The organism is Candidatus Obscuribacterales bacterium, assembly GCA_019744775.1.
GTDB lineage: Bacteria > Cyanobacteriota > Vampirovibrionia > Obscuribacterales > Obscuribacteraceae > SBAT01.
Window position 1 is genome coordinate 57672 of record JAIETZ010000003.1, and the last position, 56627, is coordinate 114298.

59 protein-coding genes, 1 tRNA gene and 1 other RNA gene (2 of these 61 cut by a window edge) are annotated in these 56627 nt (G+C 47.4%); 25 read left to right on the top strand and 36 right to left on the bottom strand.

Going from position 1 to position 56627, the window contains the following annotated elements; all coding sequences use genetic code 11:
• Window positions 1–64: 64 nt before the first annotated feature.
• The gene (locus K2Y22_06935; GenBank protein MBX9878180.1) at window positions 65–679 is read right to left on the bottom strand and encodes an N-formylglutamate amidohydrolase; all 615 of its coding nucleotides are present in this window, start codon (window positions 677–679) and stop codon (window positions 65–67) included.
• A 262-nt stretch (window positions 680–941) separates the two neighbouring features.
• Here K2Y22_06935 and K2Y22_06940 point away from each other — a divergent pair, with 262 nt between their 5' ends.
• Window positions 942–2030, top strand: coding sequence for a Xaa-Pro peptidase family protein (locus K2Y22_06940; GenBank protein ID MBX9878181.1), 1089 nt, complete (start codon window positions 942–944; stop codon window positions 2028–2030).
• Window positions 2031–2220: 190 nt separating this feature from the next.
• Here K2Y22_06940 and K2Y22_06945 read toward each other — a convergent pair whose 3' ends face one another.
• The 5 genes from K2Y22_06945 to K2Y22_06965 form a co-directional block, all read right to left on the bottom strand.
• Window positions 2221–3180 (bottom strand): aminoglycoside phosphotransferase family protein, encoded by a 960-nt coding sequence (locus tag K2Y22_06945; protein ID MBX9878182.1) that lies wholly within the window; start codon window positions 3178–3180, stop codon window positions 2221–2223.
• Between the two features lie 2 nt (window positions 3181–3182).
• A complete protein-coding gene (locus tag K2Y22_06950) occupies window positions 3183–3680 on the bottom strand; it encodes an ATP-binding protein (protein MBX9878183.1) in 498 nt (165 codons plus the stop codon).
• A 38-nt stretch (window positions 3681–3718) separates the two neighbouring features.
• Window positions 3719–4027: a hypothetical protein gene (locus K2Y22_06955; GenBank protein MBX9878184.1), complete on the bottom strand. Its 309-nt coding sequence runs from the start codon at window positions 4025–4027 to the stop codon at window positions 3719–3721.
• An 88-nt stretch (window positions 4028–4115) separates the two neighbouring features.
• On the bottom strand, window positions 4116–5450 hold the full coding sequence (locus K2Y22_06960; GenBank protein ID MBX9878185.1) for a dihydroorotase: 1335 nt from the start codon (window positions 5448–5450) through the stop codon (window positions 4116–4118).
• 4 nt (window positions 5451–5454) lie between these two features.
• Entirely contained in the window at window positions 5455–6450 is a 996-nt protein-coding gene (locus tag K2Y22_06965; GenBank protein MBX9878186.1) for an aspartate carbamoyltransferase catalytic subunit, read from the bottom strand.
• Between the two features lie 157 nt (window positions 6451–6607).
• Here K2Y22_06965 and K2Y22_06970 point away from each other — a divergent pair, with 157 nt between their 5' ends.
• Genes K2Y22_06970 through K2Y22_06980 form a run of 3 tightly spaced genes read left to right on the top strand, consistent with a single transcriptional unit; the run spans window position 6608 to window position 9734 of the window.
• The gene (locus tag K2Y22_06970; GenBank protein MBX9878187.1) at window positions 6608–6778 is read left to right on the top strand and encodes a hypothetical protein; all 171 of its coding nucleotides are present in this window, start codon (window positions 6608–6610) and stop codon (window positions 6776–6778) included.
• A complete protein-coding gene (locus tag K2Y22_06975) occupies window positions 6775–8157 on the top strand; it encodes a UDP-N-acetylmuramoyl-tripeptide--D-alanyl-D-alanine ligase (protein MBX9878188.1) in 1383 nt (460 codons plus the stop codon). The genes K2Y22_06970 and K2Y22_06975 overlap by 4 nt, the downstream gene beginning before the upstream one ends.
• Window positions 8154–9734, top strand: coding sequence for a hypothetical protein (locus tag K2Y22_06980; protein MBX9878189.1), 1581 nt, complete (start codon window positions 8154–8156; stop codon window positions 9732–9734). The genes K2Y22_06975 and K2Y22_06980 overlap by 4 nt, the downstream gene beginning before the upstream one ends.
• Window positions 9735–9748: 14 nt before the next feature.
• Here the strand turns inward: K2Y22_06980 and K2Y22_06985 are convergent, their stop codons facing one another.
• The 3 genes from K2Y22_06985 to K2Y22_06995 form a co-directional block, all read right to left on the bottom strand.
• Window positions 9749–10165, bottom strand: a complete 417-nt coding sequence (locus K2Y22_06985; protein MBX9878190.1) for a hypothetical protein — start codon at window positions 10163–10165, stop codon at window positions 9749–9751.
• Entirely contained in the window at window positions 10152–10454 is a 303-nt protein-coding gene (locus K2Y22_06990) for a type II toxin-antitoxin system HigB family toxin (protein ID MBX9878191.1), read from the bottom strand. Before K2Y22_06990 ends, K2Y22_06985 begins: the two co-directional genes overlap by 14 nt.
• A 120-nt stretch (window positions 10455–10574) precedes the next feature.
• Window positions 10575–11162, bottom strand: coding sequence for a PCYCGC domain-containing protein (locus K2Y22_06995; protein ID MBX9878192.1), 588 nt, complete (start codon window positions 11160–11162; stop codon window positions 10575–10577).
• Between the two features lie 150 nt (window positions 11163–11312).
• Here K2Y22_06995 and mnmG point away from each other — a divergent pair, with 150 nt between their 5' ends.
• Genes mnmG through K2Y22_07010 form a run of 3 tightly spaced genes read left to right on the top strand, consistent with a single transcriptional unit; the run spans window position 11313 to window position 14034 of the window.
• Window positions 11313–13211 (top strand): tRNA uridine-5-carboxymethylaminomethyl(34) synthesis enzyme MnmG, encoded by a 1899-nt coding sequence (gene mnmG / locus K2Y22_07000; protein ID MBX9878193.1) that lies wholly within the window; start codon window positions 11313–11315, stop codon window positions 13209–13211.
• Window positions 13211–13543, top strand: a complete 333-nt coding sequence (locus K2Y22_07005) for a tRNA-binding protein (GenBank protein ID MBX9878194.1) — start codon at window positions 13211–13213, stop codon at window positions 13541–13543. The genes mnmG and K2Y22_07005 overlap by 1 nt, the downstream gene beginning before the upstream one ends.
• On the top strand, window positions 13543–14034 hold the full coding sequence (locus K2Y22_07010; GenBank protein ID MBX9878195.1) for a tetratricopeptide repeat protein: 492 nt from the start codon (window positions 13543–13545) through the stop codon (window positions 14032–14034). The genes K2Y22_07005 and K2Y22_07010 overlap by 1 nt, the downstream gene beginning before the upstream one ends.
• 6 nt (window positions 14035–14040) lie before the next feature.
• On the opposite strand, the gene K2Y22_07015 is transcribed toward K2Y22_07010, so the two are convergent.
• The 3 genes from K2Y22_07015 to ffs form a co-directional block, all read right to left on the bottom strand.
• On the bottom strand, window positions 14041–16338 hold the full coding sequence (locus K2Y22_07015; protein ID MBX9878196.1) for a PAS domain-containing protein: 2298 nt from the start codon (window positions 16336–16338) through the stop codon (window positions 14041–14043).
• Window positions 16339–16452: 114 nt separating this feature from the next.
• Window positions 16453–16713 (bottom strand): hypothetical protein, encoded by a 261-nt coding sequence (locus K2Y22_07020; protein MBX9878197.1) that lies wholly within the window; start codon window positions 16711–16713, stop codon window positions 16453–16455.
• Window positions 16714–16734: 21 nt separating this feature from the next.
• Window positions 16735–16828: signal recognition particle sRNA small type (gene ffs / locus K2Y22_07025), an RNA gene on the bottom strand.
• A gap of 374 nt (window positions 16829–17202) precedes the next feature.
• Here ffs and K2Y22_07030 point away from each other — a divergent pair.
• On the top strand, window positions 17203–18318 hold the full coding sequence (locus K2Y22_07030; protein MBX9878198.1) for a PAS domain-containing sensor histidine kinase: 1116 nt from the start codon (window positions 17203–17205) through the stop codon (window positions 18316–18318).
• Here the strand turns inward: K2Y22_07030 and K2Y22_07035 are convergent, their stop codons facing one another.
• The 9 genes from K2Y22_07035 to K2Y22_07075 form a co-directional block, all read right to left on the bottom strand.
• Window positions 18319–18792 carry a hypothetical protein gene (locus tag K2Y22_07035; protein ID MBX9878199.1) on the bottom strand — a complete coding sequence of 158 codons (474 nt, stop codon included), beginning with the start codon at window positions 18790–18792 and terminating at the stop codon, window positions 18319–18321.
• Between the two features lie 24 nt (window positions 18793–18816).
• Window positions 18817–19830, bottom strand: a complete 1014-nt coding sequence (gene hemB, locus K2Y22_07040; GenBank protein MBX9878200.1) for a porphobilinogen synthase — start codon at window positions 19828–19830, stop codon at window positions 18817–18819.
• Between the two features lie 59 nt (window positions 19831–19889).
• Window positions 19890–20726: a uroporphyrinogen-III synthase gene (locus K2Y22_07045; GenBank protein ID MBX9878201.1), complete on the bottom strand. Its 837-nt coding sequence runs from the start codon at window positions 20724–20726 to the stop codon at window positions 19890–19892.
• The gene (gene hemC, locus K2Y22_07050; GenBank protein ID MBX9878202.1) at window positions 20727–21665 is read right to left on the bottom strand and encodes a hydroxymethylbilane synthase; all 939 of its coding nucleotides are present in this window, start codon (window positions 21663–21665) and stop codon (window positions 20727–20729) included.
• Entirely contained in the window at window positions 21662–23080 is a 1419-nt protein-coding gene (gene hemA / locus K2Y22_07055) for a glutamyl-tRNA reductase (protein MBX9878203.1), read from the bottom strand. The genes hemC and hemA overlap by 4 nt, the downstream gene beginning before the upstream one ends.
• A gap of 164 nt (window positions 23081–23244) precedes the next feature.
• Complete coding sequence (locus K2Y22_07060; GenBank protein MBX9878204.1) at window positions 23245–24126, bottom strand: helical backbone metal receptor; 882 nt, start codon at window positions 24124–24126, stop codon at window positions 23245–23247.
• Entirely contained in the window at window positions 24123–24665 is a 543-nt protein-coding gene (locus K2Y22_07065; GenBank protein ID MBX9878205.1) for an ATP-binding protein, read from the bottom strand. The genes K2Y22_07060 and K2Y22_07065 overlap by 4 nt, the downstream gene beginning before the upstream one ends.
• Window positions 24662–26086, bottom strand: coding sequence for a hypothetical protein (locus K2Y22_07070; protein MBX9878206.1), 1425 nt, complete (start codon window positions 26084–26086; stop codon window positions 24662–24664). Before K2Y22_07070 ends, K2Y22_07065 begins: the two co-directional genes overlap by 4 nt.
• A gap of 92 nt (window positions 26087–26178) precedes the next feature.
• The gene (locus tag K2Y22_07075; GenBank protein ID MBX9878207.1) at window positions 26179–26898 is read right to left on the bottom strand and encodes a hypothetical protein; all 720 of its coding nucleotides are present in this window, start codon (window positions 26896–26898) and stop codon (window positions 26179–26181) included.
• A 138-nt stretch (window positions 26899–27036) separates the two neighbouring features.
• Between K2Y22_07075 and K2Y22_07080 the strand changes: the two genes are divergently transcribed.
• On the top strand, window positions 27037–29730 hold the full coding sequence (locus tag K2Y22_07080; GenBank protein ID MBX9878208.1) for a CBS domain-containing protein: 2694 nt from the start codon (window positions 27037–27039) through the stop codon (window positions 29728–29730).
• On the opposite strand, the gene K2Y22_07085 is transcribed toward K2Y22_07080, so the two are convergent.
• On the bottom strand, window positions 29731–30786 hold the full coding sequence (locus tag K2Y22_07085; GenBank protein ID MBX9878209.1) for a hypothetical protein: 1056 nt from the start codon (window positions 30784–30786) through the stop codon (window positions 29731–29733).
• Between the two features lie 109 nt (window positions 30787–30895).
• Between K2Y22_07085 and K2Y22_07090 the strand changes: the two genes are divergently transcribed.
• Together K2Y22_07090 and K2Y22_07095 are read left to right on the top strand one after the other, a co-directional pair.
• Window positions 30896–31549, top strand: coding sequence for an SRPBCC family protein (locus tag K2Y22_07090; GenBank protein MBX9878210.1), 654 nt, complete (start codon window positions 30896–30898; stop codon window positions 31547–31549).
• A 177-nt stretch (window positions 31550–31726) separates the two neighbouring features.
• Window positions 31727–31810, top strand: a tRNA-Ser gene (locus K2Y22_07095).
• A 55-nt stretch (window positions 31811–31865) separates the two neighbouring features.
• Here the strand turns inward: K2Y22_07095 and K2Y22_07100 are convergent.
• The 8 genes from K2Y22_07100 to K2Y22_07135 form a co-directional block, all read right to left on the bottom strand.
• On the bottom strand, window positions 31866–32399 hold the full coding sequence (locus K2Y22_07100) for a hypothetical protein (GenBank protein ID MBX9878211.1): 534 nt from the start codon (window positions 32397–32399) through the stop codon (window positions 31866–31868).
• A gap of 10 nt (window positions 32400–32409) precedes the next feature.
• Complete coding sequence (locus tag K2Y22_07105) at window positions 32410–32940, bottom strand: hypothetical protein (GenBank protein MBX9878212.1); 531 nt, start codon at window positions 32938–32940, stop codon at window positions 32410–32412.
• Window positions 32937–33470 carry a hypothetical protein gene (locus K2Y22_07110; GenBank protein MBX9878213.1) on the bottom strand — a complete coding sequence of 178 codons (534 nt, stop codon included), beginning with the start codon at window positions 33468–33470 and terminating at the stop codon, window positions 32937–32939. Before K2Y22_07110 ends, K2Y22_07105 begins: the two co-directional genes overlap by 4 nt.
• A gap of 299 nt (window positions 33471–33769) precedes the next feature.
• Entirely contained in the window at window positions 33770–34339 is a 570-nt protein-coding gene (locus K2Y22_07115) for a GNAT family N-acetyltransferase (protein MBX9878214.1), read from the bottom strand.
• Between the two features lie 2 nt (window positions 34340–34341).
• Complete coding sequence (gene cysS, locus K2Y22_07120; GenBank protein MBX9878215.1) at window positions 34342–35865, bottom strand: cysteine--tRNA ligase; 1524 nt, start codon at window positions 35863–35865, stop codon at window positions 34342–34344.
• A gap of 29 nt (window positions 35866–35894) precedes the next feature.
• Window positions 35895–37364, bottom strand: coding sequence for a glutamate--tRNA ligase (gene gltX / locus K2Y22_07125; GenBank protein ID MBX9878216.1), 1470 nt, complete (start codon window positions 37362–37364; stop codon window positions 35895–35897).
• An 89-nt stretch (window positions 37365–37453) separates the two neighbouring features.
• Window positions 37454–38305: a septal ring lytic transglycosylase RlpA family protein gene (locus K2Y22_07130; GenBank protein ID MBX9878217.1), complete on the bottom strand. Its 852-nt coding sequence runs from the start codon at window positions 38303–38305 to the stop codon at window positions 37454–37456.
• Window positions 38306–38915: 610 nt separating this feature from the next.
• Window positions 38916–39674: a YebC/PmpR family DNA-binding transcriptional regulator gene (locus K2Y22_07135; GenBank protein ID MBX9878218.1), complete on the bottom strand. Its 759-nt coding sequence runs from the start codon at window positions 39672–39674 to the stop codon at window positions 38916–38918.
• A gap of 225 nt (window positions 39675–39899) precedes the next feature.
• On the opposite strand from K2Y22_07135, the gene K2Y22_07140 reads away from it, so the two are divergent.
• From K2Y22_07140 to murG, 4 genes are read left to right on the top strand one after another with little or no spacing between them, the layout of a single operon-like run.
• The gene (locus tag K2Y22_07140) at window positions 39900–41795 is read left to right on the top strand and encodes a tetratricopeptide repeat protein (GenBank protein MBX9878219.1); all 1896 of its coding nucleotides are present in this window, start codon (window positions 39900–39902) and stop codon (window positions 41793–41795) included.
• A gap of 51 nt (window positions 41796–41846) precedes the next feature.
• Window positions 41847–43214 carry a UDP-N-acetylmuramoyl-L-alanine--D-glutamate ligase gene (murD, locus tag K2Y22_07145; GenBank protein MBX9878220.1) on the top strand — a complete coding sequence of 456 codons (1368 nt, stop codon included), beginning with the start codon at window positions 41847–41849 and terminating at the stop codon, window positions 43212–43214.
• Window positions 43159–44361 (top strand): putative lipid II flippase FtsW, encoded by a 1203-nt coding sequence (gene ftsW / locus K2Y22_07150; GenBank protein ID MBX9878221.1) that lies wholly within the window; start codon window positions 43159–43161, stop codon window positions 44359–44361. The genes murD and ftsW overlap by 56 nt, the downstream gene beginning before the upstream one ends.
• A gap of 17 nt (window positions 44362–44378) precedes the next feature.
• Window positions 44379–45518: an undecaprenyldiphospho-muramoylpentapeptide beta-N-acetylglucosaminyltransferase gene (gene murG, locus K2Y22_07155; protein ID MBX9878222.1), complete on the top strand. Its 1140-nt coding sequence runs from the start codon at window positions 44379–44381 to the stop codon at window positions 45516–45518.
• Here the strand turns inward: murG and K2Y22_07160 are convergent.
• A complete protein-coding gene (locus tag K2Y22_07160; GenBank protein MBX9878223.1) occupies window positions 45515–45718 on the bottom strand; it encodes a hypothetical protein in 204 nt (67 codons plus the stop codon). The genes murG and K2Y22_07160 overlap by 4 nt on opposite strands.
• Window positions 45719–45912: 194 nt before the next feature.
• Between K2Y22_07160 and K2Y22_07165 the strand changes: the two genes are divergently transcribed.
• From K2Y22_07165 to K2Y22_07190, 6 genes are all read left to right on the top strand, one after another.
• A complete protein-coding gene (locus K2Y22_07165; GenBank protein ID MBX9878224.1) occupies window positions 45913–46344 on the top strand; it encodes a hypothetical protein in 432 nt (143 codons plus the stop codon).
• A complete protein-coding gene (locus K2Y22_07170; protein MBX9878225.1) occupies window positions 46323–46811 on the top strand; it encodes a hypothetical protein in 489 nt (162 codons plus the stop codon). The genes K2Y22_07165 and K2Y22_07170 overlap by 22 nt, the downstream gene beginning before the upstream one ends.
• 17 nt (window positions 46812–46828) lie before the next feature.
• Window positions 46829–47932 carry a glycine cleavage system aminomethyltransferase GcvT gene (gcvT, locus tag K2Y22_07175; GenBank protein MBX9878226.1) on the top strand — a complete coding sequence of 368 codons (1104 nt, stop codon included), beginning with the start codon at window positions 46829–46831 and terminating at the stop codon, window positions 47930–47932.
• Window positions 47933–47982: 50 nt separating this feature from the next.
• A complete protein-coding gene (gcvH, locus tag K2Y22_07180) occupies window positions 47983–48384 on the top strand; it encodes a glycine cleavage system protein GcvH (GenBank protein ID MBX9878227.1) in 402 nt (133 codons plus the stop codon).
• A 63-nt stretch (window positions 48385–48447) separates the two neighbouring features.
• Complete coding sequence (locus tag K2Y22_07185; protein ID MBX9878228.1) at window positions 48448–48669, top strand: hypothetical protein; 222 nt, start codon at window positions 48448–48450, stop codon at window positions 48667–48669.
• 118 nt (window positions 48670–48787) lie between these two features.
• A complete protein-coding gene (locus K2Y22_07190; GenBank protein ID MBX9878229.1) occupies window positions 48788–49066 on the top strand; it encodes a hypothetical protein in 279 nt (92 codons plus the stop codon).
• 68 nt (window positions 49067–49134) lie between these two features.
• On the opposite strand, the gene K2Y22_07195 is transcribed toward K2Y22_07190, so the two are convergent.
• The 3 genes from K2Y22_07195 to K2Y22_07205 all read right to left on the bottom strand — a co-directional run bounded on the left by K2Y22_07195 (window position 49135) and on the right by K2Y22_07205 (window position 52035).
• Window positions 49135–49491 carry an MGMT family protein gene (locus K2Y22_07195; protein ID MBX9878230.1) on the bottom strand — a complete coding sequence of 119 codons (357 nt, stop codon included), beginning with the start codon at window positions 49489–49491 and terminating at the stop codon, window positions 49135–49137.
• A 4-nt stretch (window positions 49492–49495) separates the two neighbouring features.
• Window positions 49496–50116 (bottom strand): hypothetical protein, encoded by a 621-nt coding sequence (locus tag K2Y22_07200; protein ID MBX9878231.1) that lies wholly within the window; start codon window positions 50114–50116, stop codon window positions 49496–49498.
• Between the two features lie 146 nt (window positions 50117–50262).
• The gene (locus K2Y22_07205; GenBank protein MBX9878232.1) at window positions 50263–52035 is read right to left on the bottom strand and encodes a hypothetical protein; all 1773 of its coding nucleotides are present in this window, start codon (window positions 52033–52035) and stop codon (window positions 50263–50265) included.
• A 101-nt stretch (window positions 52036–52136) separates the two neighbouring features.
• Between K2Y22_07205 and K2Y22_07210 the strand changes: the two genes are divergently transcribed.
• The 4 genes from K2Y22_07210 to K2Y22_07225 are packed head-to-tail and all read left to right on the top strand — an operon-like array spanning window position 52137 to window position 56249.
• Window positions 52137–53105, top strand: coding sequence for a mechanosensitive ion channel family protein (locus K2Y22_07210; protein MBX9878233.1), 969 nt, complete (start codon window positions 52137–52139; stop codon window positions 53103–53105).
• A 46-nt stretch (window positions 53106–53151) separates the two neighbouring features.
• Window positions 53152–54291 carry an acyl-CoA dehydrogenase family protein gene (locus K2Y22_07215; protein ID MBX9878234.1) on the top strand — a complete coding sequence of 380 codons (1140 nt, stop codon included), beginning with the start codon at window positions 53152–53154 and terminating at the stop codon, window positions 54289–54291.
• Between the two features lie 27 nt (window positions 54292–54318).
• Entirely contained in the window at window positions 54319–55476 is a 1158-nt protein-coding gene (locus K2Y22_07220) for an aspartyl protease family protein (GenBank protein MBX9878235.1), read from the top strand.
• Between the two features lie 2 nt (window positions 55477–55478).
• A complete protein-coding gene (locus K2Y22_07225) occupies window positions 55479–56249 on the top strand; it encodes a glycosyltransferase family 2 protein (protein ID MBX9878236.1) in 771 nt (256 codons plus the stop codon).
• A 58-nt stretch (window positions 56250–56307) separates the two neighbouring features.
• Here the strand turns inward: K2Y22_07225 and K2Y22_07230 are convergent, their stop codons facing one another.
• Window positions 56308–56627: the 3' portion of a KH domain-containing protein gene (locus tag K2Y22_07230; GenBank protein MBX9878237.1), read on the bottom strand. The gene runs 61 nt beyond the window's last position; only the last 320 of its 381 coding nucleotides appear in the window; its start codon lies off the right edge, out of view; the stop codon is at window positions 56308–56310.
• A protein-coding gene (rpsP, locus tag K2Y22_07235) for a 30S ribosomal protein S16 (protein MBX9878238.1) crosses the window boundary here: on the bottom strand, window positions 56622–56627 show its end. It continues 225 nt past the right edge of the window; the window shows 6 of its 231 coding nt (coding positions 226–231); its start codon lies off the right edge, out of view; it ends in the stop codon at window positions 56622–56624. Before rpsP ends, K2Y22_07230 begins: the two co-directional genes overlap by 67 nt.

The window sequence follows — 56627 nt, forward strand, 5'->3', positions numbered from 1 at the left end:
TTGGCGTGAGATTCTTTGAAAAGGGCGCATGCAATGCGCCCTTTTCAAATTTGAATGACTAGGTCTATAGTCGTCCTCTCCTGTTCATAGGCGCGACGTCGATGATGAATCGCGCCAGTACGCGTGCCACTTTTTCCCACTCGTCCGTCAACTGCGAGTTGATTTCCAACTGCACTGCCGGAATTTCGTGTCCTTCGGCGACGTAGCGTGTAATCGTTGCCGCGTGGCGTGCTGAGTATCCGAAAGACGGATTTACCAGCACACGATCGGCGAGTTGAAGCAAGCGTCCTCGCAGGGTTTCTACGAGGAATTCGTGACCGGCAACAGACTTCCCATCGTTTGTCCCGATGACAAAGTCAAACGGGCGCGATGGATGCAGTTGGTGCAAGTCAATCACAAGGTGAATATCGCTTGCTTCGATTACCGTGCTCAGCGCGTCCTTAAACGGACAATCGCCGAGCGTCAACGGACAGGTGATGTCGTAATTCGGGTCATGCTCTTGTACGCCGTTTGTAATAAGTGCGTGACAGTTGAATTTCTGCGACAAGTAACGCGCGATGAGTCCCGTCTTAGGCTCGGCGAATTTTGGTTGTCCGTCGCGTTTGTGCTCCTCGGCGTGCGGAGCAGTGATAAGTATTTTCCTGCGTCCTGGCAGGTATATATGCGAAGTATTGTTCATGGTAAAACTCCTCGCTCCGCAACCTGCGGCTCGTTTGTGTAATCACTGTTTTTGAAAAGGCTTCTCTGGTTTTGTTTTGACTATTTGTTGCGAATAAAATCTACTGATTTAACCTAACAAAATTAGGCTGTAGATCCCAAGCGTGATGAGTCTTTTCCTGCGTATTTCTTATGCGCTAGTTGCGCTAACGTGTTTGTCATGTGGTGTTAACTAAGAATTGCGCGCGTATAATAAACAAACTCCTAAGATACGAAGAGAAACCATGAACGCAAGATTGAAAAAGCTGCAGCAAGTTCTCAGCAAAGAAAAACTAGATGGACTTTTAGTTCGCACCTTCGAGGGCGACAATCACAACGTCCTTTACTTGAGCGGCTTCAGCGGAACAACCGCTGTCCTGCTCGTCACGCGCAAGAAGGCGTACATCATTACCGATGCGCGCTACTTCGCCAGAGCCAAAGAAGAAGCCCCTGATTTCAAACTTGTCAAAGTGCAGCGCGGCAACAAAGTGTCTGACCATATCAATGAAGCCCTGTCACTGGCGGGCTTGTCGAAATCAAGCAAGGTCGGCTTTGAGGCAGGAACAATCTCCGTGCATGTGGGCAAGGTGTGGGACAAGGACATCAAAGCGAAGCTGGTGCCGACTGTCCACATGATCGAACGCATGCGCCAATTCAAAGACGAAGACGAAATCGCCCAATTGCGCAAAGCTTGCCGCATTACAAGCAAAGTCTACAAAGAAGTGGTACCACTTATTAAGCCTGGCATGACGGAAAACGAATTGGGATTCGAAATAGACATGCGCCTGCGTCAACACGGCGCAATTAACAACAGCTTCCCGAGTATCATCGCCAGCGGTCCAAACTCCGCCGTACCGCACCATGCGACAGGTGATCGCAAGTTGAAGGCTGGTGAGCCGGTGATTATGGACTTCGGTGGATTATTCCCAGGTGGATATTGTTCGGATATTACGCGCACGGCGTTTGTCCCAGGCAAGAAGCCCCATCCGAAGATGGTGGAGATTTACAAGATCGTTCTTGAGGCTAACAAGGCTGCCCTTAAAGAGTTGACCGTCGGTATGATGTGGCGTGACTACGATAAGGTTGCGCGGGATTATATAGCGGACCTTGGATACGGCGAGTATTTCATTCACGGACTTGGACATAGTCTGGGATTGTTAGTGCACGATCCGTACAACTACGAGAAAGATCCGTTTGAAGTCGGTACTGTTATTACAGACGAACCGGGAATCTACATCGAAGGATTTGGCGGCGTACGTATCGAAGACGACGTCGTGGTAACAGCCAACGGCGCGGAAGTGCTAACCAAGGCCGCCCCTTACTGGCAGTTTTAGGAACGAAGCTGCGTTTTGTCATTCTGGCCCTTTTTACTTTGTCATTTCGACCGAAGGCGCGCGGAAGCGCGCCGGAGTGGAGAAATCTGCCGCGACGAACTGTAGTTCCTATCGTAAGACTTCGGTCAGCTATTGGAAGATTTCTTTACGCGCGTCGCTTACAGCGCGACGCTTGGTCGAAATGACAAAATCAGAGGCGCATCCCCAAAATCTCATCCACGACCTTCGGGATGAGCTCGTCGACATGTCCGACTGTTGTGCCGACGATGCCCATGGTTCTGCGCTTCTTCAACCAGAAGAGGAACAAGATTCGTGAAAGCGCGTGACACGCTGGTAGTGCGTCGTCGATGTCGGCGCGGGCGCGGCCGGATTCTTGGCTGTACGAGTCTAAGACGACATCGGCAAATTCGACGAATGTCCCGTTTTTTACATGCGGCATAGTCAATGTGGCAAGATCCATCGTCGGCACGCCGAGGAATGTGAACCACGACCAGTCGATGATGAATAGCTTGTTGTGGCGGATGATCAAATTCTCCGCATACAAGTCACCATGCACCAGCGAAATCGGCTCACCTTTTAACTTGTCGGATAATACAAAAGACATTTCTTGAAATATCTTTTCCTGCTCAGGCTCGATCAGCTTCCATTGACGCAGCTGCTGAGCTAAGCGACTGACAAAGGAAACATAGTCCAAAGGAAACAACGTCGGCAAGATATTGAATCCCATCAACTCATCAATGCGATAGCTGTACGCACGATGTATCTTCGCCAGATCAGACCCGATGCGTTCGGCAAGCTCAGTTGTGCCACCCTTGCCGATGAGAGTCTCCTCGCCGAGATCCTCCAGAAACATCGCCGTTAAATCACCGACGTGCGCGGTCATGTACAGTTGCGACGAGTTAGTAATTGACGGAATAAGAATGCGCTCGTGCAATTCCTGCTCGATGTCCCACGGTGGCAAGACAAGTTTGTAGATAAGCGTCGACGGCAAACTGTCGGCAATTTCCAATCGTTCAACAAGCGACAAGTCACGATGACGTAGCAACTGACGCTTCGCAATTGTCACCGGCTTGCCATAAAACTCGGACAGCCAGCTAAGCAACTGGCTATCGGGAACAGGCGTAATTAAATTCAGCGATTTATCTTCCACGGTTAGTAGTCTTGCGGATGGAAGATGCGAAAGTCATTTTCGTCTTTGCCCGGTCGAATAATTACCAACTTGCCTTCGTCTCTTTTCGGACGACCGGAACGACTTAACTCAATAAACATGTTGGCAACAATATCTTCCGAGACAGTTCTGTTGCGAGCTTTGTTGCGTTCAAGGCAGACATCCAGCGGTACATCCAAAAGCCAAAGTTGAACGTCTTTGTAGCCGGCTTTGGCGGCTCGCTCCAAAATTGGTCTGCGGTGTTTGAAATTCAAATTTGTATTGTCAATAACCACATCGACATTACGCGTTAATGCTTCATCGAGGCGTTTAAAGAATATTGTGAAAACTTTCTGCGGATCGCCCTGCTCGGCTTCATCACCATACAACTCTTTGCGGATGGAGTCGGCGTTTAAGCACTCATAACCACGCCCAACAAGCTTCTGGGCTAGGGTTGTTTTCCCGGAGCCGGGGATGCCAACAAGAAGTACGATTCGGTTCACAGGTCGGGTCTCCCTCTACCAACATTGTACGACGCGATCTAGTGCTTGCGCTCTTCCAAATACGACATGAACCACACAAAAAATATCGGCGGCGTCATAGCTAAATATGTGAAACCGAGAATGAGCCGCACAGTTCGCATTTGTGAAGTAATGAGATCTGCCGAAACATCAAGCCAAGGGTTTAGATAAAAAAGAAATCCGGCGGACGCAAGATACAAACCCGTCAGCAGAAAAGACAAACGCGTCCAAAATTGCGTGACTCGGTAATACCAAATGAATTGCCAGATGTAGCAAAATCCCCAGGCAAAAATTGCCAGACCATAATGCTGATAACGTGAGAGCGACATATGCAACTGCAACGGGAAAGCAGAAATTGCAACTGCCAAGATGGGACCAAGCAGAACAAAAACATTTTGCTTGAGAAAACGCTGCATGTTATTTAGTGGCAGTTTGTAGTTTGCCGGAAATGCGTGGAGAAAGATTCAACTCGTCCTGATAAGCAACTTTACCTTGCGCAACCGTGAGCAAGACTTTGCCGGTCATGTTGCGTAAGTGGAATGGAGAATTGCTGCTTTTCGACATGCCTTTACCGCTGTCATACTGCCAGGACAATTCCGGATCGATAAGCGTGAAGTCTGCTTGCTCGCCTGGTTTGATCATGTACGGTGATATCCCGATGATCGTTGATGGTTTGTCGGTAAACAAAGAAATAAATTGTAGCGGCGTCAACTTATTTGTCTTGACTAATTTCTCGAGAGTCAAAGGCAGCGCTGTTTCTAAACCAATGACACCGAATGGAGCTTTATCAAATGGCAATGACTTCTCCAGCTTTGTATGCGGAGCGTGATCTGTTGCAATTGCATCAAGCGTTCCATTTACTAGTGCTTCAACTAGTGCCGTTTGATCAGCTTCCGTGCGCAAAGGCGGGTTCATCTTGAAAGAAGTATCGTATTCTTTGATGTCGTCGGCCGACAGAGTTAAGTGATGCGGTGTCGTGTCGGCTGTTACTTTCAGTCCTTGCTTTTTCGCTTGAGCAATCAAGTCAACGGATATCGCAGTGGAAATATGTCCGAAGTGTAACGTGCCACCTGTCTGTCTAACAACTTCAATCTCGCGAGCGACACAAGCGGCTTCCGAGGCATAAGGAATTCCAGGTAAACCCAACGCAGTAGCTTGCGGCCCTTCGTGCATACAGCCGCCTGCTGTCAAATCGTGATCTTCTGCATGACTAATTATTGTACGGCCGGCTAATTTGGCGTGCTCAAATGCGCGACGTAAAACACCCAAATTACTGACGGGCATGCCGTCATCGGAAAACGCTTGTACACCCATGCGTGCCAAATCAACCATTGGCGTTAATTCTTCACCCGCCATACCTTTAGTAACGGTGGCAACGGGATAAACTTTCACGCAAGCTTGCTCTTCGATTTTCTTCAGCAACAAAGTCAAAATAGGCGCGCTGTCAATTGGTGGATCAGTATTGGCCATTGCCAAAACTTTAGTGTAGCCACCGGCAGCAGCAGATTTTGTCCCTGTGTGAATATCTTCTTTGTCCGACTGTCCAAGATCGCGTAAGTGCGTATGAATATCAACGAAGCCAGGTGTCAACCAAAGATTTTTGCCATCGATTTGGCAGTCGCCATCCTCGACTTTCAAGTTGGTGCCGTATCCAGCTATCAAGCCATCCTTGATGCGGACATCCATCACTTCTTGCTTTTTGTTGACGGGATCAATTACCAGAACCGACTTGATGAAAAGACTTTGTTGCATGTGGCTAGTTCCCATTTAGCAGTAAGTAAAAGACGGCCATGCGAATGGCAACACCATTTTTCACTTGAGTTTCAATCAAAGACAAATTCGGATCATCAGCCAGGTCGCTTGTGATTTCAATGCCGCGATTGAGCGGCCCTGGATGCATGACTTTTACTTTTGGTTTGGCGAGAGATAAGCATTTGTGGTCAATACGATAGAGCTTTTTATACTCACCGATGCTTGCCAGCAAGCCCTGCTTCTGTCTTTCCAATTGCAGGCGCAGAGCCATAATGAAGTCAGCATTCTTAATTGCCGGTTCAAGTTCATAGTGAACTTTCACGCCCAACTTATCCAGTCCGGCTGGTATTAAAGTCGCTGGTCCGGCAATGTGCACTTCGGCACCGAATTTTTGTAAAAGCCAAATGTTGGAACGGGCAACGCGGCTATGTGTGATGTCGCCGACGATGGCAACTTTAGCTCCTTTGAGTGAACCCAAAACTTCAAGCATAGTGAAAGCATCGAGTAATCCCTGTGTCGGATGTCCATTCCAGCCGTCGCCGGCGTTCACAAAATGCAGTTGGTCGCCTAACTGTTGCGCGAGCTGATGACACGATCCGGATGAACTATGTCTTTGCACAATGCAGTCAATGTCCATTGAGGCAAGTGTGTGTGCTGTATCCAAAATGGTTTCACCCTTGGAGACAGACGAGCTGCCCACGTCGAAGTTGAGCACGGTTGCGCCGAGCGACTTCGCCGCCAACTCAAAGCTCGAACGCGTGCGGGTGGAATTCTCGTAAAAGACATTGGCGATAGTCTTTCCAGCAAGCACATCCATCGGTGGCAAGTGCTGGCTGCGGAATTTCTTGAACTCGGCAGCCAATGCCATAGCACAATCAATTTCGGCATTGGTCAAGTCTTTGGTGTCCAGCAAATGCCTGCGAGCTTGCCAGCATTTACGACCGTCCAGGTGTTTGGACAGCAAGTCTTCAACGCGAGTCGTTTGATTTGAGTGAGGCATATGCGCTTTCATCCGTATCTCTGCCATTTTCGCATAAAGAAACCACCTTAAATACGCTTAAGAGTGTTAAGTTTCTGGTTGCCAACATGAAACAAGTCATATAACATTTTGCCTGGTGATCTACGTATGAGCTTGGCGTGCAACGGGGGATTTTCCAATGTCTAGCGATAACGCCCAGGTATCCAGTAAGACCAGCTACGCTTCTCGCCTTTTTGATCGGGTAATGACCGAGCGTAAAAAAGAAGCCGAGAAAAACCCACTAGGTGAAGTCGGCAAGTTTGCTCAAAGTCAAACTTCAAAAGAGCCGGCAGGAGCTCCGCAGAATTGACCGCCAAATTCGGCATTGACGAAATTCTAGAAATCACGAAAGGCCGGTTGGCTCAAGGGCTCTCTCCAGACCCCGACAAGCTAGCCGGCATTTCTACGGATACGCGCAACTTAGGCGGCGGACAGTGGTATCTCGCTCTTTCCGGCGAACGCTTCGACGGTCACGACTTTCTAGGCGACGCGTACTCGGCAGGCGCAACGGGCGCCATCGTCGCCAATCGACAGCATTACTCAATCGGCAACGAGCAATTTCCCCTCATCGCAGTCGATGACACGTTGCTCGCCTACCACGCACTGGCCAACGAATGGCGAAGGCGCGTCAATCCGAAAGTCGTGGCGATTACCGGCTCGTCTGGTAAGACCACAACCAAGGAAATGGTCGCTGCGGTTTTTGGAACCAACTTACTAACTCACAAATCACAAGCAAACGAGAATAACGAGATAGGTCTGGCGAAGACCATTCTTTCCATGCCAGCGGAAACGCAAGTGTTGGTATTGGAATTAGCTATGCGCGGACTTGGCGAAATTGATCTTTTGGCACGGACGTCTGAACCGGATGTCGGCATCATCGTCAATGTCGGCTCCGCTCACTTGGGTCGTTTGCAGACTCTGGAAAATATCATTCGCGCTAAGTGTGAGCTTTTGGAAAATCTTGATCCGTCGACGTGTGTTGCTATTTTGGGACATGATGACGCTGGACTGCTTGCGCGCGCTAAGCAAGTCTTTAGAGGCAAGACAATTGTTTGCCGGAGTGAGTCGGTAAAAGAAGTTGCCGTTGATGAAGAAGGTACTTTATTCGAAGTTGACGAGGCAACGCTGGCGAATGTTCAATTTGCTGTTCGCGCACATGGACAATCGCACTTGCAAGACGCCTGGTGTGCAGTACTTGCCGGCTCAGTTTGTGGACTATCCGCCGAGCAAATTGTAAAAGGCTTGGGCGAGTACATGCCTGTTGCCGGTCGTGGAAATCGTCTCATTGGCTTTGCCGGATCACTAATTATCGACGAAACATACAACGCGAATCCTGACTCCGTTATGGTGGCGGTGAATGCCTTCCTCAACAAGCAAGCTTATTCTCAAGAAAGTAAATATGTAGTATTAGGTGAACTTGCAGAACTTGGCGACACATGCAATGACCTTCACCAACAACTGGGCAAGTGGCTTAAAAACAAAGATCTCAAAGCACTAGTTACTATAGGCAAAGTCGCTCGCCACATAGCCGAAGGCGCGCAAGGCGCATCTTTTGAAGTTGTCCCATGCGCAGATCAATTAGAAGCAGAAGTGTTATTGAAGAAGCGTCTAGGTAAGGACTCGGCTGTATTAATTAAGGCATCGCACAGCGCCCGGTTGGATAAACTTGTGTCATCATTGAGTAAGTGAGTCGGCAAGAAAGAGCTTTTTGGTATTTATTGACTGGCGCAATTGCGACTGCCGTATTGGCATGTATTCCATTCCTGCCATGGCAGAACTCGATTGAGTGGGATCCTTGGAATGTGAATCAGAATATGAGGTTCCTTCCAGTATTGTGTTTTCCTTTGGCGATTATTTTGGTGAGTTTGCTTAGACTAAGGTTAGTCAAAGCAAACTCACTGGAGTTTGTCATAGTCTCATTTGTTTGCTATCAGGTTCTGACTTTTACTGGGTTATTGTGTGTGCTGTTTGGAGTGGAACCATTTATATGGGTTGCGGCTCGTGGTGCTTCACTGGGAATGTCGAGCGTAAGTTTCGTTTTTCAAGTTCTAGCGCTAATATGGGCTGTCGCTGTTGTGGCTGCCATAAGTGCGGTGAATAAGTGGAAATTTCCTCCTACTACTGGCAAGCGTCGATTTATAGCTTTATGTGCAGTGACATTTTTGTTAGGTCTGGTATTCAATTTCATATGGTTTGTCCTTCCGCCATATGAGGAAATCAACGATTATTTTGGAAATATGGCCGACTGGCACATTATGCAAAATTATGAATATGCGAAAACCAAGGCAGGCTTTAAGAATAGTGGACCAGATTCGCCAAATTATGTAAATCAATGCATGTCCATGATGTGGGTGACTAATAGGCTTGCTTATAGAGAACCAAGCAAAATTGCAGAGGTAAGGACAATAGGCAAAATAGCTCTGGAGAAGTGTACGAAGCCTGCAGACAGAGAAAAAATTTACGATACACTCTCCTACTGTGATAGAGAAAATGCTCTTGAATATAGAGCCAAACAATTGACTGTTTTGGAAGGTCTTGGAAAAGAAAAGGACTGGGCGAGGGCTTGTTGCCTAGAACAGATTGGGGAACTGCAAGTCCCTCTTAACAGGAGTAAAGCTATTGAATACTTTACGAAAGCGGCAGATTTACGAAAGCAAATTGGGAAGCAGCCCGAATCAGTACTGTGGACTGCTGGACTGGCATTCAAAAGAAATGGTAATTATGAGGAGGCAGAGAAATATTTCACAAGATTGAGCTTGGTTCCACTGAATGAGCATAATCGCGGAATCAAGCGGTATGGCAATCTTAATTTAGCAGAGTGTTTCTATAGGAAAGGGAAAATCGCTAGTGCCAGTCCTTATATGGAAAAGTATTTTGAAGAAAACGATTTTTATGATTCAGATTCAAATAACATTTTAGAAATGGCGCATAACCCGGCTATCGTCAATTCGTGGCCTAGGATAGGTCGGCTGAGAGTAGCTAAAACAATGGTGTACAGAGATCGTTTTCAGCAAGCCTATCCATTGTTTTTGCAACTTTATTCCACTGCGCCGAACAACCAATTAGGAGAAGTCGAAAGACACATATGCGCCGAAGGAATTGGTTTAAGTCTATACGGCTTGGGTAGATTATCTGAGGCAATTCCGTACTTTAAGGAAGCTGAAGCTACAATGCCTAAATCGAGACAGACAAGTCCATATTCAGAGTTCTCGGACTTTTTGCAAACTTATGCCGAATTGAAGCGAAAGGTTAAGTCAAGCAATTGATTGAGGCGAATGTTTCAGTCTATAAAAGCATCTATCGACATTTTGAAATAATCTGAAAGCCGTCGCGCCTGTGCTTTGCTTATTCGTCTGTGACCACTCAGTATTTCAGATAGATTCGATTTTGAAGAAAATAGATGTGCGAGATCGGCTTGTTTTAAGTTGTTGATTTCCATTAGGTCCCTGAGTGTTTCCAAAGGACTGAGCTTTTTGATCGGATAGTGTATTTTTTCATAGCTAATAACAAGGCTAGTGAGCACATCGAAGTATTCTTCTTCCTCTTGTGTGAGATTTCCTGCACGTCTTCGATCGAACAGGTGTTCGATTACTTTGTAGGCTTCTTTTAAGTGCTTTGTATTTTTTATAGGTGCTAGAGGAAACTGTTTGATTAGTCTTATATACTCGCTTGTCGCACTAGACTTAAGTGTTTTCATATCGCTTTTTCCATTTGTTTTCAGCATATTCCTGATGAGTTAGAACTTTGTATATGTATACGGCTTGTTTTTCGTAGGCAATGTCTGCGATGAGTCTAAACTTGTTGCCACCAATATCGAAAATTACTGCTCCGCGATAATAGTCTGCGGAACGGAATGTTTCTTTGAGCTCGGCGAAGTTAGCCCACTTTGCTTTTTCCGCAAAAGACAACCATCGTTTGAGTGGAGCTTCTGCATGTGTATGACTAGTTGCAAATTCAGTTAGCGTTTCCGCTCCGAAGATCTCCATAAAGGTACCTTCAATCCAATATTCTCAAAATGAGAACATTTTGTCAAGTGTGAGTGTGATTCCTACCTCTAATACGGAAAAGAGGCGAAAAAGTTCACAGTCAAGTGATTAATTCGGTAATTACTTCTTCTTGGTCTTATTCTTATCGTCGTGATTAGCGCAGCAGCCGCCTGGTTCGCCGGGTTCGGGCTTTTTGTTCATGATGAGTGGGCGACGCATCGGATCTTTTTCGCGATCGGCAGTTACTTTTGCTTCTGCAGCGGTATCAGCTTTGTACAAGCGAGATGCTTTGTATTTTTTGAGTTTGTCTGTTTCTGTTTGGAATGGATATTTGTCGGAAAACATTTGATCAACTTTTTGCTGAATCTCAGCAATTGATTTTCCTTCGCGCTTCATCGTTAATGCTTGCATTGCCTCTTCAACGCAAATGTGGCAATCAACTCCGTGATAGCCTTCGAAGCAATCGAGTAAGCGACCGTGACCGTCGGTTATATCGCATCCGCAGTAACAGAATAATTTGGAAATTGTTTCCGGAGCCAGCTTGGCGGCCATGTATCCCATTTGTGCAGCGCCGAAGAATTGTTCAGGCGGCAATACATGGTAAGTCTCTTGAACGGCTGCCGTCTTGGGTGGCTGGGCGTTAACTTGTCCGCTGACGAAAGCCAGGGCGAGCACTAGGGGCAAGATTTGGGCAAAACGTGAGTTCATGGAGACTCCGGATGATGATATTCGTTTCACTAAAACTAGTTGTAGCAAATCTATGTAGTGGAGGTCAAATTCCCTGGCGGGAATGCCCCGGATTTGCTACTATTTGCAATCCACTTGGCTAGTTCCGAGTTGGCTAGTCCCGAGGCTCTTATGGCGTCTAATGTTTTTGACTACGATGTAATTGTCATCGGCGGCGGCCATGCCGGCGTTGAAGCCGCCAATGCGTCCGCCAAATTGGGCGTAAAGACGCTGCTTTTAGCCGTCAATTTGGACACAATAGGCGCCATGCCCTGCAACCCAGCCGTTGGCGGGCCAGGCAAGTCGCAGCTGGTCAAGGAAGTCGATGCGCTGGGCGGTATTATGGGCATTGCAGCTGATGCCACGTATTTACAGATGCGCATGCTCAACTTGAGTCGCGGTCCAGCTGTGCAGTCGTTGCGCGCGCAGTCTGATAAGCGCGAATACAGCACTTGGATGAAGGCTTACATGGAGTCTTTGCCCAACTTGACCATCAAGCAGGGCATGGTCACGAAATTTTTGATTGAAGATGGAAAAGCTGCCGGAGTCGAACTTCAATTTGGCGAACGCGTAAATGCAAAGGCGCTTGTTTTATGTGCCGGTACTTTTCTTGAAGGAACAATCTGGATTGGCAAACAAACTCAGTCTGCCGGTCGTGCCGGAGAGTTCGCATCAATTGGTTTGTCGGCGAGTCTGAAAGCATTAGGCTTCACGATGGACCGCCTGAAGACTGGTACGCCGCCGCGTATCGATGGACGCACAATTGACTACACTAATTTGCCGATTGTGCCTGGTGATGAAAACCACGCGTTCTTTTCTTTCTTGGACAACAGACCTGAGCGTGAACAATTGCCGTGTCACCAAACACGCACGACAGAAAAGACTCACGAGGTTATTCGCAACAACTTAGGCGAGTCGCCCATGTATTCGGGAATGATTCATGGCGTCGGTCCGCGTTACTGTCCGTCCATTGAAGACAAGGTTGTGCGCTTTGCGGACAAAGAAAGCCATTCTTTCTTTTTGGAACCAGAAGGCAGATCGACATTTGAAGTGTATTTGCAAGGCTGTTCAACGAGCTTACCCATTCATGTCCAGCACGAGATAGTCAAATCTTTGCCCGGACTAGAAAACGCCACAATTATTCGTCCGGCTTATGCTGTTGAATATGACTACTTGCCGGCTATTCAGTTTAATCACACATTGATGTCGAAAGACATGCCGGGATTCTTTGCTGCCGGTCAGATGCTCGGCACGAGTGGCTATGAAGAAGCCGCCGCGCAAGGACTAATTGCTGGTATCAACGCGGCGTTGTATGTACATGGCGGCAATGAGTTTGTATTGAGTCGTGCATCGAGTTATACAGGCACTCTCATCGATGATTTGGTTAGTAAGGAAATTGGCGAGCCGTATCGCATGATGACGTCACGTTCGGAATATCGCTTGTTGTTGCGTCAAGATAACGCAGATACGCGCCTTACACCATTTGGTCGTGAGATTGGTCTCGTCGATGATTATCGTTGGAATCTCTATCAGAAGAAGCAAGAAGAAGTTGCTGCCGAGCACAAGCGTCTACAAACAACGCGCGTGCATCCGAGTGCCGAATGGCAAGCGGCTCTTAGAGAATTCGATGAAGAGCTGAGACAGCCAGTGTTATTGGAAGAGCTGCTTAGACGCCCACGCGTGCCTTATTCCGTAATTGAAAAAATGGCTCCTGCCGTCGATGGCGGCAAATTCGCCTGGTCGCTTGAAATAGAGACGGAAGTCAAATATGCAGGCTACATCGAGAGACAAAAAGCGCAAGTAAAACAAGCTGAGCGTTTGGACAATGTTAAATTGCCAACTGACTTTGATTACATGAACATGGAAAATCTAGCCAAAGAAGCTCGCGAAAAACTAACACGCATCAAGCCGCTGACACTCGGACAAGCCTCGCGCATTGGCGGTATTACACCGGCAGATGTATCCGTGCTGCTCGTATTTATAGAAGCCCGCCGCCGTGCCGGACAAGCTCCAGAGTTGGCGACTGTCTAATGGAAATTACCTACGCGGATTTTGAAAAGGTCGAAATAAGAGTAGGCAAGATTGTAAGAGTTGAGGAATTTGCCAAGGCTCGAAAGCCGGCATTTAAACTGTGGATTGATTTTGGTCCACTAGGTACAAAGCAATCGAGCGCGCAGATAACGAAGTTCTACAATACGGAAGAGCTAGTTGGGCGACAAGTTGTTGCCGTCGTTAACTTTCCACCTCGTCAGGTAGCAGATTTCATGTCTGAGGTGCTTGTCTTAGGCGCCGTGCCCGTAGATGGTGATGTTATTTTGTTGAAGCCTGATCAAGAAGTTGAATTGGGAGCGAGGATTTCGTAGTGGATAATGACAATAGCACCTGGAAGAAGCTCATGGATGCCGGTAATTTGGCATTCGAGAAAAGGCGCCTTGCTGATGTGGAACGGCTGTATGCGGAAGCCATTAAAGAGGCAGTGAAATTCGCAGACGATGATCCGCGTCTTGCGTATACATATAATAATTACGCTGCTTTGTGCCATAGCCAAGGCAAGTATGCATTTGCGGAGAACTATTACCAGAAGGCTCTTGAGATAAACGAGAAGAATTGCGGAGCTGATAGTCTAGAAGTCGCGCAGAATTTGCACAATCTGGCGATTGTCTACAGCGCCAAGCTTCGCTACGACGAAGCGGAGTCGTTGTATCAGCGCTCACTGGAAATCAAAGAAAAGCATCTGGGTGCGGACCACAAAGACTTAGTATCCAACCTGAAAAACTACGCCCGCCTATTAAAGACAATGAAGCGCGATGAAGAAGCGCAGAAGCTAGAGTCGCGTGCTGCGGCGATAGGGTAGTTGTTTTTAACCCGCCGGTAGCGTGAAATACACCAGCGTTCCGCGACCTGACTCCGACTCAGCCCAGATGCGGCCACCTATTCTCTCGATGTTATTCCTGACCACATACATCGCCAACCGCGAAGCATAACTGTCTTCCGGATGCTTGCCTTGAATAAATCCCACGAACATGTCATTGACGTCTTCTGTCGACAACGCTGGGCCGGAACTCGACACGCTCATTCTAACTTCGTTCGCCTTCAAGACGCTCTCGACGCGTATACGTCCGCCGGGTGCTGTGATGTCGAGCATCTTGCGCAGAAGCTCGACTATTACGTTGCGTAACACATCTTTGTCGGAATTGACTGTAGGCAAGCCGGTGACTGTCTTGTAGTCCAGCATCAATTGGCGCTCACGGGCCAATGCTGACACTTCTTCCAAGCAATCAGCGACAAGCCTTGTTATTACGGTAGGCTCGCGCGGCGTAGTGGACGATGGTATTGTGCCGCCGTAAATCATAAGCAGGCTGTCGACAACAGCAAGCAGTTGCACGTAGTGAGTATGCAGTTGCGCCAAGCCCTGTCCAACTGAAGCGTGCATTGTTTGTGACGCATTGGCAAGCAGCGCATTCCATGTGGGTTCGGCTGACGACAACGGCGTGCGAATAGAATCCGTCAGGAAAGTGACAATTTCTTGGCGCAGCGAAGCGGCCTCCGTGTGCAAAGTCTTATCGCGCAACACAAGAATATATCCTTGAATTACAGTGTTATCTTGCATGATTGGCTGCAAGTGGGCAAAAACTTCGACGACCCTCTTTTGCTGTCTGTGATAGATAAAGCCTTCCGGGAAAAAGGCGTTAAGAAGCTCGCCCGGCTCATTGGACCGTTTAGAAAATGCAGTAGCATCTCCATCCGGCGGATCACCTGGTTTTTTCACTAGGTCGTAACAATAACGTCCGGCGACTTCCGCCTCTGTTGAGCCCAGCCAGTTGAGGAATGCCGGATTGGCGGAAACGATATTGCCGAATTGATCAAGAAATAGAAATCCTTCGTTGGCTATTTGAATTACAGAGTCTAATTTTTGTTGCAGCAAGACAGCTTGTTGATTTGCGTAATTTATTTGTTTGGCTGTCTCAGCTATCTGCCTTGTCTGTGAAGCTACCTGGCGATTCAATGTATTTATCTGGCTGTTCGCTGCTTCTAATTGATCAACAGATACACCGGAATCCCCTTCACTCGAAAGCAATTGTGTCTTCAAACTCTGCACTGACGAGCGCAGAGACGCAACAGCCGTATCCATCAACTCCCCAAGTTCCAGAAACTCTCCCTTGAGTACATCGAGTGCAGGCAGTGATGACTTTTGTGCCGCCAAATCCTTGGCTCTTTGGATCAAGAACTTTATCGAAGACGATGTATAAGTACCAATTGAATTAGCGAAGAACAAAGCCAGCAACAATGCCAAAATAGCCGACACGGCTGACTGTATTCCAATGCCCATCAGTTGTGGCTTGATATCGGCTACAGGTGTCGTAATTAGGATAATGCCAACTAGGTCTTTCTCCGGCGATTCTTCAAACAAAAGAAACGGCCAATACATTTTGTCGCCCACTTCCGTTACTTTGAGTGGTGGCGTTGTCCCTTTGCTTAATGAGTCGAGATAACCGCCGTCCTTATTGAGCAGACCTGTTGTAATAACCGTTACTCGTTTATCCTTCGCTGAATACAACGCAGCGTCGACGTTGGTTATGTGTGCCGGCATCAGTGCCATTTTGGTAACAAAGCCTGTCAGTAAATCTAGATTTATTGCTTGTGTTACTATCACTGCTCCGCCCTGATAGGGTATCGGAACAATTGCCGTAATACACGGAGCGCCGGTAACGCTAATGGTGGTCGAACCTTTCACCTTCTCGCGCGTAGAAATAGCCTTGTTGTATAAGAAGCCTTGATCGGGTACTGGGTATCCTGATTTAGACGGTGTTTCGCTTGAGTAGACTACATAGTTGTGGTCATCAACGACAATTACTGAAGCTTCACTTTCGGCTCTATCGATAAGCGCATTTGCTTCGCGGCCAATTCTGTCCTTGTTTTTAGAAGAGTAGGCAGAATTAAACCCGGGACTTTCCAAAAGAGACAACGCCAATCTTTCGTTGCCGTTTGCAATAGCGAGCATGTCGTCACCCAGCTGTTTTTTTGATGTCTCCAGCTTTTCTGTCGCGCTATCGTGAACTGATTTGTAGAGATTGAAAACGCCAAGGGCGGCACTGCTTATGACCATGACCACAATCACGGTAATGAAAGCGAAATTGAGTTTTGCCGTTAGTCCCAAGGAAAAACCCCCAACTAATCAGCTTATCCCCCTCAGATTTACCTTTAAATCAAAAGAAGGAGATTTGAAATGAATATTCTTCATGTAGCGGCGCATTGCATGCGCCAATAATCTTTATCCGACTGATCCGGCTTTGCGCAGTTCAGCTTGGACTTGAATGGCGTGGATGAGTTGATTGGGACCACAATAGCCAAGCTCAAGCAGAATCTGACCTAGCGGCTTTTGCTCTTTGCCTGTGGCTACATCCTGAGTCTGGATATTTAGAGCTTCGTCCAGCTGATAAATTGTGATGTAACCCAACTGGACCAAAATTTGACCAAGCAAGGTTTTGCTCGATTCAGGCGGTCTGGCATTTTTGGAAGATCCGGTTGTCATATTTTTGGCTTTCTTTATGGATTAAGACCGCTGGACACACCCGAAGGTGACAACTTATGGCTGCTGGGTTTCCCCCCTGACCAGGTTCGTTGGTCCTCGCCGTGCCCAACGATCTGTATCATTATAGATCATCAGGAAGTTCCCAATAAGTTCAAAAACCTAAAAGTTTAGGCGTACGGGCGCATTGCATGTGCGTTGCCCTGTGCGGCAAAATGCGATAATGTGACACCAAAAGCGGTATCACTTGCGATAAAAGGACGGCAGGCGCTTGCATCCCGGCAACAGGGGCCTGTCTATACAGCAGGTGTATCCCCCATTCGAGGTATACGCGTGAAATATTTTGACTTTTCGAGCAAATTTTATCGGCTAAGTCTCTAATTAGAGTCCATTAATTCTTGACATCTGATATGATTTTAAGGGGGTTGTTCGAGCTGAAACAACAAAAATTGGTCGGTCCTGTCCCTTGTTTGCAGGACCTGGGTGGTAACCATGGCCAAATGTTCGCCGAAGCAGGAACGTACAAGTGAAAAGGTATCCACTAATGCCTATGCAGCGGCAATTTTGGAAGCTTCTCCGATTTGCATGTTCTACTGTAATGAAAGTGGTCACTGTTTATATGTGAATCCGGCTTATCGAAAGCTGACTGGGTTCGAAATTGAAGATGGATGCAGTTGGGAAGATGTCTTGCATGCAGAAGATCGCGCGCGTGTTGTTACCGAATGGAAATTAGCGTGCGCTGTAGGTGCGCCGTTTGAAAATACTTGTCGTTTTGTTTGCAGCGATGAATCTATTGTATGGGTCAAAGTAACTGCCAAGAAAGTCGCGCAGGGCGACTTAATCGGCTACGTCGGCACGGTGGAAAATGTCACAGCCGTTAAAGATGGCGAACTAACCAAAATGAATGTATGGCGTTTGGAGCGCCTCGAAGAATTTGTAGCAACATTGGTTCACGATTTGAAAGCGCCTCTGGTTGGTGCTGAACGTGTACTGGAAATGTTGGTAAATAGATCGATGGGCGATTTGAACTCCCGTCAATTAGATGCAATTGCTCTTTTGAAAGCCGGCAATAATCACAAATTGAGCATGATTCAAAAACTGCTTGATGTTTATCTTTTGGAATCAGGACAACAAGAATTTCAATTTGAAACATTGAATGTGCGCACAGTTATTAGTGACAGCATTATTGATTCGGCCAAAATGGCTGAGCAGAAAAATATTAGACTGGAGTTTGATTGCGGGATCAATTTGCATAATGTGGTTGCCGACAGAAAAGCCGTTGCTGAAGTGATTAATAATTTACTGCACAACGCTTTGACTTATTCGCCTGAAGGCGGATTAGTGCAAGTGCAAGCACAGAATAACCACAAATACGTTGTGGTTCGCGTTGTTGATACTGGTCCTGGAATATCGCCTGAAGATCAAGCGTATTTGTTCTATCACTTTGCGCAAGGTCAAAGTGGCGGACACTACGTGGCAAACACCGGCTTCGGACTCTATATTAGTCGACTAATAGTAGAAGCACACGGCGGCACAATCAGCTGCCGTAGCGAAGAAGGACTAGGCTCCGTCTTTACCGTCATGCTTCCGTTCGAGGCAAAGAGGTAGTTACTCGCCGGACGCGACGTCGGGGCCGCCTTCGGACATGCCGTCTAAATTGTTGAAGCGCAAGAGTTCTCTGCGCCATTCAAGATCAGCTTGAGCTTCTTTGAGCAAGCCTTCCAATCCTTGGTAATCTGCAAACGACAAGTCGACAGCAACGCCAATATCAAATGTCAGTTTGACACGTTCGTATGTCGGCGTGCATGCCAGACAAGCCATATGCTCAGGACCACAAATTTCAAACATGCGATTCTCGTCGCTTTGCACTGGATCTTTGCGCCAATTGATGTAGTCGCCAAATTCCTCATCTTCCATGCTCTGTTGAACAAGCAAGACCAAAGCTTGATACTGCTGCTGGTTTAAGTAAATGGTTATTTCTTGCCTGCGCAAATCCAAAGCCACTTCGCCGTTTTCCTTGTCTAGGTACAAGTCGGCAAAAGCGTTGGCAAAACTAATTTGGTAGGCGGTACTCGTTTTCATCAATTCCCTCTGTGCGCAGCGTGCTCAGGATAGCCAGGTGGCTACGTCCTTAGCATGATAGGTGATTATAATGTCGGCCCCAGCGCGAAAAATGCCGGTTAGAGTCTCCAATACAACCCTTCTTTCATCTATCCAGCCGTTGGCTGCAGCTGCCTTAATCATGGAGTATTCTCCTGAGACATTATATGCCGCAATTGGCAGGTTGGTTATCATTCTAGCTCTTGCGATGACATCTAGATAGGCCAGGGCCGGTTTAACCATAACGACATCGGCGCCCTCGGCTATGTCCAGTTCTATTTCCCGGATGGCTTCCCGCCCGTTGGCAGGGTCCATCTGGTAGGAGGTGCGGTCGCCAAAGCGCGGGGCTGATTCGGCGGCTTCGCGGAATGGACCGTAAAAGCCAGAGGCGAACTTGGCACTGTAAGCCATTATTGGGATGTTTTCAAAACCGTTTTTGTCTAAGCCTTTGCGAATTGCGCCTATTCTTCCATCCATCATGTCCGACGGAGCAATTATGTCGGCGCCTGCTTCAGCCTGTGAAATAGCGGCTTTCACCAAGATTTTTACGCTCTCGTCATTGTCTATGCCGTTGTCTGTGGCAATTCCACAGTGTCCATGGTCCATGTACTCACAAAGACAAGTGTCGGCTATGACTATCATTTCCGGGAAAGCGTTTTTGATTGCTCTGATTGCTTCTTGTGTAATGCCTTCCTTGGCAAAAGCTTGGCTTGCTCTGTCATCCTTGTTCTCAGGTATACCGAACAAAATCACACCCTTGATACCTAGAGCTTGAACCTCTTCTACTTCTTTGAGCATCGAGTCAATGCTTTGCTGGTGAATGCCGGGCATGGAAGAAATTGGCTTCTTCACGCTGTTGCCCGGCACTATGAAAAGCGGATAGATGAGTTTTTCGACGGAGAGCTTTGTTTCACTGACTAAACCACGCAACGGGCTTGTCGCTCTCATGCGGCGCATGCGAACGGATGGGAAAGTTGCCTCGGATACGGCTGGTTTTGTCGTTATTGCCATGTTAGACATATATATATATTCGATTTACGCTCCGTTGACTTAAAAGTGGTTGCCAATCTGGCAGGAATTTAATGGGAAAAGCGGTCGACAATGGCTTTGACTAATCCGTCTGTTGTAAACGTGGTTGCTTCGATGCAGTGAATTGCTGCCGGCAATTCCTTTTTGGCAGCCAGAGCCGTTTCCGGGCCAATTGCAGCCAGAGTTACTTTGGATAGTAATTGAGTCAAATCGATGTGGTTGTTCGCCTTTGCTTGCCGCTCAATTCCTAGTTGCAACAAGCGACTAAGACTACGCACTGTTTCTGAACTCATTATCGTTATGACGTTGAGTTTGTCATTTGCCAGCATATCTACGAGCGCATCTGCTTTGCTTTCCGGATCAATCGGCCCTTCCGTTTGGTAGGCAGTGACTGCATCTACTAGGGCACCAGCTTCGTGTAATTTCTCCAGCAAATACTTGCGACCTACGTTGGTACGCGGCCAGAATATGCGAGTGCCTTTGAGATGTGGATATCCGGGAAATTCGCTGGCAAGACTTTCGGCTATGAATGCTGTGGGTGAAAATGTAGCTTCTAAGCCGAACTGTTTTAGCGCTTCAGCTGTGGCTGGACCGATAGCTGCGATTTTCAATTGTTTGAAATCACCGACAGATTTATTCAGTGCCTGCACGCGTTCAATCACGGCATTCACTGCGTTGACACTGGCGAAGATTACCCATTCGTATTCAGGCAGTGAATAAATGGCATCATCAAGCGGCTTGAAATCATCAGGAGGCTTAATAGAAATAACAGCCATTTCCGTCACGTCGGCACCCAGTGCGGTTAGCTTGGATGTGAGCTTCGATGCCTGGTGTGCGGAGCGCGTCACCAGGATAGACAAGTTTTTAAGTGATTTATTTTGAGACATTTACGGGGGTGAAACAGAGGCTGTTGTTGTTTTAAGTTGAGCAAGAATTTCTTCGGCGCCCATTTGTAGGAGTGAGTGCGCTAATTCGATTCCCATTGACTGGGCATTTTTGACTGGTCCGCTTGCAGACTTGCGCAAAATCTTGCTGCCATCCAGTGCCGCCACACAACCGGTGATATCTATCATGTTGTCTTTTTCTCTGGCGAGAACTCCGACGGGCACGGAGCAACCGCCGCCTAATTCGTTTAGAAATGCGCGCTCGGCTGTAATTTCTCCTCTGACAGAAGGGTTTTCGATAGCTTTGCACATAGCGAGAACATCTTTGTCATTCGCGCGGCACTCAACAGCAATGGCTGCTTGTCCGGCGGCAGGCAAGTTTACCGACGTATCAAAATATTCGGTTATGTGTTGCGTGAGGTCCAAGCGAATAAGTCCGGCAGCGGCAAGAACCATCGCGTCACAAGCGCCGTCTGCATGCTTTTTTAAACGGGTGTCGATGTTGCCGCGAATGTCGGTAAAGATCAAATCCGGGCGTAAGGCTTTTAATTGAGCCAGGCGTCTACGGCTTGATGAAGCAACAGTTGCTCCTTTTGGTAAATTCAGAAAAGAAGTTTTGTTGTGGCTAATGAGAACATCGCGCGGATCTTCTCTGTCGAGAACAGAAGCAAGTGCCAGCCCCTCGATCATGTCTGTCGGCAAATCCTTGAGACTATGCACGACGAGATCAACTTCACCAGCCAGTAGGGCTTCTTCCAACTCTTTGACAAAAACACCGCGCGTGTCAAAAGCGAAGAGTGGCTTCTTCATGTCTTTTTCGGCATGAACCTTGATAGGTATTGTGACAAATTTTTGTCCGGGAAATGCTTGCTTCAGCTTAGCTAGTACGCTATTTGTTTGAAATAGCGCTAACTTGCTTTCGCGAGTACCAACTCGAATCATGTAAAACTCAGCCAAGCTTTCTTTAGCTTGTCGGAAAAATCTTTGAGGGCATCGTCAACTTGCTTGCCTGATTCCGCAAATGGGCAGCTTTTGCCTGAAGCTTGAGTGGCGTTGTGATGGCCTGTCGCCATTGGTTCGCTGACATTCAGGTTAAACAACTGGCGCAGAGCTTCTGCCTGTTGGCGCAGTGCACCGTAGTCTGTTGTTGCCTTTAGTTGAACTGTTGGGTGGTGAAGGATTTGGTTGATGATACTGCGGCTGATGTCTTCCATCTTGTCGCGCATATCGCCGGAATCGTTGCCGGCTGATTGTGATTTGGCCATTTGCGCCAGGCGAATGGACTCGATTTTTTGACGCAGTTCTGTAATTGTCGGCACAACAAGAAGCGATCTCTGCCATCCGTTGAAACTTTCCAGTGACTCAAAAACAATGTCTTCTGCTTCGGCAACAAGAGCTTCACGTTCAGCCATGTTTTTGTTGACGATAGCCATCAAATCATCGGCGTGGAATGATTTCACTCCGGCAATGTCGGCTATGTCCGGATTAACGTTGCGTGGGACGGAAATATCAATAATGGAAAGATTTGGGTTTGTCTTTTGAGCTTGCAAGTCTTTGGCGTCCAGAAGAAACTGTGGTGCTGATGTGGAAACAAACACTATGTCGGCACTTGCTGCCAGTTGCGGCAAATCTTCCATGGTGAAACCGGTCTTCATTCTGTGCGCATTTGGTATATCACCGTTTGTCAGCGATGCCAATCTTTCTTGGCTGCGATTGAGCACAACTACAGGACCGTTGCCATTTTCTGTAAGCAAATGCTTTAGCAAGACTTTGCCCATTTTGCCCGCACCGACAACCACGATGTTTTTCTCTGCTAGTGGTCCCATTAATTCGCGCGCCAACTCGACTGCTGCCGAGCTAATGGACACAGCGCGGCGTCCCATTGATGTTTCCGTGCGTACACGCTTGCCGCAGTTGAGGGCTGTTTTGAAAAGTTGATCGAGAAATGGTCCAGCTGTGCCGGCATCAAGAGCTGCTTGATGCGAGTCCTTCACTTGGGCCATTATCTGCCCTTCGCCCAAAACCATGCTGTCTAGTCCGCTGGCGACACGGAACAAGTGCAAGACAACGTCTTCTCTCAGAAGTTTGAAATTGGGACGTAGTGCTCCGTGGTCAGCAACAGTTTGTGTTGACAGGAAAAACGATTCGATTTCTTGGAGTCCTGCTTGCACATCGGAGACAAGCGCATAGACTTCTGTTCTGTTGCAGGTCGAAACAACTGCTGCTTCCTTGATGTGCGGCATGCGAGCAAGTGCATGCAATGCGTGCGTCAAACAGGAAGTAGGGATAATGAACCGTTCGCGGATAGCAATTGGACTTGAGTGGTAATTGAGACCGCAGACGACCAGGTGATTCATTGTGGGCTTTCAAATAGAAATAAAAGTATTGTGCAAATTATATCTAGGTGAAGCTTCACTGTAAGTGTCCTTAAGAATAGCGTTAAGAATCTAAAGTGGTTAGCTCGAAGATATATCGCCTGTGCGCATCACCAGGGCAAGAATTATCTACTTGACATACATACTTAAAGCCTGGCTAATTTCTTCTTTGTATCAGACAGCCAGGTCTGCAACTCCGTTTGAAGCTCCGGGTGCAACTTTATTGCCAGCCAATAAAGGCCTTCTGTAATTCGCAAAGTTGGCCTGGAAAGTCGGTCTTCTTTTTGGTTTGGCAGGTAGAAGTAGCGTTTTTGTTTTATTGCTTTTAGCGAAGTCCAGGGAGATTTTTGCGGCAAGGATGATTCTTTTGCTTCGAATGGAAGGATGATTAGATCCGGATTTGCCATAACCAATTTTTCCATACTGTAATGCGGGTAGCCTTTTGTTGATTGAGTGACGATGTTGATGCCACCGGCAGTCACAATCAACTCATTGAGAAAACTATCGGTGCCGACCGTGAGTAGTGGCTCCGGCCAGACGCAGAAGAAGACGCGTGGCTTTGATTTTGCTTTGGCGATTATTGATTTGAGGTTGGTTACGCTTTCGTTGAATGCCTGTGCCAATTGATTTGCTTCTTTTGGCTTGCCGGTTATTTCGCCAAGTGCAATCAGATTCGCTGGTATTTGGCTCAGGTGATCATTGGACAAGATAATTACCTTGAAGCCCTTGTGCTTTAAAAGCGAACCAAGTGCTTCTTGTCCTTTGACCAGAATTATTGTGTCCGGTTTCAAACGCATAACGCGCTCAATGTTGACGGAGACAAATGACCCGGCTTTTTCAATCTTCGTTGTGTCCGGTGGAAAGTCGCAGTAGGTAGACACGCCAACGAGCAACTTCTCCGCCTTGAGGGAAAACAGAAGTTCCGTGTTCGATGGTGCCAGCGAAACAATTCGCGCCGATGTCTGAACCGCCGCCATCGCGCTTGTACAAAAAAGATATAGCATCAAAAGCGCGTGAAGGAATTTCATAGCCAACTCGTAATTTCTTTGAGGCGCTCTTCTACTGACTTGCCTTTGACAAACAAAGTCCTATTGAGTAAATTCCATTCGTACAACGTCATACGCGTTAGCCTATCGATTTGCTTTTGATAATCCGCATCTGTCCAGCGAAAGCCGTCGTCTACCGGCGGAAACATCGGCGGTACGAAAATTATGTGCGTGTATTTTTCTGATTGCTTGCGCGCCTTTTCGTAATATGCCTCTGTGTCATAACTCATCGCCTGGCAAATATTCCAGCGCTGCCACAAGACCCAACAATCAATTGTTGATCTATCGGAGACAAAACCACCGTTTTTATCTTCTGTTTGAATCTGCGCATCAAGAACAGATTTCTTGAAAGCTTCTTGATCAGGAATATCGCCTATGCGTTCATAACCCAACTGCCGACATATATCTCGTCCCAGTTCAGGAATAATGGGCAAGCCCAATTCTTTGCTGAGCGGCTCGGCCAAGGTTGTTTTACCTACGCCGGAAGCACCAGTGAGAATAATGCGACGATTTGAGGTCAAGAGTTTTCCGAATTGCCTTCTTTGTTTTCCTGGTTTGCTTTCAGTGCTTGACTTAAGTCATAACCAGTAAGACCTTTTACCATAGTCATACCTTGCGCGGCAACATTCAATACCTCGCTTGTAATTTTGCTGGCGCTTGTTGAGTCTGAACCTGTCGCTAAAACAGTCAGGTTGCCAATCTTGGAAATTGGCTCGGCTGCTGCGCTTACAACTTCAGGTAGCTTTTGCATGAGCATCGAAGCCACGGCTGCTTGATTGTAAAGTTTGAACGATTCGGCTCTCTTCTGCATGGCTTCAGCTTCTGCCTGACCTTGCGCTTTGATAACTTCAGCTTGGGCAAGACCTTTGGCTTTTTCCGCTTCAGCTTGTCCAACACCTATCGCCTTGGCTGCTTCAGCATCGGCCAAAGCTCGGAGTTTTGTAGCCTCAGCAAGACCTTTTGCTTCTAATTGCATTTTTTGCGCTTGTGCTTCGGCAATTAGTCTTACTCTTGTTTGCTCGGCTTCAGCAGGCTTTGTTATCTGTGCTTGCAGTTCAACTTCTCGTCTTTGTACTTCGACGTTTTGAAGTTCAACTTGCTTTTCCATTTCAACGATTTTGATTTTTTGGTTTTCCACAACCAAAGTTTGTTGTTGTTGAGCTTTTACGATGTCGTAAGCCATATCGCTTTCCGCTTTTTGTTTGGCTACTTCCATTTGGTAGTTCGCTTGGTTGACTTGGAAATTCTTCGAGGCTTCCGCTACTCGAGTGTCGGCCAACAGTTTTGCCTTGGCTCCTTCTTCTGCGGCTTGTGCTTGAGCAATGGCTGAGTCGCGTTGTGCTTGTGCTTGGGCGATACTCGTGTCTCTGCTGGCTTGAGCGACACCGATGTCGGCTGCTTTCTTGGCCTCGGCAGTTTGCTTGCGTCCCAATGCTTCGAGATAACCAACGGAGTCTTTGATTTCTTTGATGGTAAACGAAACAACAGTCAGCCCCATTTTGTTTAAGTCGGGCACTGATTCTTTCTGTACGCGTCCGGCAAACTCGTTGAAGCTTTGAATCAATTGCTCAACTTCCATCGTTCCTAATATGGCGCGCAAGTGACCGACGAGAGTCTCATGCGCGATATTGGCTATTTCTTCATTTGATTTGCCGAGAAATTGTTCGGCTGCTGTGGCGATTGATACTGTGTCTCCGGCAACTTTAACTTGAGCTACACCCTCTACAAAAATCGGTACACCGGTTTTTGTAATAATCGGCGCTTGTGAATGTACTTCAATCGTCATGATTTCCAGACTAAGAAAAGAGCGCTGTTGAATGAGTGGATAGACAACGTCGCCGCCACCCTTTATGATTTTAAACCCGTGTTCGCCGGTGCGTGCACCGACGCCGGTTATCACCATCGCTTGGTTGGGTCCACATTTTTGGTAGAAACTAGCCATGATCCATCCCACCAGGAATAGGACCACCAGGCCTAGTACACCGCTGCTTATCGTAAGTGGATCCATGATTAACCTCCAGTCTAGTTTCGCAATTAGGATTCCTTGTGCGGAAGACTGGTGTCCTCCAGCAAAAACTCTTTCCAAGGCTCGACGAGTACGACGTGATCCTGTACATCGGAGATGATCACTTTAGAGCCTTGTTCAAAATGTGCTTCCGGATTTAGTGCGCGTGCTGATTTGTTGTAGCGACTTAGTCCGATTACAAAAACTACTTCACCGACTTCTCCAGCTTGAATGGGCACGGTGACATCAGCGCGCTGTCCGATAAGATCGTCGGCATCTGGTTGTGACGTCACATGCATTTGGCGCACCATCCAGCTGAATGCTCGAAGCACTTGTCCGGTAACCAGAAGACTTACAATTGCCGCCGGTATCAAGGACCAAATTCCTAGAATCGGAACTATCTTCAATACAAAGATTCCGGCTACTCCGAAAAATGCCAGAAACACTGCTATTGTCATAGGACTGAAAATGGACAAAATCAGGCGTGGTATGCTCGTGCGCCCTCTATGGGTGGCTGGAATTACCGCTACTTTGCTTGGCGAAGTATTCATGTCCGCTAAATCGGCGTGGCTGCCATGCCCTGTGTGTCCGCCGTGAGCGCCATGTCCGAACCCGTGAGAAGCATCTATGTGCAAGCCGTGCGAACCGGCATCGGACAAGTGTCCTAGAAAAGCGCCCACGAGCAGATAAATTGTGCCGACAGCACAACATACCAAGTACACATCACCGATTACGCCCAGAGGGGTCACCTTTTTCAGCCTCAGAGAAGCCTTTCAGGTCGTTAATACCTCACATATGCAGCCTATAAACTTGTATTAGTACTTAACCTTCATCTTCCGTCATATTGCCGTCATAATGTAACTTAGTAGGACTAGTGTAGGAGGCTGATGGTTCTGGGTTGTAGGGGCGCATTGCATGCGCCCTTTCCCGGCGGTTCAAAGAACAGAATGGAAATCGTACTCACCCACAACAATATGGACTTCGACTCCTTGGCGGCGCAATACGCTGTCACCAAGTTGTTTCCTGGCACCCGTATGTTGCCTGGCTATCCTTTGGTGGGTAATGTTCGGGAATTCTTTGCCCTTTACCGTGATTCATTGCCTCTTTCGCAGCTGAAATACATCGATGCGAAAAACATCAAGCATATCTACATTGTCGATTGCCAGCATTTAGATCGCTTGGATGAATCAGCGCGTAAACTCATAAGTCGCAAGGACAATCCTGTCGGTTACACGATTTTTGATCACCATCACATTGATCCGGAAGGACTGGGTCCAAATGCGAGAGGCGATTCAATCGTCAAAGCGGTTGGCGCAACTACGACTGTATTGGTTGACGAAATTCGCAATCGTGGTATCAAGCTCACACCTTTTGAAGCAACGCTTCTCTTGATTGGTATCTACGAAGATACCGGATGTTTGACATATAGTGGCACGACGGCACTTGACGCGTCATGTGTTGCATATTTGCTCGAGCAAGGCGCCGACATTGCGCGCGTTAACGATTATCTAAATCCGAAGCAATCAGAAGAGCAGGTCAAATTGCTTGAAGAGCTAATCAATAACAGGCGAGTTGTTAACGTGTCCGGCATGAAGGCGGTTATCGCCTGGTCGCAACGTACGAGATATCTTGAAGGGTTGGCCACGCTGACGAGAAAACTTGTTGAAATCGAATCTGCCGACGCGGTAATAACAGTTGTGAAAATGCGTGATCGGATTCATCTTGTCGGTCGCTCAGATACGCAGTCAATTGATGTCCGCCAAATCGTACTTCAATTTGGCGGCGATGGACATCCGGGTGCCGGCTCTGCTGTAAGTCGCAAAACTTCCATTGAAGAGGTAATCAATGAAGTCGAAGAGTTGATCAAGAAGCAAGTAAAACCGGAGAAGACGGCTGCGGAAATCATGCAGGCACCTGTGCGCAGTGTGAGGCCGCGCGTAACTATGGAAGAAGCTTCGCGTATTATGCTTCGTTATGGTTTGGACGGACTTGTAGTTACCGAAGGCAATGAAGTTGTCGGTGTTGTATCGCGCAGAGATATTGATCAAGCGCTGCATCACAAGTTGGGTCATGCTCCTGTGCAAGGGTTTATGAGCAGGCCTGTACTGTCCATTCGTCCTGAAACGCCGCTTAGCGAGATTCAACATACGATGGTTCATGAAGATATCGGCAAATTGCCGGTACTTGATGCAAGCGACCAGCTAATCGGTATTGTGACGCGTCATGAAGTGCTTAGGACTCTTTATGGTTCGCATGCGGAGGAAGATCAAGAACATTTTGCGTTGCCTCAAAAACGCTACGTTCACTATCGTGATCGTCTAAATATTTTGAGCGATTCAACGCTTTGGTTGTTCGAGGAGCTAGGTCGCCAGGCTGCGCTTTTGAATATGACTGCATATGCCGTTGGTGGTTGTGTGCGTGATTTGTTTCTTGGTTTGCCTAATTTGGACTTGGATTTCGTAGTTGAAGGTTCGGCGATCGATTTAGCTAAAGCTCTGGAAACAGCTTACCCTGGGCGTTTGCAGTTGGTCGCCAAACATGATCGTTTTCAAACGGCAACGATGATTTTCAATGCTGAGCACAAATTGGAAATCGACATTTCGACTGCGCGAACGGAATTCTACGAATTTCCGGCAGCGTTGCCTACCGTTGAAGCGTCAGGTCTTGAGCAAGATCTTTATCGTCGAGATTTTACAATAAATGCGTTGGCTGTCTGTTTAAATCCCGGACAATTTGGTGACGTTATAGATTACTTCGGTGGCTTGGAAGATCTTGAGGCAAGACTTGTTCGCATATTGCATCCGTTTAGTTTTATTGAAGATCCGACAAGACTCGTGAGAGCGGCGCGCTTTGCCGCAAGACTTGGCTTTGAGTTGGAAGACAAGACTTGCAGGCAGGCTGAAAGAGCGATAAATATGGGCATCTTCGATAATCTCGGCGGTGCTCGCATGCGCACAGAATTACAATTAATTCTCGAATCAAAAGACAGATTGAAGGCATTGGATTTACTTGGGCGCCTTGGCGGACGCTTACGTTATCTTGATGCACATCTTAGCTATGGTGTTGACATTAGGCGATCTCTTCGACGAGCTGAAAGATTGCTTGCGCACTATCGAGTGGATAATAACTGGACTGTCTATTTGGGAGTCTTGTTGGCGCAACTCGGACCGTCTCAGGCTACTGAAGCAATGGAGCGTTTGCAGATAAGCAATCAAGATATAAGTGACATCAGTCGCGGGCTTGTGTTGGCTGAAGAATTGAATTCGGTTTCTTCAGAATTAAAACGAAGTGAGATTTATGAGTTGTTTAAAGGACAAAGTGACCAGTCACTGGCAATCGCCGCGTGTCTGGCAACTCCAGGAAGTCCATTGCGCCGCATTGTCAAACTCTATCTGGAGCAATTGAAACCAATTGAACTTTCAGTAAGTGGTGCGGATTTACTTGCTATGGGTGTGCAACAAGGCCCGCAAATAGGCGAAGTGTTGAAGTCAGTGCTTGCCGCCAAACTAGATGGACAAATAAACGGATCAGACGACGAAATCGCCTTCGTCAAAGCACAACTCGGCCAAGCGCTGAAATAATTACGACGGCTCCGCGAATAGGCGCTGTGCCATATTCGGTGGCACGATTAATGTCACCGCTTCCGGTACAACGCTTATGTGCATCGGTGTGTGGCCGCACGAGTCGCCGTCAATCATAGCCAGTACTTGCTTGTGTTGCGGTGCTTCAATGTGCGGCTTGCCGCCTATAAAACCACGTATCTTGTGTCCAAGTTTCTGCAACGTAGACATCGGACTTTTAATCGGCATTACATCAAGCGTGACACTTTTTACTTTGCGAATGTAATACGGTGCTTGCCCGCCAAAGAAGCCGACGGAAAATCTAAATCCCAACTGAAGGTAATCCGCAAAATGCGAAGGATCAAGAATACAAAGATCCAGCAACCCATCATCAGGTAACGCAGTTTCCGAAAGAATTCCCATCCCTACATCGGCAATATTCGTCACGAAAATTCCTGAAGCCGTAACTTGAAATTTACTGCCGTCTGCGTTCACGCTAAAAACAACCGGAGGCAACGCAAATGTCTGCACCATCGATGTTGCATAAGCAAGCATTTTCCAATTGGCCTTATCTTGGTGCGCTGGTGAAATCACAGCATCTGACATTGGTCCCGCGCCTGCTGCAACAGAGAAGTAATGTCCGTTCATCATGCCGAGATCAATTTTTCTCGTAACGCCGTGACAGATGATGTTCAACGCCTTGTGCAACGGATCAGCAAGCAAGTTGTCTTCATAAATTCCCAAATTGCGCGCCAGGATATTTCCAGTTCCCATCGGCACAATTCCAACCGGCACGGAAGAATTAGATTGCGCAAGCGCACCAAGCAACGTGCGCACCGTACCATCACCACCTGCTGCCACCACAAGGTCAGGCGCTTGCGGCGCAGCGTTCAAAATATCTTCGCCGCTTAAATGCGCGCGTGTTGGTACAACCGTAACAGTGCAACCAAAATGTTGGCAGAGTCTGTTTACTATCGTGCCGACCCACAAATCAGGATCACCGGCTTGACCGGCAATCGGGTTGTAGACAACGACGATGTTGTTTACGGGTTCCAGAGATTCTTGTAATGATGTCATGAAGTTAACGATAGAAGGTCATGTAAATGCTAAAATCACCGACCATTGCCCAATTAGCCCCATTCCGAGGACGCTCATGGACGCAGAGTCTTTATACACCGGTGCCCAAATGTTTAAGCAGAAAGCCCTTGACTTCTTGCCATTTATTGGCAAGCTCTCATTAGCCTCTGCGTTGACCGTAGCCGTTTTTCTTTCCGGTCCAGGCGTTTCTGCCAAGCAAGAGCTTGCCGCGGGCACACAGAAGCAGCCATACACGTTAGGTGAGCAACAGATAGGCAAGAAGTCGTACGTCGTCAGTTCGATGATTGTTAATGCGCGTCCTGAAGTTTGCTACAAAATATGTACAGATTATAAAAATGCTGCTGCAACATTTCCGACATTGAAGAAGTGTCTCGTTATGCAAGACAATGGCGGCGGCAATAAAGTTATTAAGTACGTAACACGTCCAACAGGCGCGTTTACTGATTACAGTTACACGCTGGAAGTAAAAGAAACGCCTAACCAGATGGTTGCGTGGAATCGCATTGATGGTGACTTCAAAGCTATTGATGGCTATTGGAAAATAGAGCCTTCTCAAGGCGGCAGCAAAACATTGGTCACATACATGGGCTTTGTCGATGGTGGCTTATTCATGCCGCAAGTGCTCATCAAGCGCCAATTCCGCATTGACTTGCCTCCTTGCATGACAGCTTTGAAAACAAAAGCTGAATCATCGAACAAGCCACGAGTAGCAGACAAGCCAGACGGCAGCGTCGATCAATAGCTAGAACTTGGTAGGCTATAATATTCACCTGGCTTGATAGCGACAGTAGAAAGAAACGAGACTGGCGTTAGCAGATGAAGTGAGGCAAGAGCGGCGATGAGCCGGTCGCGCTGAACGAAGTTGGCAATGCTGGATAGCCAGCGAAGGTGAGGACTTCGTCCGAACCGGAGCATACAGGGAGAGGTACCGAAGTGGTCATAACGGAGCCGCCTCGAAAGCGGATGGGCGCAAGCCACGTGGGTTCGAATCCCACCCTCTCCGAACTCTATTCTGAAATACGATTCTATATTGCTTGAATAAATTTCTTGCTCTGCACTTATGGTCCGCAGTGCAGAGATCCTAATACGTTACCAGGGGCTGGTGACTTTACAGGCATGTAGACAGATGGTCCTTGTCCAATGTTGCGCATTCCTTCCAGCCAGCCGTCCCAAGTTGGAGCCAACGCAATAGGAGCCGCAGCAGTATCGGCGAGTTCAATTGTTGGTGGCAAAATTGGCAATCCGGTTTGTAAAACCGTGCATTTGCCGGTAACGGTTACAACCAATAAATTATTGGCGACTACAACTGTTGTTTTGGCATTGGACATAGGTAAAGCCAATGCTGCAATTAGTTGATTGGCTTTTGTCTGTCCGAGTTGATTCAAATCCTGACCGGGTTTAGCATCAGATAAGTAGTCTGCTATTAGATCGGTAATCAAGCCAAGTTTTATTTTGTAGCTGTTGGCCAGATAAGAATCAGTGAGAAGAAGCACGGCTCCAATAGCTATTGCAATCACTATTGCTAAACCAACAGCACCTTCAACTAGCGACTGTGCGGATTGGCTTCTTCTAACAGTGTTAGGTTTGATCATCACATTGCCCTTACGGAATGACGGTTTTGGTTTTTGTGATGCCTGTTACGTTGCCGATGGGAGAAAACTTTACGGGCACATAGTTATTGCTACCGGCGCCAAAGCACTGCAACCAGCCATCCCAACTCATGCTGGTAGCGCTTGTGGTGCCTACGATTGCTGAACCTACATCCTTCACGGGAATACTTATCGGCAATAGATTTAGTCCGTTCTGGGACAGCTTACAGTTACCCTCTATTGCTACTGTCACTAGCTGTCCGTTTTTTGTCACGTTTGCTTTTAGGTTCGTAATAGGCAGTTTCATGGCAGCGATCATTTGTTGGGCAGTTTGCAAGGCTTGTTGATCCATATTTTGTGAACTGCTGCTGCCGACAAGAAATTGTGCCGTATGGTTGGTAATGAAACTAAACTTCTCTTTGTAATAGTTGGCCAATCCCACATCACAAACAAGCACGGTGGCTACTGTCACCAGCCCAACCATGAAAGCAATTGCAATAACCGCTTCCACTAGTCCTTGCCCTTTTTGTTGGCGATGAGTCATTGCGTATACAAACCTGCGTGAGTAAAACCAACAACGGGTCCGGATGGGTTGGCTGGTGTATTGACGCAAGGGATATAACCGTTGACGACGCCCACTGCTTGCACGCAGCCTGTCCAAGGGCCGTTTGAATTGGTTGGTGTAGGAGTTGCCGTCTCAGTATCAGTTAGTGTGATAGGTGCTGGTATTACATTGACCTTACCGGTCAAAGTGACTTGCATTTGTTGGCTGTTGCCTTTGGCAGTAGCTGTTTGATCGTTTATCGTTAATCCCATGCTTGAGTAGAATTGTTGACTTAAGTCCTTTGTCTGGTCGTCGAGATTTTGGGAATTACTTGTTGAAAGTAAGTATTTCGCGCATTGTCCTGCTACGAAACTCATTTTCTCTTTGTAAGTATTAGACATTCCGGAACTGCATAAAAGTGTGCAGGCGGCTGCTGTTCCCAGAGCCAATAGAGTAATGGCAATGACGCCGGCAACAATGCCTTGTCCTTTTGAACTACGTTGCAGGTTACTCCGCACTTTTCTTTTCATACTAATTAAACCAAGTCTACTGTTGGCCAGGGTATCATTGGGAAAAGATTCCTGTCAATGAAATCGTCCGTCCGGAAAGCTGCAAGATGAGTTTCCAGGTTGGCTAGATTTTTGTCCTTGTCCCTTGACTATCGTGAGTGAGAGGTCAGGCGTTGTAGACGGTGTTTTCATCCGCGTCGGAGCCAGCAGTAACTCTTCTTCCTAATTCCAGAACGGGAATCGCCTTGCATTCATTTGGCTGCGCGTTTTGATCCATGTACGAAGAATAGACTGACGGCATCTTTTTGTCGCTGGGGAATCTACGCCTGTAGATTAAAACTCGTTCGGCAGGCCCAGACAGTCTTTGGAAGGCGGTAGAGAACGTGGGGTTTGAGAGGATGTCCGTCTGGCAGCTTTGGGTGTTCATAGTCATCTGATGGGTTTCGCTGCATGCCTAGCTTCTCCATCACACGCATAGACTGTGCGTTGCTGGTAGTGGTGAAGGAGACGATCTCCTCTAGGTTAAGTCGAACAAACCCATCTTCTAGGCTCTTGGTCGCTGCTTCCGGTGCATAACCTTTGCCCCAGTGCTTGCGGGAAATTTGCCAGCCGATTTCTACGCACGGCATGAAATGTGCTTCGAAAGTTGGTTTGGATAAACCGGTGTAGCCAATGAATTCTCCCGATGACTTTAGTTCTAGTGCCCAAAGACCAAATCCCTCTCTCTCAAAATGCGATTCAAATCTTTGGATGAGTGATTTTGTTTCGTCTTTGGTCAGTGTGCTTGGATAATAATGTCTGACTTCTGCATCGGCGGTAATAGCTGAAAACGGCTCCAGATCAGAGTCTTGCCACCTGCGAAGAATTAGCCTGTCTGTTTCCAGTTGCATGACTAGTTGTTATCGGGAAGCCATTCCCAAGTTGTGCCGTCTTTGCTGTCTTTGATGGCAACGCCTTTGCTTGTCAATTCATTGCGAAGTTGATCGGCTTTGGCAAAGTCTTTGTCTTTCTTTGCTTGCGTGCGTTGAGTGATCAAGCTGTTGATTTCAGACTCATCAATTTTGGCATTGGCTGGACGCAGTGCTAGGCCGTCTGACGATTGCGTGACCAAATTTAGACCCAAGACCAGATCGTAGATAGCAATAATGCGAATTGTCACATGTGGTGGCATTTCGCTTTCGGCAATGACTTCGTTTAAAAGTGCAAGTGCCTTAGCCGTGTTCAAATCATCGGATATTGCTGCATCAAAGTCAGTGATCCATTTTTGCTTGCCTGCGGGGATATCCTTGCTCAATTCTCGAACCGTTTTTTCAAGAGACTCGCCGGCTTTTATTTTTAGTGCGTCTACAAGTTCCATCGCTTCAACATCAGCAGTTATTTTTATTGCTTCGATTCTTTTGATTAGTCTTGTTAGTCCGGTTTTCGCCGACATCAAAGCGTCAATGGAAAATTCCAGTGGGGTTCTGTAGCTTGCCTGTAAGCAGAAGAAGCGATAGACAAGCGGGTGAATTCCAAGATCGATAATCGACTGCAGGCGCAAGAAGTTGCCTGCGGACTTGGACATTTTTTCATCCGAGCTTAAAACAAGAAACTCATTGTGTATCCACCAGGTGGCTCCCGGATTGTTGTTGCCCAAGTAAGCCTGGTTTTGCGCAATCTCGTTGCAATGGTGTACTTGTCTGTGGTCAATGCCGCCTGTGTGAATGTCAAACTGGTTGCCCAGCTCGTTGATACTCATCACAGAGCATTCCAGGTGCCAGCCAGGGGCGCCTACTCCCCAGGGGCTATCCCATTCCATCAAGCGCTTTTGATCTTTGGGCGAAAAACGCCAGATGGCAAAATCCGCCGGATTGCGTTTGCCTGCTTTTACGGCAACGCGAGCGCCGGCTTCTTGTCCTTCGAGATCAAGTAAAGCGATTTTTCCATATTCTGATAGTTTGCTGATGTCGAAATAGAGACCATCATCCAAGACGTAGGTAAAACCTTTTTCGTCGAGCTTTTTGGCAAAGTCGATCATCTCTTGGATGTTGTCTGTTGCTTTACAGACTGTTGTCGGTGTCAGTATGTTGAGTTTTTCCAAGTCGGAGAGAAAATTGTCCGTGTAAAACTGAGCAATTTCCCAGACGGTCTTGCCTTGTTTGCTGGCCGATTGCTCCATTTTGTCTTCACCTTCATCGGCATCCGATGTGAGGTGCCCGACATCCGTGATGTTCATCACGTGTTGTACGTCGAAGCCTTTCCACTGCAAAACGCGGCGCAAAGTATCCGTGAAAATATACGCGCGCAGGTTGCCTATGTGGGCGAAGTTGTAGACAGTTGGTCCGCAACTGTACATAAGCACCTGACCTGGTGTCAGAGGCTTGAATTCTTTTAATTCGCGTCCAAGACTGTTGAATAGTTGAATTGGAAGTGGCATTTTGAAATCTCTCGAAAGGTTTTGTCTGGCTAAACTGCTTGTTTGCTTTGACAAAATCCAAGAGCGGCTTCCAGTCTGGCTTTCACGCGTGCTTCACCGAGGTTTGAGATCATCGAACCTAGATCAGGACCTTGCACCTTGCCTGAAAGTGCTGTGCGGATTGGCCAGTAAAGATCTTTGCCCTTCAAGCCAAGTTCTTTGCCGATGGCATCGACAAGCGCCTTGCAGCCAGGAGCATCGGCATATGGGAACTTCGATGCTGAATCAAGAACTTGCTTCAGCACTTTCCCTGATTGTTCTTTGGAAAGCACTGTGTCTTTGAGTTCGTTTGAAATTTCGACTTTGGGCTCGAAGAAGAAGCGAGTTGCTTCAGTGATTTCCGAAAGCGTAGTTAGTCCATCACGCACGCAGGCGACGATTTTTTCTAAGTCGGCACGTGAGTATCCGCTTCCTTCGAACAGCGGCAAATAAGGCATAGCCCTATCTGTAATTGTCGACAAGGAAAGATTGCGAATGTAATGGCTGTTAAACCAATTCAGTCTCTGCACATCGAAAACAGCAGGTGATTTGCTGACGCGAGATAAGTCAAATAGCTTGCAAGCTTCTTCAAGTGTGAATATTTCTTTGCCTTCTGCCGGGCTCCAGCTTACTTGAGCCAGGTAATTGATCATCGCTTCCGGCATATAGCCAAGCTTGCGATAATTGTCGATGTGTACAGCTTCGCCGTGCAGGCGCTTGGATAATTTACGGCGCTGCTCGTCAAAGAGTAATGCCGGGTGGGCAAACTCCGGAGGAGTTGTGCCTAGGGCTTCGTAGAGAAGAATTTGCTTGGCTGTGTTGTGAATGTGATCTTCGCCGCGAATAACGTGCGTCATCTTCATGTCGATGTCGTCTACGACAACAGCGAAGTTGTAGGTGGCAACACCTGTGGATTTGACAATAACCATGTCGCCGCCAAGATCTGAAGATGATATTTCGATACCGCCTTTAATTCCATCGTGCCAACTGACAATGCGTGGCTCGTCCATGCGAAAACGAATTGCCGGAATGCGCCCCTCTTTTTCGTATTGCGTAAGTTTGGCTTCCGACAAGTGCCTGCAGCGGTTATCGTAACGTGCAGCTTTGCCGGATGCTTTTTGTTCTTCTTTGAGCTGAGCCAGTTCGTCCTGTGTGCAATAGCAGAAATAAGCTGTGCCGTTGGCGATTAACTGATTGGCTACTTTGTCGTAGTGATCAATTTTTTCCATCTGGCGATATGGCGCATATGGTCCGCCGATATCCGGACCTTCGTCCCAAGTTAGTTCCAGCCATTTGAGACCGGCAAGAATATCTTGCGTGTGTTCTTCTTTGGAGCGCTCTTCATCGGTGTCTTCCAGGCGCATGATGAAGGTGCCGCCATGCTTTTTGGCGTAGAGGTAGTTGTACAACGCGGTGCGAGCGGTACCCACGTGTAGGGTGCCGGTTGGCGATGGCGCAATTCGTACTCTGACGTTAGACATGGCTCAGGTGCGTCCTAAATGAAAAATCCCATTGCGTCGCAATGAGACTGACTTATAACACACAATTGTAACAGGTGGTTCTTGACTTACTATTCTGCGGAAGACAAGACCAAGCAGGCAACAGGCACAACACCAGCGTTCATCATGTTCAACTGGCGCGCTGCACCGCGAGAAAGGTCGAGTACGCGGTCGCCGACAAATGGTCCTCTGTCGTTAACTTTTACTACGCAGGACTCACCTGTATTGCGATTAACAACCAGTAATCTGGTGCCGAAAGGCAATGTGCGGTGAGCAGCGGTCATGCCATCTTGGTTGTAGATCGTGCCATCGGACGTTCTGCGACCGTGGAAGTGCGGTCCGTACCAGGAAGCCTTACCGGTGAAGGAAGAGACTGCTTTGCCGGCATGAGCGAGCTTACGCACCATATTGGTGGCTAAGGCGTTTTGGTCGGCTAGTCTGCCGCCCAGTGCTTGTGGCAATAAAGGGGCGCCGTAGGCTGCACGAATGTCGTTAACCAGGCTCCAGCTCATCTCTTTAGCCTTAGACGCTTTGTTGGCGTCCTTGTCGGAGCTGTCGCTGTCAGCCATTGTGTCACCTAGATCAAATGACAAAACGGTTGTGCCGTGCAGTTGCAATCCCACGTTGTCGCCAAAACGCGACGGCAGGAGATCATTTACGTTGAGTTTTTTGTCTTCTAGAAGAGCTTGTAACTTACAAGCTAGATCTTCTGCTTTAACACCGGCAGTACCGGTGCCTGAAATGCCTTGGAAGGTAACTAATTCTTTGCCGTTAAAAGTAACGGTGGCGTATTCCATCTCGCCTTCTTGCCATACGGAGGCGGCGACGTCCGGAGCTAAAGCTGTTGTGGTCGCTGCTATCGCTGGGGACTGCCACATGGTTACGGCGGCAGTTATTGCTATTAGAGTTATTACCGTTTTCATAGTTATTCTTGCTTCGGAGTAGTACTCCGGTTGTTTCCTAATTCGAGTGAGGGGTTTGTACTCGCTTAAATAAGACTCGTGTGGAGTTCAATTGGGTGAGCCGCCATTTGTGAATGGGCGACTCGAGTGAAGCAGGGCAAAAGTTAGCATCCGGCTTCGGGTCGAGTCAAAAAACTCTTGGCAAGGCGAATTTTTCCTACCAGTTGGGGGATTTGTATTTTATTGGACAGAGTTAATTCCAAAGGGGTTGACAGAGCGATTTTTATAATGTGCTTGAAAAGAGGAATGGTAAGTCCTTGCCTAGCAAGGATTTCGTATTTCGCGCAATTCTCATAAAGACGAAATTTTGCAGTCGAAATAATCAAGTAGTTACGCGATGTAACACTTTCCTTAATTGCGTTGCACTGTGGTGGCAGAATGACACCATTTTTGGTCCTTGAAGTCTGCAAACATAACGAGGATCAATGTTTGCGGGAAACACGAAGCCGCTTGATAATAAGTAAACCCTTGGTAACCATTTGTTGCGAATTATCAGGCGCTAATACTTCTCGAGGTGCTCATTCTGAGCCACTCTTTCGTATATATACGTAGAAAACTGTTTCGTTTTTCGTCAGGAAATTGACTCTGCAAGCCAATCTGCATTCATATCAAAATTCGCGTACACGGCTTGCACATCGTCGTGATTTTCGAGCATATCGAGAAGGCGCAGCAATTGTTTTGCAATGTCTTTGTCTGTGACTTCTACATAAGTAGATGGCACCATGGTTATTTCAGCGCGAGTAATTTTGTGTCCAGCTGCAGTCAGTCCTTTGCGCACGACATCTAAGTTATTCGGTTGGCAGATGACCGTTATTGATTCTTCGTCACTTGTGTCGAGATCTTCAGCTCCTGCTTCAAGCGCTGTCATCATCAATTCGTCTTCGTCGAGCTTTGCGTTCTTATCTATATGTAGTTCGCCGCGCTCGGTAAACATCCAGCCGACGCAACCAGTTTCACCCATGTTGCCGCCGTACTTGGAAAAGTAACTGCGCACATCGCCGGCTGTGCGGTTGCGATTATCTGTTGTGCACTTAACGAGAATTGCTATGCCGCCTGGACCGTATCCTTCGTAGGCGAGTTCTTCGACATTGCCTTCGCCTGCGCCGCCCTGTCCTTTTTGGATGGCGCGGTGAATGTTGTCGTTGGGCATTCCTTCCTGGCGCGCTCTATCTATTGCCTGACGCAGACGGAAGTTTGCATCCGGGTCCGGACCACCTAGTTTGCTGGCAACAATGATTTCTCTGGATAATTTGGCGTAAGCGGCACCCCGTTTTTGGTCGGTGACAGCTTTCTGCCTTTTGATGGTTGCCCATTTGGAATGTCCGGACACGCTACCTCCTGCCCGTAGCTTGGAATTTCACTATCACCTAATTTTACCGGCACTGGCTACCTATTGCTCGAACTCCCTTACCTGCCTTTTAGCTTTTCCTTCCATATATATAAGTACATATATGTATAAGAAACGGTTGGCCCAACTGCCGCGGGCGCAAACGCGGGCATATAGGAATGTGAAAACCCAGCCTGGTCTTGAGGCAATACCATCTGAGAGGTGAGTATGAGGACGCATGCGCTTTTAAGTTTGCTGCTTTTGTCATCCGGAGTAACTTTCAGTAGTGCTCTGGCGGCTCCTTCTGATAAAGCTGTTACCGGGCAAGCATCGCCGGTCGTGACAGTAGCGCGCAAGAAAACGTTTCGTCTGAGAATCGAGCGCGACCAGGCAATGGCTGACGAACTTTTGCTTAAACAAAAATATGCTGATGCCGAGAAGTTGTATCGACAAGCTCTAGCGAGAAATGCGCGTAATGTGCCAGCTATTGTTGGATTGGGTATGGCGTTGGGCAAACAATTCAAACTTGATGGAGCCGACGAGCAGTTTGATAAAGCAATTCAGATAGATCCATTCAATGCCATGGCGCACACAGGCAAGGCATTGGTATTGGTCAATAGATTGCAGTCGTCTTCGATGACTATCATCAAACAGAAAGATTCCATGCTCAAGCAAGCGGAAAATCAGGCGAAGGAAGCGGTAAGTATTGATCCGCATTCACCAGAGTCTCACGCGATGCTTGGTACGGTGTATAAAGAACAAGGTCGACTTGACGAAGCGGCTAACGAGTTTCGTGAAGCGACAAGGCTTGATCCTAAATATTCTGATGCGTTTGCCGGTCTTGGTCTGACAAAGTTGGCACAGGAGTCTCTAGCTGAGGCTGCGGAAAATTGCCGTCAAGCAATTAAGTTGAACTCGGGCAATTCCAGCGCTCACTTTGGACTGGGTAAAGCCTTGTTGAAACAAGGACTTGTGGATGAAGCAATTAAAGAACTGAATATTTCGCTCTACCAAAATCCAAATAGTGCACCAACGCACCAGGCAATGGGTGAAGCATATGAAACGCAGGGTAACACCGTTGCTGCAATTAAGGAGTATCAAGAAGCTATTCGCATCAAACCGGAAAATGCGGCTAATTACATCCACATTGCCGACATTCGCGATGCGCGTGGTGATATTGAACTTGCTATTGCCGAGTTGCGAGCTGGGCTTGAGCTTATGCCAACCAATTCGGAATTGCATTTGCGCGTAGCTGATAGCTCATTGCGTGTGGACAAATTTGATGATGCTATCAAAGAATATAAAGCCTGTATGGACTTGTCGCCGAATAATGCCGGCGCAGCTAAAGGTTTGGCGCGTGCTTACTACTTGAAGTCGGCAAAAGAGGCTAGCGGTGCATTCTTTGTCTCCAATGAATTTGAGGAAGCGCAACGTCAATTGGATCAAGCAATTGCTTTGAATCCTGACGATATGGAATTGCGATTGGCGGCAGCCAAGTTGCGCTCGATGGCAGGAACACCTGTTGATCTGGCAGCGATAGGTACACCAAGGACAGATGGTGAACGCATCGCTTATGCTGAAGCGTTGCTCGCGCAGAATAAATTCAACGAATCGGCTCAGCAGATGAATATTGTTATTGGCGCAGCCACGTCCGCAAAGCAGACTTTTGCTGTAGCTGACTTAGCGTTGATGATCAAAGACTTGGATAATGCCGAAGCGGCGTACAAAAAGGCAGCGACATTTCCAGGTGGTGAGGAGCGATCCAAGCGTGGCTTGAGTCAAGTTGCAAAAGCTCGTGATATCGCCAGACAGGATTTGACGTTAGCTGATGACTTGGCACGCAAACGCCAACTTGCTTCTGCAATTGATAAGTATCACGCTGCAATTTTCGACAATCCAAAAGTGTCTGATTCGCGTTTGGGTCTAGCGCAGACGCTAGAGCGCATTTCACCGGCGACACCTGCTGAGTTGCGCGAAGCCATCGTGCAATACAAGGCTTACATGGCGCTCGAGCCGAATATCCCGGAGAAAGAGCGCCAGCGCATTGTGCGAAAGATGCAACGGCTTGAGGAGAAGGCTTTCCGTCTAGAACAAAAAGCCAAGGCCGCTAAGCGGGGATATTAGGTTAAGAAATCCCCTGTGTCCCTTGTCAAGTAAAGCTGGTAAAATACCAGCGTGTTTTACTCAGGTAAAAACGTAACCATCCTAGGGGCGGGCAGATCCGGCTTAGCCACGGCTTTGTATTTGGCTAAACGGGGCGCCCAGGTGACCGTTTCCGAATTGTCAATATTAGCGTTTGATAAAGATCCGGTACTGGCAGACTTGAAGTCCCGTGGGGTCAAGTTCGAAACGGGAGCTCACTCCGACGAAGCAATCGCCGGGGCTGACCTCATCCTCACAAGCCCAGGCATAAAACCAGACGCTGAAGTTATGGTGCGTGCGCGCAAACACAACAAAGAAGTTGTGAGCGATATTGAAATTGCTTATCGCGAAGCAAAGGTGCCAATCATCGCGATTACTGGAACAAACGGCAAGTCGACAACATGCGCGCTAATTAGTCACATTCTCACAGAAGCTGGACATAAGGCTCCGGCATGCGGCAATATCGGTGTTCCAATTCTTGCTGAGTTGGAAAAGAATCCGGATTTTCTCGTAGTCGAAGTAAGCTCATATCAAATTACATACAGTCCGACGTTTGCACCGCAAGTTTCTATTTGGCTCAACATGACACCCGATCACTTAGATTGGCATGGTGGCATGAATGGCTACATTGAGGCAAAACGCAAATTATTCGCTAATCAAAAGCCAGGACAATTTGCTGTTTTGAATATTGACGATCCAATCGTTGCCGACACAAAAACACAAGCTACAGTATTTCCGTTTAGTGTTTCATCGGCAATAAGCACAGATGGTGCCTATCTTGTAGGTGACAAACTGGCTTATCGCTTGAAAGGAACCGAACAACTTCTTTGTCGTTTCGGCGAATTGAAAATCATCGGCCAACACAACTTAGAAAATGTTTTGTCCGCAATTTCCGCATGCGCATTAGTTGGGCTGCCGGCAAAAGACATTGAGAAACACGTAAAGTCTTTCACGGCGCTCGAGCATCGACTCGAATACGTTGCCGACATAGAAGGAGTTGCTTATTACAACGACTCTAAAGCAACAAACACGGCATCAGCAATTAAAGCGCTGGAGGCATTCGGTAATGAGAAAGTTGTTCTCATCGCCGGTGGACGTGACAAAGGAACAGATCTTGGCGAATTTGTTGACTCAATTAAGAAGCACGTTTCAAATGTGATTCTTATTGGTGAAGCAAAAGATCGCTTTGAAGAAGCTTTGAAGGCAGGTGGTTATACCAAGTGCCACAAAGTGGACAGTATGGAGGCGGCGGTGGAATTAGGTGGTCGATTAAGGCAAGGGGCGGTGTTGCTTTCACCGGCTTGCGCCAGTTTCGACATGTTTAAGGACTATGAGGATAGAGGACGTGTCTTCAAAGATATTGTCCGTACAAGACTCAAGATCAAGACGCCGTCGTCCTGATTCTTCGAGACAAAGCCGAGAACCCGCCGAACCAGAATTCCGCGGGCTGCCTAATCGCGCCATCATAAGTCTGACAATTGGTTTTGTCTGCTTTGGATTAATGGCCGTCTTCAGCGCATCAGCAAATGAAGCGTTGGTCAGCTTCCAAGATTCCACAGCATTTTTGAGAAAACAAACAATAGCGGCAATTGTCGGTATCTTCCTAATGTTTACTTTGTCGGGACAGGACTATCGCAAATTGCGTCGCTATGCCTGGCCGTTTGCGGCAGTGTCATTTATATTGCTCGCGCTTACGCTTGTTCCGCAGTTGTCGGTTACAGCAAAAGGTTCATCTCGTTGGTTGGCATTGGGTCCGTTTCAATTTCAGCCTTCTGAATTATGTAAAGTGTCGTCGTTAGTCCTAATGGCGTCCGGACTATCAAGATTCTTTTGGTGGCATCCACAAGTAATTGCCCGCATCGGTACATCACTAGTATTTGCTTTGATTGTTGTGAAGCAGCCGGACTTGGGAACTGCTTTGATGATTATGGGTGCATTGCTGGCACTGCTCTTTATCAGCGGTACAAATGCGCTTCTTATGGGTTCGGCTTTGTTGGGTGGTGCTGTGATTATGTGGCATCACATCCAAAAGACGCCATATCAAATGGCGCGTATTCAAAGCTGGCTCGATCCATATAGTTCACCTCTAAAAGAAGGCTGGAATATTATTCAGTCGCAGCTGGCAATCGGATCAGGCGGTCTCTGGGGTGTGGGTTTTGGGCGTTCGTTGCAAAAGCTCTACTATCTTCCCGTTCAACATGCTGACTTTATTTTTGCGGTAATTGCCGAAGAATTTGGTTTGCTTGGTTGTGGCGTGCTGTTATCCATGTTTGCTTTGTTTGGTTATCATGGCTACAAGACAGCCATGCAAGCGAGATCACTGTTCGGTCGTTATTTGGCAATCGGTATCACAACATCTATCTGTTTGCAGGCAGTAGTAAATATCGCAGTTACAACCGGATTGTTGCCGGTTACAGGTGTTACGCTGCCTTTCTTGAGTTATGGCGGCAGCTCGCTCGTTATAACGCTGTCCATGGTGGGAATTCTGCTTTCTGTTTCGCGTGACAGAGGGCAGGTTAGCGAAGAAGATGACTTTGAAGAAGCCTAGTCGGATGTTGGTGTAAGGTGGCACACAGAGTATTACTAACCGGCGGCGGCACCGGTGGTCATATTTACCCGGCATTAGCGGTTGCTGAATGTCTTAAGGCGGATCCGGAAATTGAAGATATGCTTTACGTCGGTGCTCATGGACATTTGGAAGAGCGTCTGACATTTGAACGCGGCATTAGATTTGTTGGTCTACAAGTTCACGGATTGCCGCGCAGTCTTTCGCCGAGGTTGTTTTCCTGGCCGGTTGAGTTTACTGCTGCTGTAATGCACGCGCACAAACTAATTCGTGTTTTTAAACCGACTGTTGTATTGGGCACAGGGGGATATGCTTCTGCCGCGCCATTGCTCGCCGCTCTGTTCAACGGTATTCCTTATGCTATTCACGAGCCTGACGCGCATCCTGGTTTGGTCAACAGAGTTTTCAGTCGCAAAGCACATCTGGTGTCACTCGGCATGGATGGTGCTCTTGATAGACTGCGCCGTTGTCGCGGCAAAGTCATCGTAAACGGCAATCCGGTAAGAGGAAGTTTGTTGGCTCCTGTGCCGCGCGAATCAGCATGCGCCGTATTGGGTCTTAGCCCTGCAGCCAAGACGGTTCTTGTCACCGGTGGTTCGCAAGGAGCAAAAGCGCTCAATGACGCAATTGCCAAAGTTGTTCCTGAATTGCTTGAAGACGAAAAGGAAATTCAGGTTATTCACCAGGTCGGCGCAAATAATTACGAAGCATTCAAACAACAAATCGGTGAATTAGCTCAGCACCCGCGCTATTTGGTGAGGCCTTATTTTGATGAGTTGGCAATTGCTTATGCCGCATCAGACCTGGTTATTTGTCGTGCAGGTGCAATGACGATAGCCGAACTTTCAGTCATGGGTAAGCCGGCAATTTTTGTTCCATTGCCGACTGCCGCTGCCGATCACCAGAGCCATAACGCGCACTTTGTTGCAGGCAAGGAAGCCGCGGTTGTGCTGCCGCAAGACAGGCTAACTGCCGCGTCTTTGAAAGAACATATTTTGGCTCTGCTCATGAATGACGAAAGACTTACACACATGCAATCGAAAATGCTCACTCTAGGCAAACCAAGAGCTGCCTCTGATTTGGCTGGACAAATCAAAGAAGTTAGCTTGAACTATTTGAAAGAAAAATTAAAAGGTTAGCTGGTAATTTTGCTATTGCTTGTCGGGGAAGCAGCAAGTGTTTGACCGCTTCTTTTTGCTTTGCGTTCAATTTCTGAAACAAGATTTTCCATCTGGCTAACAAGCAGATAGGCTTCGTGTTCTTGTCCGCGTAAATTGCTGATGATTTCTTTGAGCTGGCGCACGGTCGTTTGAATTGAGCTGTTGCTTGCCGGTGTCATGATGTCTGTGCTCTGCGCCGATGTAACTACCTGGACGAGAGTGTATCACAGGGGCATATACGATTGAGGTTAATGTTTAAGCGTGGGTCGTCAAGCGGGGAATGGTGTAAATTGTAAGCATGTGCGGAGGAGTGGAATACAAGGCTTTTAATCCCAAAACCGGGCGATTGGAATATCGCCGGGTTTATTTCCCTATGCCGCATGCCAAATTGCCCGTGGTTGGTTCAAAAGGCGCGGCTCTGGTCACCTGGGGCAAGCGAGAAAACGAATTGCCTGATAGTGAGATACCCAGAGGTGGCTGGGCGCGTTTGGACAGCCTGCAAGCAGGCAAATGGAAGCGTTTTAAGCCACAACCAGTCATCATTCCTGTCAATCAATTCATGGAAAAAGACAAGGAGAGAGTTTCGCACTGGTTTCAACTGGAGCCACAACAAGTTATTCAAGGCGTTGGTATCATTCATGCAGGAAGTCCTGTCGTGTATGTCGTAACAGTTCAGGGAAATGAAACCAATGTGCATGACCGAATGCCGTCTGTACTTAGCCTTGGTCAAGCGCGTGAAACTTTGCAATTTACCTGGCATGACAAAGAAGACGAGGAGTGGCCATGGCTGAAGCCAACTTCGTAGTAGGAGTTTTTGTGGTACTTGCTCTAGTTGCACTTGTTGTGCCGCTTCTAGTTTTGATATTTGCCTGGGGAAAAATATCAAGATACTTGGAAAACCGCAGGAGAAAACGTCTCGCTAGTCTGGCGCACCATCATGCGCGGTTGCTCAAGGTGATAAATACTTTGCTGGCAAGAGCGGATCACGTGGATCAACTTTCAAAGTTTTATGCGGGCGAATCAAGTGATAAGTGGTCCGAAGATTTGGCCAATGCTTGCGAAAAACTTGTAGTTTTAACTGAAAGCACCAAGCTCATTGAATCCTCGCTGAAAAGTAAAGACCCGGGAAGCGGAGAAGAAAATCTTCTTAGCTGCATCCGCGTTGCGCACTATGTCCTAATCAGGCTGAGCAGTTTGGAGCGTCAGCTTGGCAAAGGAGAAGCTAAAAGCTTTCGAGTCAAGAACCCGCAATCGGATAAAATGCAAGGTTGAATCAGGGGTCAAAACATATGACAACAATGCAGTTGAAGGAAACTCCATTAGCTTCGTGGCACCGTGAGAACGGCGGTCGCATGGTTGATTTTGCAGGCTGGAATATGCCTGTGCAGTACAAATCAATCGTGGCTGAGCACATGGCAGTACGAACAAAAGTAGGCTTATTCGACGTGTCCCACATGGGCGAGTTTATTGTTACCGGTGCGCATGCTCACCAATTTGTGCAATATATGATTGCCAACGATCTGGACAAGCTGACAGGACCGAATATGGCTCTGTATACGCAATTTGTTATGCCGGACGGTGGAACAGTCGATGATTTGATTGTTTACCGCCGGCAGGAAGACTATTTGCTTGTTGTTAACGCATCCAATATTGACAAGGATTGGGCGTGGTTGAAAAAACATATCGGCTCCTTCAGGGATGTCGACATGATCAATGTCTCTGATGAAGTTGGACTTCTAGCTTTGCAGGGACCGCACGCCAAAGATGTTTTGTCGACAGTCATTGGCCGTTCGCTTGATGACATGAAAGCATTTACCTATGGTAGTGGTATCGCTGGTGGTATCGAGATAGGTTTTGGCCGAACAGGTTACACGGGCGAAGACGGTTTTGAAATATTTGTCAAAACCGCAGAAACAGAAAAACTTTGGAAATTGCTTTTGCACGCCGGCGCGCAGTGCGGCATCGAGCCATGCGGCTTGGGTGCGCGTGACACGTTGCGTCTGGAAGCGGGACTGCCACTCTACGGACATGAATTGTCCGAGGAAATTAGTCCTTTGGAAGCAGGCATTGGCTGGAGCGTTAAACTCGGCAAGTCTGATTTCTCCGGAAAAGAAGCTCTTGTGCGGCAGAAAGAAAATGGTTTCAAAAAACAAATCATTTGCATAAAAGCCGAAGGCAAAGCATTGCCCAGGCAAGACTACGCAGTCTACGCCGGACAAGAAAAGATAGGCATTGTTACATCAGGTTCCCAAGGCATTTTTGTTGGTTATCCAATCGCTTTCGCTATGGTGCCTGCGGCTTATGCGAAAGTCGGTCAAGCACTGAGCATTGAAATTAGAGGCAGCCATGTGCCTGTGACAGTAGTTAAAAGACCGTTTTATCAACGTCCTTAGAATGAACACAGTGCTAAAATTTGAACAAGCAATAATTGAAAGGTAGAAAAATGGGTTCGAGCGACAAAGTATTAAGTTATCCAGCTGAATTGAAATATGTAAAAACGCACGAGTATGTTCGTGTCGAAGGTAATAACGCCACAATCGGTGTAACTGCCTTTGCCGCCGATCAGCTTGGTGATGTAACTTACGTTGAATTGCCGAAGGTCGGACAGACTTTCAAGCGCGATGAAAAATTCGGCGTCATCGAATCCGTCAAATCCGTCTCAGATTTGTACATGCCTTGTTCAGGCAAGATAACTGCGATCAATGAGAAATTGGCTTCCGAGCCGGAAATAGTAAATAGTGATTGCTACGGTGAAGGCTGGATGATTAAGGTCGAACTCGATAATGCCGGCGAATTGTCAGATGCTCTTACAGCAGATGGCTACAAGGATTTCGTTGTCGACTGATAACCGAATAAAATTTCCAGGAGTTGATGTCAAGGATCACTATTTAGAAATCCTGGGCATATCATGTACGAACGAAAAAACCTGTTTACAATATCGAACTCCGGCAAGCAAGCTATTAATTTCGCCGACACCAGGCTCTGGAAGGTGGTTACCCGAATGATTGGTCTAAAAGCGAGTGTCCTTGCGGTCATAACCCTAAGCATTTACCTGGCAGCAAACAACCAGGCTTCAATGCAGGTGCAGGAAGTCAAAAAAACAGTGATAGAGCGTTTGCAGCAAAACTAAGTCAGCGCTTGACATTTCGCAAACATCTCTTAATTTAGCCCCCAACGGGGTTTAGTCGATCTATAGTGGAGTTATCAGCCGATCTGTTTTCGCGCGGTAAATTAAGCGAGGTCGGGATATGAAACCAGTAATTCTCGCGTCGATAATAATGGTGGTAGCGCCTGCTTACGCTCAGGATGCGCCTGGTTCTTTTGCTAATCCGGAAGACTCTGCATTCAAATTGCGCGCCGAATGTTTCGGCATGCATGACTTGCCTAACTTTGAATTGAAAGATTGGCCGCAGAGACCTGAAGTCGATGCCGGCATAGTCAATCAAATTGATGCGGTAAAAACAGAAGTGCCAGACTGGCATGGACTGCATCACCTAGTTCCAGGATCAGGCGTAGCGAAGAACTAGGATGACAAAAGGGTGCATGCAATGCGCGTACGAGGACAGGCATCGCAAGTTCCTTTCGGGCGGACGAATTAGTCATCCGGCGAAGACAAGCCCTCTTTCCAGAGGTGTTTCGGTAGATCCATTTTTTCTTCGGCGTCGAATTTTATTCCTTCGGACATCAGCAATTTCTTCTGCAAGCCAGGCAGAATATTCGGGTTCTTGTGAGTGGAAAGTTTTCCTTGGCTGTTAATTACTCGATGCCATGGCACATTGGTTGCGTTGTATTTGCCCGGCTTATTGGGATTTTTTGCAAGTGCTTGCATTGCCCAGCCGACGCCTTGTGCGCTCAAGCGGCCGTTGAGCACATTCGAGATGAGTCCATAGGTAAGCACTTTGCCTTTGGGTATGCGGCAAACGATTGCGTAGACCTGTTCGTAGACTGACACCTAGTTAAGGGCTTGCGTCTTGTGGAAGTTCAGGGACAACTGACTTGCGTTCTTTAGGAGCCTTGGGATTTGTCTCTGTTACTTCGGCGCCGGCTTTTAATTGTGTTGAAGATGGTTCGAAGTCTTCAGTAATTATTTCTTGCGCTAATTTGAAAAATCTAGAACCCGGTTCAATTTGTCCTAATTCACGAATAGCGCCTTGCACATCGTTTTGCAATTCAAGTTTATCCATAGCATCGAGATAGAGAGCTTGATTCAACAACTCTTGCGTATCTGCTCCCGGCATAGCAAATATATTTGGCACAGGTGTGCCGCGCAGTATTGCAATGGCTGCAGGATAATTGCGTTGCGTAATGCATTGTTCGGCAGTATGCGTAACGTAGATTTTGAAAAGTCCGATTGAAAAACCGCCGACTGTAATTAAGAGTCCTGCACCAAGCACAAGATCCAACCACATCGGATGACGGAAGCGTTTGGACGCAGGAATGTCGGGCTCTTCCAATACTTCATCGAGAATTTTTGAGACGTGATGTTGCTCCAAGTGATGCTCTGCACCACCGGCGTTTTCACCAGTCGACTTATTTAAGTCCTCTTCTGGGGCCCGGTCTGACGTTGAATCAGCCATTGTCGAATCCTTGTAGTAAGTTCGTGACCTATTCGGAACCCTGCAAGTATTACCTTATCACGCTTTTAGGGCACATGCCAGTGAAGAGATCGCCTGAAACTACCGTCCCGCGCGCTTTTTGCTGAAAGTTGTGAAGGCTTTACACTTTATCGGGCTGATGACAAAACCTTCTCCAGGTCTTGTCTCTGATAAGGATCAAACTCAGTCTTAAGCTTTTGCTCGACTGCGCGACAGACAGCCTGTCCATGACCTTTTGAAGCCAATTGCAGAAGACTTGCTTTTGCTTGTCGCTTGATGGAAGGCTCTTTTGACTGACTAAGGGTGGCGACGGTTTTAGTTATTAGGTTGGTCATGCCTAACTGTCCGACAGCCTTATAAGCCACTACTTTCACAGGTGTAGACGGATCATTTATGGCTTCCTCTACTAGATGAGCGCATTTGTCGTCCATGAGTCCCGGCTCGGAGGCAATTACCGATAATAATGATTCGAAAGCCATCTGTCGTTTGTCGGCGGCATAGTCACGACTAGCAGTGAAGAGCACTTCGTAGCTTTCCTTTGTCGGCAAAGTACCGAGGGCTCTCAGGATTATCCAGTAGGTTAATGCTGCTCGAGCATCTTCTTCCATTATCGGTTGCGCGCTCAATGGTTGAGAAGTACGTTCTTGCAAATTGACCAGTTTGTGCAGCATAGCAATTAGTCTGGGAACTGCTTGCTTATCTTTCAACAGAGATAAAGCGTCAATTGCTTCATTGGTGATAGGTGAATTGTTATCGAGGGCACGCTCTAGACTTTCATTTGCTTCAACGATGCCTAATTTGCCTGCTAAATATGCGGCATGACGCATTTGTCCAAGGGCGTCATTGTTTGCGTTTGCCGTGTTGTTTAAGCAGGCAACAATTGCATCGGCTGTTGATTTATTGGCGAAACTATCGAGAATGGATTGAATCTCCGCATCGAGATTCGCTTCTGTTATTTGTTCCTGATTTTTCTTCAGCCAATTGGCCAGCATGAGGCTGGCGCGAATTTGTCTGGGTTCTGCTTTTGTTGCTTTACTAATTGTCGCAAAGCAGTCAGGTAAGCCAAGATCAAAGCCAATGTCGCTGTTGAATGTTTGTCCGGTGGCTTCGATAATCTGTATGACCATTTCCAGCGCGGCTTGGTAGACGATAGGATCATTTGTTTTCAGAAGCTCAGAAATTTTGTGTTGTCTGGCAACGGCTATAGACATGTAGTCTTGCAATGGATGTTTTGCCAATAGTGCATCTGCGAGTTCGTGAGAGATTATCGCTGAGGGCCATAAAGCTAAAGCTCTTGCTGTGTCTACGCGCAGCCAGTTTTCTTCGTCGTATAAATAGGGCAACAAGGCTTCTTTGGCTTGGTCGGTGCCAAGGCGACCAAGCGCGTAAGAAATATGGGCAAATGAAATCTTGCCGTCGTATGTGGTGTCATCAAGCAATTTCGTCAAGTGATGAGAAGCTTGCTTGCAGTTGAGATCGGCTAGCATGCTGGCAGCATTTGCCCGCACGCGCCAGTCGCTGTTGCAGATTGGTACAACATTGGGATCAGCATTATCCTCATCTGCGGGCAGAAGAAGATCAATCATTTTCTGTCTAGCACCGTCTTCATTTGTTAGCTCAAGAACAATTGCCGCTAATTTCTCACCCCACCAGAGTGGTGGAATTTTCAAAGCAATTGATAGTTGGACAGAGCTTTCGGATTCCAGCGCTTGTTTTATATCGGCACGTACGTCACGAAATTCACGTTGGTTTTCCGGTGAAGAGCCAATCAGTCCATGATAGATAAGGAAGTGTTCCAGCTCAAAATCGTCGACAGCGACTTTAGGAGTTTCCTTCAGTCCGGAAGCCAAACGCTTGAATTGCTTTACCACTCTAGTGAATAATGTTGTCATAGCGCCCATTTTAGAATACCGGCGTTGCAAAAGGCAGAAAGGACGGTACAAACTTGGACCCAAACGCTGATTTATGGCAGCACCTTGTTTACCTAGCCACGCGAGGCCCCATGGTTGTGCCTTTGTGGGCTGCAGGGCTCTGGCTTATTCTTCTTTTAACAAGGAAAGGTGTCTTAAAGATCACGTGGCATTGGCTGGGTGTCAAGGATGAAACGCTTGTTAAAGAGCTTAGTAATCGACTCGACGTGCCGTTTCAACTGCTTCTGGTGTTGTTAGCTGCTCTGCCATTTATTCGTATGATTGGCGGCGAGTTTGGACAGACGCTCGAGAAAGCCTCTTTCTTCATTGCAGCGTTTCTTGTCTGTCACGTACTTATTCAATCTTTGGACTTGCTGGTAGTCCGTTGGTATCTAGGCAAAGTAAAAGCGACAAGTGTTTCGCCGGCGTTTCACTTTCTGTTTTTTACTGTGTTGTATGTCTCAGTACTTTTGTTACTGATGGATGCCGTTCTGAGCATGAATGTGTTGCCACTTCTTGCAACATCAACAATTGCTACGGCTGTTTTAGGTTTAGCATTGCAGGATACACTGAAAAATATATTTGCCGGTCTAACAATCAGCATGGAAAAGAGCTTCCGCCCAGGTGATTGGGTGATGTTTAAGATGGACAGTGGTGCGGAAATCCTCGGTGAAATCAGTGAAATTGGTTGGCGTTCAATAAAAATACGCACGCATGCACGTAATTACTTGATGGTGCCGAATGCACAATTTCTGTCACAACAACTGATCAATTTGAGTTTCCCTAATTCGGTCCATGCAGTCATATTGGAAATTCCAGTGGCAAAGGAATTAGCACCACATACCGTTTCGCAAGCACTTTTGAAAGCCTTGGATTCAGTCAAGGAAGTTGCGGATGATCCAAAACCATCTGTTAGACCTGGCAAGATTTGCCCCGACGAAGTTATTTATAAGCTGCAGTATTTCACTGACAAGGTGACTGAAAAAGACCGCCTGAATGGACTTATTCTAGAAGCGGCATGGCAAGAGCTTTCTGCGATAGGCGCAATTGCTGCTAAGTGATAAACTACAATGGCTATTACATAGCGTGGGCAGCCAGGAGGATCTTGTGAATACGTTCTTAAGTGCATCTCAGGAATCACTGAAGGAAAAATATCAGGCTTTTGCAAAGAGCACGATCGAGCCGCAGGCAAAGGCCCTGGAAGAGCACAAAGTTTCACTGAAAGATTTTCTCAAGACAGTCGGACAATCCGGCTATTGTGGTATCACTGTTCCGAAAGAATTCGGCGGACAGGGTGGTTCGCTTCTTGATCTGATTTTGTTTGTTGAATCGGCATGTTCATATGAGCCCGGCTTGGGCATGACTCTTGCTTGTCACACGGCAGCAATTGAGCTTATCAAAAAATATGGGAGCGAAACTCAGAAATCAAGATTCTTACCGCTTCTGGCTACTGGCGAAATTGTCGCCACCGTAGCTTTTGCTGAAGAAAACGCCGGCACCGATTGGCAGGCTGTAGAAACAAAAGCAATTAGTGAATCGGGCAAGCTTGTCTTAGACGGTAAAAAAGTTTGGACCGTTAATGGTGAAATTGCCGGCTTGATGGTTGTGCTTGTTCGCTCAGGCGACAAACTTTCATTGCTCTTGGTGAATTTAAATCCGGATGCTATTGCGGGCGGAACGTTGAATTGCAGCCCTGATAAGGCACGCCTGGGTCTGCGTTCGTGCTTTGTAAACGATGTTGAGTTCAAAAGTATGAAAATTGCAGAGGACAGCTTGCTCGGCACAGACACTCAAGCGATTGCCATGGCCAATTATGTAGCCGATGTAGCGAAAGCAGTCTTATCTGCTTCTTGCATCGGACTAACCGAGGCTGCTCTCAAAGAATCAGTTAAGCATGCTCGGGATCGCAAACAATTCGGTGTCAATATCGGGCAGTTCCAAGGAATTCAGTGGAAGTTGGCCGACATATCGACTGAACTAGAAGGAGCGCGCTTGCAGACTTATAGAGCCGCTTGGTCGCACGATGAACGTCCTGAGAATTTCCGCCGCTTTTCAGCAATGGCTAAATTGTTTGCCTCAAAAGTAGCAAAAGTCCACAGTGGCGAAGCCATGCAGGTTTTGGGTACTTTCGGTATTAGTGCTGATTCTGCATTGGAGCGCTTTTACAGAGACGCAAAAATGACCGAAATATGCCTGGGTACATCAGAGGCGCAGAAGTTAGTTTTAGTGGACGAACTGGGTATATAAGCAGTTGACTACAATAGGGCGCCCAAGATGAGAAACAAAATCCTCGCTTTGTCTGTCGCTTTTGGCTTTTGCATTTCTTCAATGTCCGCTTGGGGTGCTGCTTTTGAAGAAGGCGTAAAGCTTTTTGGACAGCGCAACTTCAAAGCTGCTGCGCTGAAATTCGATCAGGCGGTAAAGAATAATCCCAATGACAGTAATGCCTTTTACTACAGAGCGCTTAATTATCAATATTTGGGCGATAGAGCTAAAGCAAGTGCTGCCTACCAACAAATCATGCAAAAATTTCCTTATAGTACAGCAGCACAATATGCTCAACAAGCGCTAGCTCAGCCGGAAAAGCCGAGTCGTGCATCTAGAAGTTCGGGCACGCATGATTTTCAATCGTCTTTTGGCGCTGATCCGGAGCAGACAAAAATACACTTTACGAAACAAGGTAAGTCCTTGGTTGTTGATGCCGAGCTGAATAACAGGCGAATACCGGTAATTTTTGATACGGGTGCTGAGGATTGCGTGTTTGGTACAAATCACTTGAGGCAACTTGGTATCAATCCACCGACAGGGCCGGCAACAGGACAGGCAGCCGGCGTAGGTTCGGCAGAGCCCGTCAAAACTTGGCAGATGAACGTTGAATTGAAAATTGGTCAAATCAAGCGCTCAAATTTTCCCATCAGCGTTCAGGAAAACCTGCCTACAGAGCCACTTTTAGGACAATCATTTTTCAAAGACTTTGAATACACGATTGACGACAGCATAAGTACAATAGAGTTATCGAAACGGGGTGGTGGTGCAAGGGCGTCTTCTGGTTCAGATAGTAATTCCGTGCCGTTTACACAAGAAGGTAAAGAATTAGTAGTAAGCGTGGATGTTAACGGCAAGAAGTGTCAGATGTATTTTGATACAGGAGCCGAAGGAATTACATTCACAAAAGAGCAAGCGCGGACACTTGGACTTTCCATACCGGAAGATGCTGAGCAAGGCACAAGCATGGGAATTGGCGGCACTACTAATTCTGTCAGTTTCACAGTGCAGAGAATGCGTATGGGGCCAATTGAGAAAAGCGATATTCCGGTGAGTGTAATTGAGGCAGGTAAGATGCCGAAACCGCTTCTTGGTCAAACATTTTATGGTGGTTGGCAGTACACAATCGATAACCAGAATAAGGTAATTAGGTTTCTAAGGCGCTAGGCATGAAAAAGCCGACTCTTTCTGTTGTGATAATTGCCCTCAATGAAGAGAGGCACATAGGCGATGTGTTGGCTGCGGCAACGCCTCTTGCAGACGAGATCATTCTCGTTGATTCCGGATCGACAGATAGAACTATTGAAATCGCAAAGAGCTTTAACGCAAAAGTCATTCATCAAGATTGGTTGGGTTACGGTAAACAAAAAAACTTTGCTATTGCGCAGGCTACCAGCGACTGGATATTGAGCCTTGATGGTGACGAGATAATGACACCGGAGCTTGTTGCAGAAATTGGTGCTGTTTTGGAAAGCTCGCGCATAAACGAATTTGATGGCTTCAAAATCCCGCGCATGCTTCATGTAGGTGGTGTGCCTATAGCGCATGGTGGATTCTACCCGGACAGGCATTTGCGCCTTTTTCGTCGCGGCAAGGGCAAGTTTAACGACCGGCTTGTGCATGAATCTGTAGTCGTTGATGGACCGCTGGATAATCTCAATCACGCTCTTAAAAATATGGCTTACGAAAACCCGCAGGAGTTTGCCCAGTCAATGGAAAACTTTGCGCGCTTGTCGGCCAAGCAGCGACTAGTGAGCGGCGCAAGCTGGTGGCATACAAGCAGAATCAATGAGTTGATTCATCCCGGTTGGACATTTGTCTATCGCTATTTCGCACGCCTGGGCTTTTTAGATGGATCACTTGGGCTGCAGTTGCAGCTTGCGTACAGTGATTACGTGCGCAATAAGATCAAATACTTGCGCGACGAAATAAAGAAATAGGTCAAAAAATAAGAGGCGCATGTAATGCGCCCCTTACAAAGATAATCACAAGACCGGACTAGTACTCGTCTGAGTGTTGCTCTTCACCTTGAGAGTTGATATCGATGTCGACCTTTTTGCCACGGCGGCTGGCGGCTGATTTAACCAGCAGGCGTAGTGCAGAAATGGTCTTGCCGCCTTTGCCGATAAGTCTGCCCGTATGTTCGGGATCGCAACTTACGGACAAGCGGAGGCGTCTTTCGTCGATGGGTTCTCTGATGAACTGGATACTGGAGGAATCGCGCGCCAGCACAGTGAGGACGTACTGCGCTAAATCCTCGGCAGCGGTTGAGTCACTGACGGGGACATATTCTCTTTCGCGACGGTAACCGCCTAGCC

Excerpts from the sequence above, each read along its gene's own strand:
- K2Y22_07190 (MBX9878229.1), top strand. The coding sequence starts at position 48,788 with ATGAAACCAGTAATTCTCGCGTCGATAATAATGGTGGTAGCGCCTGCT.
- gcvH (MBX9878227.1), top strand. The coding sequence starts at position 47,983 with ATGGGTTCGAGCGACAAAGTATTAAGTTATCCAGCTGAATTGAAATAT.
- K2Y22_07205 (MBX9878232.1), bottom strand. The coding sequence starts at position 52,035 with ATGGGCGCTATGACAACATTATTCACTAGAGTGGTAAAGCAATTCAAG.
- K2Y22_06965 (MBX9878186.1), bottom strand. The coding sequence starts at position 6,450 with ATGCCTCACTCAAATCAAACGACTCGCGTTGAAGACTTGCTGTCCAAA.
- K2Y22_06985 (MBX9878190.1), bottom strand. The coding sequence starts at position 10,165 with ATGAAAACACTTAAGTCTAGTGCGACAAGCGAGTATATAAGACTAATC.
- K2Y22_07100 (MBX9878211.1), bottom strand. The coding sequence starts at position 32,399 with ATGATCAAACCTAACACTGTTAGAAGAAGCCAATCCGCACAGTCGCTA.
- gltX (MBX9878216.1), bottom strand. The coding sequence starts at position 37,364 with ATGTCTAACGTCAGAGTACGAATTGCGCCATCGCCAACCGGCACCCTA.
- K2Y22_07070 (MBX9878206.1), bottom strand. The coding sequence starts at position 26,086 with ATGGCTAGTTTCTACCAAAAATGTGGACCCAACCAAGCGATGGTGATA.
- K2Y22_07105 (MBX9878212.1), bottom strand. The coding sequence starts at position 32,940 with ATGACTCATCGCCAACAAAAAGGGCAAGGACTAGTGGAAGCGGTTATT.
- K2Y22_07110 (MBX9878213.1), bottom strand. The coding sequence starts at position 33,470 with ATGAAAAGAAAAGTGCGGAGTAACCTGCAACGTAGTTCAAAAGGACAA.
- K2Y22_07090 (MBX9878210.1), top strand. The coding sequence starts at position 30,896 with ATGTTTAAGCAGAAAGCCCTTGACTTCTTGCCATTTATTGGCAAGCTC.
- K2Y22_06995 (MBX9878192.1), bottom strand. The coding sequence starts at position 11,162 with ATGAACTCACGTTTTGCCCAAATCTTGCCCCTAGTGCTCGCCCTGGCT.
- K2Y22_07200 (MBX9878231.1), bottom strand. The coding sequence starts at position 50,116 with ATGGCTGATTCAACGTCAGACCGGGCCCCAGAAGAGGACTTAAATAAG.
- K2Y22_07085 (MBX9878209.1), bottom strand. The coding sequence starts at position 30,786 with ATGACATCATTACAAGAATCTCTGGAACCCGTAAACAACATCGTCGTT.
- cysS (MBX9878215.1), bottom strand. The coding sequence starts at position 35,865 with ATGCCACTTCCAATTCAACTATTCAACAGTCTTGGACGCGAATTAAAA.
- hemB (MBX9878200.1), bottom strand. The coding sequence starts at position 19,830 with ATGTCTAACATGGCAATAACGACAAAACCAGCCGTATCCGAGGCAACT.
- K2Y22_07060 (MBX9878204.1), bottom strand. The coding sequence starts at position 24,126 with ATGAAATTCCTTCACGCGCTTTTGATGCTATATCTTTTTTGTACAAGC.
- K2Y22_06990 (MBX9878191.1), bottom strand. The coding sequence starts at position 10,454 with ATGGAGATCTTCGGAGCGGAAACGCTAACTGAATTTGCAACTAGTCAT.
- K2Y22_07045 (MBX9878201.1), bottom strand. The coding sequence starts at position 20,726 with ATGTCTCAAAATAAATCACTTAAAAACTTGTCTATCCTGGTGACGCGC.
- K2Y22_07210 (MBX9878233.1), top strand. The coding sequence starts at position 52,137 with ATGGTTGTGCCTTTGTGGGCTGCAGGGCTCTGGCTTATTCTTCTTTTA.
- K2Y22_07020 (MBX9878197.1), bottom strand. The coding sequence starts at position 16,713 with ATGACAACCGGATCTTCCAAAAATGCCAGACCGCCTGAATCGAGCAAA.
- K2Y22_06960 (MBX9878185.1), bottom strand. The coding sequence starts at position 5,450 with ATGCAACAAAGTCTTTTCATCAAGTCGGTTCTGGTAATTGATCCCGTC.
- K2Y22_07140 (MBX9878219.1), top strand. The coding sequence starts at position 39,900 with ATGAGGACGCATGCGCTTTTAAGTTTGCTGCTTTTGTCATCCGGAGTA.
- K2Y22_07185 (MBX9878228.1), top strand. The coding sequence starts at position 48,448 with ATGTACGAACGAAAAAACCTGTTTACAATATCGAACTCCGGCAAGCAA.
- K2Y22_07005 (MBX9878194.1), top strand. The coding sequence starts at position 13,211 with ATGGAAATTACCTACGCGGATTTTGAAAAGGTCGAAATAAGAGTAGGC.
- K2Y22_07220 (MBX9878235.1), top strand. The coding sequence starts at position 54,319 with ATGAGAAACAAAATCCTCGCTTTGTCTGTCGCTTTTGGCTTTTGCATT.
- K2Y22_06935 (MBX9878180.1), bottom strand. The coding sequence starts at position 679 with ATGAACAATACTTCGCATATATACCTGCCAGGACGCAGGAAAATACTT.
- gcvT (MBX9878226.1), top strand. The coding sequence starts at position 46,829 with ATGACAACAATGCAGTTGAAGGAAACTCCATTAGCTTCGTGGCACCGT.
- K2Y22_07160 (MBX9878223.1), bottom strand. The coding sequence starts at position 45,718 with ATGACACCGGCAAGCAACAGCTCAATTCAAACGACCGTGCGCCAGCTC.
- K2Y22_07225 (MBX9878236.1), top strand. The coding sequence starts at position 55,479 with ATGAAAAAGCCGACTCTTTCTGTTGTGATAATTGCCCTCAATGAAGAG.
- K2Y22_07130 (MBX9878217.1), bottom strand. The coding sequence starts at position 38,305 with ATGAAAACGGTAATAACTCTAATAGCAATAACTGCCGCCGTAACCATG.
- mnmG (MBX9878193.1), top strand. The coding sequence starts at position 11,313 with ATGGCGTCTAATGTTTTTGACTACGATGTAATTGTCATCGGCGGCGGC.
- K2Y22_07170 (MBX9878225.1), top strand. The coding sequence starts at position 46,323 with ATGGCTGAAGCCAACTTCGTAGTAGGAGTTTTTGTGGTACTTGCTCTA.
- K2Y22_06940 (MBX9878181.1), top strand. The coding sequence starts at position 942 with ATGAACGCAAGATTGAAAAAGCTGCAGCAAGTTCTCAGCAAAGAAAAA.
- K2Y22_07165 (MBX9878224.1), top strand. The coding sequence starts at position 45,913 with ATGCCGCATGCCAAATTGCCCGTGGTTGGTTCAAAAGGCGCGGCTCTG.
- K2Y22_07030 (MBX9878198.1), top strand. The coding sequence starts at position 17,203 with ATGGCCAAATGTTCGCCGAAGCAGGAACGTACAAGTGAAAAGGTATCC.
- K2Y22_07115 (MBX9878214.1), bottom strand. The coding sequence starts at position 34,339 with ATGCAACTGGAAACAGACAGGCTAATTCTTCGCAGGTGGCAAGACTCT.
- K2Y22_06970 (MBX9878187.1), top strand. The coding sequence starts at position 6,608 with ATGTCTAGCGATAACGCCCAGGTATCCAGTAAGACCAGCTACGCTTCT.
- hemA (MBX9878203.1), bottom strand. The coding sequence starts at position 23,080 with ATGAATCACCTGGTCGTCTGCGGTCTCAATTACCACTCAAGTCCAATT.
- K2Y22_06955 (MBX9878184.1), bottom strand. The coding sequence starts at position 4,027 with ATGTCGCTCTCACGTTATCAGCATTATGGTCTGGCAATTTTTGCCTGG.
- K2Y22_07080 (MBX9878208.1), top strand. The coding sequence starts at position 27,037 with ATGGTTCTGGGTTGTAGGGGCGCATTGCATGCGCCCTTTCCCGGCGGT.
- K2Y22_07035 (MBX9878199.1), bottom strand. The coding sequence starts at position 18,792 with ATGAAAACGAGTACCGCCTACCAAATTAGTTTTGCCAACGCTTTTGCC.
- hemC (MBX9878202.1), bottom strand. The coding sequence starts at position 21,665 with ATGATTCGAGTTGGTACTCGCGAAAGCAAGTTAGCGCTATTTCAAACA.